We start from the raw sequence: 56,115 nt of genomic DNA, 5'->3' as shown, positions 1-56,115 counted from the left end.
CTGGTTTATTTCAGTGGCGATTGGCGTGGTTTCTGCCAGTGTCGCCGTGCTGGCGCGTATGCAGGTGCGCTTGATGCGTGCATTACAGAACCTGCTTACCCTGATCGCCACCGGCCTGTTGCCTCTGATGGCGGCCTTAGCGCTGCTGTTCATTGGCGCATTGCCCGTGATGGGCTTTGAGGCCATTTCCGCACGGATATCCGCGGCGGGCCTGCTGACCGCCTTAGCGCTACTGCTCCTTTTTCTGGTGACGATTGTCTGGCATCCGCAGCGTCAGACGCTACCTTACTATGCGCTTCTCAACGGGATGGTTCGTCTCGCCATCGCTATCGTTCCCGCCTATCCGGTGTTAGCAGGGTGGGCGTTATGGCTGCGCATTTCGCAATATGGCTGGTCGCCGGAGCGTCTGTATGGCGTGCTCATTACGCTGGTGGCGCTGGTCTGGGCGGTAGGATTTTGCATAAGCGTTGTCTTCTGTCGCCGCCAGGCACAAAAGCTGCAGGCGTCCGTTATCCCGCTAACGGGGTTACTTGCGCTCATTCTCCTGATCCTGATTCATACGCCGGTGCTTGATCCGTGGCGTATCAGCGTTGAAAGCCATATGGCGCGCTACCACGACGGACGCATCAACGCGGATCAGGTCAGCCTGTATATGCTCAGCAACAGCGGGCGTAAGGGACGCGAAGCCATGCAGACGCTGCAATACGATCGGCAGTTTATGGCTGAGCCAAAGCGCCAGCGTGAGCTGTACGGCCTTCTAAGCGGAAACCGGGACGGAGCAGGGAAGATGACAGCCGGGATGCTTGAGAAGCAGTTCACACTCGCACCGGGTACGTCTCGCCCCGACAAGGGGTTATGGCAGGCGATGCTGAATAACCAGTACCGATTTGATTCCTGCAGCCGCGAGCGGAAAACCTGTTTACTGATGTCACTGGATCTGAACGGCGACGGCAAGCCTGAAGCGGTGATTTATCAGTTTAGCGACCGCACGATTGTGGTGTACACGCAAACCGGTACCGGCTGGAAGCTGGCAGGCGATACCTGGAAAATGCCTGATGGTTTATCACGGGAAGAGCTGGAACGCGCAGTGCAGCAGGGGAAGGTGAAACCCGCTGTGAAGCCGTGGGCAGATATTGAGATCTTCGGTGAACGCGTAGAGATAAACTACGATAATGCACTGGTGCGTTAACAAAACGGCTCCTTGTGGAGCCGTTGCTTTATGATCAGTGAACCTGCGGATCCGCCGGAGAGGCGTTGTTGCGGATCTCAGCGATATCCATCGAGTTGAACACATAGTGCGTACCGCAGTAGTCACAGTGCATATCGATTTCACCGTCTTCAGCCATAATGCTGTCGATCTCTTCATCCGGCAGGGTTTTCAGTGCGCCAGCGCAGCGTTCACGTGAACAGGTGCACTTAAACTCCACGGCCTGCGGATCGTAAACCGTCACCTCTACTTCATGATACAGACGCCACAGCACATCGGTCGCCGACAGGCTGAACAGCTCTTCCGCCTTGATGGTTTCGGTCAGCGTCGCCAGGTGCTCAAAATCATTGGTCTGCGCATCCTGTGCGGGCAGAACCTGCAGCAGCATACCGCCTGCAGCGGGTTGCCCGTCTACTTCACCGGTACGGATAAACAGGCGAGTTGGCAGCTGTTCTGAACGCATGAAGTAATCTTCCAGACAGGCGGCCAGGGTATCACCTTCCAGACCGACCACGCCCTGATAGCGTTCACCTTCTTCCGGGGAGATGGTGATCACCAGGTAGCCATTCCCCACCAGCGTTTTCAGGTCGGCATTTTCAGGAACGTCGCCCTGAACGCGCGCGACGCCGCGCATCTGCTGCTGATTGTTACCGTTGATCACGGCCAGCGACATCGGGCCATCACCCTGTAGCTGCACGGTGATATCACCGGCAAACTTCAGCGTGGCGGTCAGCAGGCTGGTGGCAACCAGCAGTTCGCCCAACAGGGTTTTCACCGGCAGCGGGTAGTTGTGGTTTTCCAGAATCTGTTTCCAGGTTTCGGATACGGTGACCAGCTCGCCACGCACGGCGAATTGTTCAAACAGATAGCGGTGTAATTGGTCGTGTTGGGCCATAATAGTCTCTCGTGCAGGTGAGGGTTACTCGGTCTCACCGTGTTTAAATTTCATCAGGTCGCGGCGCTCTTTTTTATCCGGTCGCCGGTCCGGGTGGGGCATGGTCAGCGCATTCATTTTGCGCGCCAGCGCGGTCTTTTCGCGCTTTTCAATGCTCTCAGCCGTCTCTTCATAAAGCTGTACGGCTTCAGATGCGGGCCGTCGTTGTTCGGTAATGGCTTTAATCACCACCGTTCGTTCATCGTTGCCCTGACGCAGCGTTAAGGTGGCATTCAGTTCAACCAGCTTACTCGGCTTGCTACGCTGGCCGTTGTAATGCACCTTTCCGCCGTCAATCATCTCGCGGGCAAGGGCGCGCGTTTTATAAAAACGGGCTGCCCACAGCCATTTATCCAGTCTTACCCCATCTGAGGGTTTTTCTTTCATGGCGTCTCCTTCACGGTCAGTGAGGGGATCATCTGACGATAGTCGCCCAGCCCCGGATGCCGCAGATAGCTTTTGTCCGCCAGGCCGGAGTCAGGATTGGTCACGCCCAGGCAGTAGCGAATGCCAAACGCCGCAGCGGAATCCAGAATGGGCTCGCTGTCATCAATGAACAGCGTGCGTTCCGGCTGTAAACCGGTCTCTTCCTTCACCGCATGCCACAACCGCTGATCCTCTTTCGGATAACCAAATGTGTGGGTGGAAAGTAATAAATCAAGGTGTGACGCAAGACCCGTATGTTCCAGCTTCACGGCCAGATTATGCGGATGGGCGTTGGTCAGCAAAATACGGCGCTTGCCGCTTGCTTTCAGCGCATCCAGGAAGGGCACGGTGTCCTCACGCAGTACGGCGCGCGGGCCCTGGGCGGTGGTCATGGCACAAATATCCAAACCGAGTCGTTCGCTCCAGTAGTCCAGACAGTACCAGTTTAGCGTATGTTGCACCGCGCTATATTGCGAACGAATGAATTCCTGCGCTTCTGCCGGGGAGATACCCTGCTGTTCGCCATAGGTCTCCGGGACCAGCTTTTGCCAGAAGTAATTATCAAAGGCGAGATCGAGCAGCGTGCCGTCCATATCCAGCAGGACGGTATCAACCTCCTGCCAGGCGATATCAAGATGCATAGGGGAACTCCAGCCAGAAGAAACGTGCGCGACAGGGTAGCACAACTTGTCGCGCAGCGATGTTATCCGATCAGGCTCTCAGAGGAGGGGACCAGCTTAGGATTAAGGCAATTTTCGTAGTATTGCTGGATCTCAGCAAGCCGGGTGCGCGAACGCTGGTAACGGCGCAGGGCCATAATGCCGTTCCAGAAAATAGACACCAGCATGGCGATCATCAGTAGTGATGTACCGATATAACGCCATAAACCCGCGCTGTCAGGCATCCGGTGCAGGCCGATATGGCGCGTACCGTTGGCATCGGTAAAGATACTGGTCACAATCCCTTCGGCACTGAATGGCGTTTGCATCAGCATCTGCGCCAGACGTTGGAACTGCCCCCATTGTTCCTGAGCCGGGTAGTCGTACAGGGCAATTTGCGGATAAGGCTGATCGACCAGGTCGCTGCCTTCATCGCTGACAATCACAAAGCCGCCAGGCGCCGGGCTATTCAGCGCCTGGGCCGCACGGGTGGTTTCACGCATCACAAACGGCGCGGTAGAGGTCGCCACCAGGTTATCCAGCGATTCGGCACTCACTGGGCGCAGTAGCACGTTCACGCCGTCCAGACGACCCGCTTCGGCGCGCTTCACCAGCGAGTCCCAGTCTTTGCTGTTACCCAGGTTCACGAGCGCATTTTTAAGGCGAACGCACTCATCCTGTGCGGAACATAAATCCTGTGTTTTCAATACGATTTCGCCAAAGTCATCCAGCAGTACCATTCCGGATTTCTGAATGGCAGAACGCAGGGCAGGGCTGACGCGTGAATCATCATCGGTTTTCGGGTGCAGCTGGCGGTTGAGCGTCTGGGTGAGCGCAGTGGCTTTATTGACGACATCTGATTCCGGCAGCGGCAACGGCGGCGCATCGTTCCAGACGATTTGCGAGCAGTCGAACGGCATGAACGGCGAGTTCTGACGGGTATTCCAGGCCCCTGGGGTGTGGATGTTACACATCCCGGTCCCCTTCAGACGGAGCGTATCACCCACCCGCACGCCAGCGTCATCCAGCTGCTTAACGCTGGTGGCTTCTACGGTTTGTGCCCCTTTGATCCACGACAGGGTGAATTTGATGGGCATATCCAGCGGCACGAACAGCAGCAACAGAGCAAAGACCAGCGCTGCGCCCCCGGCGATAACCGTACTGCGTAGCCAGTGCTGAAGCGGGAAGTTTTTCACTTCATCGTGCAGGGAGAGGAAGCGCCCCTGACGCACAACATGGCGGTCAAGATAGATATCAATATCGGTTTTATGCCCCAAATCCTGTGCAATCCATGGCTGCCAGTGGCGCGGATAGATAAGGTCAATAATCCCGAGGGAGATATTGTTGATATGTTCCTGATCGTTCTCACCGAACAGGCCCCAGCGCTTAGGGGTGCCGCGCAGGCAGTGAATTTCACGCAAAGAGGTTTTGGCCGGAGGCGCAAACAGCCCCCACAGCCCGGCGGCCAACAGCAGCAGCGCACCGCCCGCGAGCCACGGGACAAACACATCCGGCGTCAGCAGACAGAAGAAAAAGAGCAGGAAGGCGGCCACAATCAGGACCGCCTCGCGAATGCCATCCGGACGACTCAGGGCGTGCTCTTCATGAGTCTCCTGACGAATGTTCAGCAGTTCAATTTGCTCGGTCTCTTCACCGCGAATGGAGGCCTGCTTTGAACTCGCGCGTTCCAGCGCAAAGCGCGGTGCTTCATGAATGTATTCATTCAGCGTATGGCCGTTCAGGGAGATGACCAGCGGCAGCGAATCGGTATGGATAAGCTCAACGCTGTTTTCGTCATTAATGTACTGCTCCCAGGAGGGAGGCAGATGCACTTCAACGGAGTCGAGGTAGTAACGCCATTTATTGGGATCGTCAGTCGTGATGCCATAACGGGTGATGGAGCGCGTCACGCAGAGCACGGTGTCGCTTTGTGCGTTCAGATTGAGGGTGACAGGCGCAGCCGTAGCCCCCGTTGGCCCGGGCGTTAACTGGGAACGGTTGAGGGTTTCGAGATAGTTCTCAACAGCATCGCGCTCTTCTTGCGTGAGTTTACGCGTTGTGGCACCGGCAAAGGCCGTTAAAAAGGGCAGCCTGAAACGACGCTGTACGCGACGCCTGTATACCCACCCTGCAACTAAAGCGCCGGCCAGCATAGCAGCGAGAACGATCAAAATGGTGCTCATGCTTTCCCCATCTTACTTTATCTTCTTACAGGTGTAGTCAGTGCACCTTTAACAATGAATGAGAGTCTGTGGTTGGCTATCGGCAAGCATGGAGTCGAACTTGAGCATTCTGCAGCGCATCCCAGTGACCGATGATGATAGCAAAGCCTGTCATGGCGCGATATCAGCAAATTCCTGGAAACATTTCAACCTCTTGACATTTGTTTTGATTTGAGGATTGATTCCTGTCAGGTTGCACAAATGTAAATAAAGAACAATTGACATTGCCGAAACCGTGCGGCGTATCGCACAATAAAGTCAGTTCACACTTCAAAGACCCGTCAAGATGAGCAAACCACTACAAAAACCCACCATTCTGAGTGTTGAAACTGTCGCGAAATCCCGGCTGTTTAATGTCGAAAGTGTGGACCTGGAGTTCAGCAACGGCGTGCGTCGCGTTTATGAACGTATGCGCCCCTCATCGCGTGAAGCGGTGATGATCATCCCCATTGTTGATGACCATCTGATTTTGATCCGCGAGTATGCAGTGGGCACGGAATCTTATGAACTGGGTTTCTCGAAAGGGCTTATTGATCCGGGTGAAACGGTCTTTGAAGCAGCAAACCGCGAGCTGAAAGAAGAGGTTGGGTTTGGCGCGAAAGAGCTATCGTTCCTGAAAAAGCTGAGCATGGCTCCCTCCTATTTTTCCAGCAAAATGAACATTGTGGTGGCTGAAGATCTTTACCCTGAATCGCTGGAAGGTGACGAGCCGGAGCCGCTGCCCCAGGTTCGCTGGCCACTGGCGCACCTGATGGATTTGCTGGAAGATCCTGACTTCAATGAGGCGCGTAACGTGAGCGCGCTGTTCCTGGTGCGGGAATGGCTGAAGGGGCAGGGGCGGCTGTAGTGGCCTGATGCCCCAACCCTCTCCCACGGGAGAGGGAACAAACACAAAAACGGCAACCCGAGGTTGCCGTTTTGCTTTGGTGTCAGAACAGCTCGTGCGTCTCGCCGTTATCAATAATCTCTGTACCCACCTCATGCACCGCCTGCGTGGTTGGCTGCGTACCTTCGATGAAATACTCCTCACGGCTATTGCCACCGTTGGCTAACTGCCCGGTGCTGCGGTCGATATTGACCGTGACCACGCCCGGCGGTGGCGTCAGCGGCTGCTCCGGCACGCCCTCAAGAACGGATTTCATATAGGCATCCCAGGCTGGTTGCGCACTTTTGGCCCCACCTTCGTAGCCGGAAATCTGATCTTTGATCGCGCCAGACGCCGTGGTGCGGCCTAAATCGCGGCGGTGATCGTCAAAACCGATCCAGACCGAAGTCACCACGCCCGGGCCGTAACCGGAGAACCAGGCATCTTTCGAGCTGTTGGTGGTCCCGGTTTTACCGCCGATATCGTGGCGCTGTAAATCACGCCCGGCACGCCAGCCGGTACCCTGCCAGCCCGGTTCACCGAAGATGTTGGTATTCAACGCGCTCTTGATCAGGAATGACAGCGGGGTGTTGATCACATGCGGGGCATACTCCTGCGCACCGCTCTGCGCCACCAGCGCCTGGTTTGCCTGTTCCAGCTGTGGCTGCGGCACCACGCCGTTCGGCTGCTCCTGCGACACGGCGACATCTTCCATGTCCTTGTTTTCAAGCACGTCAGACTTCGGCGTATTGCCGTAAATCACCGGAATATCGCACTCCGCACAGGCAATTTTCGGTTTCGCTTCGAACAGCACCCCGCCCTGGTCGTTTTCGATTTTACTGATGAAGTACGGGTCGATCAGGAAGCCGCCGTTGGCCATGACCGAATACCCCCGCGCCACTTGCAACGGCGTGAACGATGCCGAGCCTAACGCCAGCGATTCGGTGCGCACGATGTTCTGTGCCGGGAAGCCAAAACGTTGCAGATACTCTGCCGCGTAATCGACGCCCATCGCACGCATTGCACGCACCATCACCACGTTTTTCGACTGACCCAGCCCCTGACGAAGGCGAATAGGACCTGCGTATTCCGCCGGCGAGTTCTTCGGCTGCCAGTCGGAACCGGCACCGGCATCCCAGCGAGAGATCGGCACGTCATTGAGGATACTGGCAAGCGTTAAGCCTTTATCCATCGCCGCCGTGTAGAGGAACGGTTTGATATTCGAACCGACCTGACGAAGCGCCTGCGTCGCGCGGTTGAATTTGCTCTGGTTGAAATCAAACCCACCCACCAGCGCCAGCACGGCACCGTTTTGCGGGTTAATGGAGACCAGCGCGGAGTTGACGTCTGGCACCTGCGCCAGCCACCAGGCATCGCCCACCTGACGCACCCAGATTTGTTGTCCGGTTTGTACGACATCGGTCACTTTGCGTGGCGTTGGTCCCTGTAAGGTGTCAGAGCGGTACGGACGCGCCCAGCGGATCCCGTCCATACGCAAGGAGACTGAGGTGCCATCCGCAAGCGTTGCTACGGCTTCCTGAGGCGTGGCCTGCGTCACCACCGCAGGCAGCAGCGGGCCGTAGGTAGGCAGCGCTTTCAGCGTACTGGTGATTTTTTTACTGTCCCAGGCGCTTTCGCCCACCTTCCACAGCACGTTGGACGGGCCGCGATAGCCGTGACGCATATCGTAGTCCATCACGTTATTTCTCACCGCATCCTGTGCTGCCTGCTGCCCTTTACGGGTAACCGTGGTGTATACGCGATAACCATCTTCATAGGCCTTATCCCCATAACGGCTGACCATTTCCTGGCGAACCATTTCGGTCAGATACGGGGCAGAGAAGGCGATCTCCGGCGCATGGTAGTTGGCGTCGATGACATCGTTGCGTGCCTGCTCATATTCACTCTGGCTGATGTAGCCTTCGCTCAGCATACGTGACAGAACGACATTGCGACGTGCGGTGGCGCGATCGAGCGAGTAGAGCGGGTTAAACGTGGACGGGGCTTTAGGCAGGCCGGCAATGGTCGCCATTTCGCTTAAGGTCAGTTGCTCCACGGGCTTGCCGAAGTACACCTGTGCCGCAGCACCCACGCCATAGGCGCGATAACCGAGATAGATCTTGTTGAGGTAAAGCTCAAGGATTTCGTCTTTACTCAGCAACTGCTCAATGCGGATCGCGAGGAACACCTCTTTTATCTTACGTATCAGCGTCTTTTCAGGGCTGAGGAAGAAGTTACGCGCCAGCTGCTGCGTAATGGTACTTGCCCCCTGAGAGGCATGCCCGGAGAACAGCGCAACGCTTGCGGCACGGAAAATCCCCACCGGGTCAACGCCGTGGTGTTCGTAAAAACGGCTGTCCTCTGTGGCGATGAAGGCCTTCACCATCACAGGGGGAATTTGGTTTAAGGTCAGCGGGATACGGCGTTTTTCGCCGTACTGCGCCATCAGCTCGCCGTCGGCGCTGTAGACCTGCATTGGGATCTGGAGCCGCACATCACGAAGCGTAGCGACATCAGGTAGCTGCGGCTCAATATATTTGTACAAACCATAAATCGAGCCTGCTCCCAGCAGAATGCAACACACTGCAAGGATTAATAAATACTTTACGAACTTCACCGGAGATTTCCCATCTGGTTTCACTTGGGCAGTTTCTAAACAATCGCGCGGTAGTATAAAGGCAAGCCTGATTCATTGATATAGCCGTCACGGCGACGGGCGATAAGGAGATCGTGAAGCATGGCTTTCAAAACATGGCAAACGGGCGTTCATATTCAACAAGATAGGGTGCTGATTGTCGCGCTGGTTCGTGAGCGTCTCAGCTGGTGTCTGCGCCGCTGGTGGGCGATACCGCTGACGGAAGGCATCATCCTCGACGGGAAAATTTGTCAGCCAGAACAATTGCTTGACGCATTACGCGGCTGGCGGCGTACGTTGCCGCATCAGCACCGGGTGTTTCTCTCATTTCCGGCGGCGCGTACCCTGCAAAGATCGTTGCCCCGCCCGGCTATCGCTCTGCGCGACAGCGAACAGCTCTCCTGGCTAGGGGCTGCGCTCTCGCGTGAGCTGGAGATGTCCCCTGATGCGCTGTGCTTCGATTACGCGCAGGACACGTTCAGCAACACATTTCATGTCACCGCTGCGCAAAACAAAGAGGTTGAAACACTACTGACGCTCGCGAAAACGCTGCATTTACGGCTGGTGACGATTACCCCGGATGCCAGCGCGCTGGCAAATTTTCTTCCTGCGGTGGCACCGGCGCAGTGTGTCGCGTGGCGAGACGAACATCAGTGGTTGTGGGCAATGCGCCACCAGTGGGGACGCCGCTTCGCTACCGAGGCCAAAAGCGTGGCTGAACTGGCGGCACTGCTGGCTCTCGCGCCGGACGATATCGCGCTGTTTGATAGCCAGCGCGACCCGTGGGAGTTCGTCTCTCGCTGTCAGCCCCCGCTGCCGGAGTGCGGTGCCGATTATACCGTCGCGCTGGCGCTGGCCATGAGCGAGGTGCCTGAATGAGCATGACCAATCTTCTTCCGTGGCGACAGCAACGACGCGCGCGCCGCGTGCGGTTCTGGGGAGGGCTGTCTGCGGCCACCTGTATTCTGACGCTGGCAACGGTCTTCAGTCTGAGCATGCACGCCCACCTGAAACTGCACGCCCTGCAGGCTGAACTGGCGGGCATGCAGACCGTGCAGCGCGCGCTGTCTTCTCGTCTACCTCTTGCCACACCCGCTCCCACGCGCCAGCCACAGCGTATGGCGTGGCACCCGGTGCTGGCGTCACTCTCCGATGCCATTCCGGCTCAGGCCTGGTTCACTGAGCTTCGTTACCAACCGCCCTCTTTGATGATTAACGGCTATGCCTCAGCACTGCCCGCCCTGTCGGCAATGGGTGATGCTCTGCGACAAATAGCGGGTTTTACCCCAGGGTCAGCAGGGGAGATACGGCAGGATAATCACGGGCGCTGGATGTTCACTTTTCAGCTCACAGGCCAGGGGTAACGTGTGAACAGAATATTTGAACGCTGGTCTGAGAGCCGTCGCCGGTACCGGCTCCTGTGCGGTGGGCTGGGCGTTGCCTTGTTGTGGGGAACCGCATGGGGCCTGTTCCTGAGGCCGCTTAATTCACAGCTTGCTGCGCTTCAGAAGCAAATGGCCGACGCCGTCCAGCGCCATGCGACGCTCTGGCCTGTCGCCAGCAACGCGCCGCGCCGGACACCTGAGCCTGACGCACGCCCGGTGGTGCGCTTTTCCCCGCTGGATTTTCAGGCTGATGGCGCAACGCTGGTGCACTGGAAACCCCTTCCGGGCGGTGGAGAGCTGGCGCTGGATGCCGAGTGGCCAGCAATCCTGACGGCTTTCGCCCGGCTGGCGCAACAAGATGTCCGGATTGCCGCCTTTACGCTTGCGCCTCAGGGCGCGGCGTTACGTCTGCGAGTGCAACTGGAGCTAGACCATGCGAAATAGCCTGCGCTACCTGCTGGTTTGCTCAGTGCTGTTACTCACCGGGATGCGCGATCCGTTTCATCCGCCCGACGATCCCTGTGCCGTTGGCGAGCTGACGCAGTGGCACTATCGAGGCATGGTCGGCGGGGTTGGCCTGTTGCAGGACGGGAAACAGCGCTGGTATCGCCTGCACTTAGAGGAACGTTTACCGGCGGGCTGGCGGGTCAGCGCAATGAATGAGACGCAACTCGTCGTAGACGTGGGTGAAACCTGTGAGCCAGCGCAATGGACGTGGCAACGAGAAGGAACGAAAAAATATGAATTTAAGGATAACGCTGCTGTAACTGACGATCGTCACTCCGCTGGCCGCCGCACCGAAGCCGGTCACGCTGGTGGTGGATGATGTTCCTGTGGTTCAGGTCCTGCAGGCGCTGGTGGCGCAGGAGAATCGTAATCTGGTGGTGTCACCCGACGTAAGCGGCACATTATCGCTCAGTCTGACGCATGTTCCGTGGCGACAGGCATTACAGACGGTGATCGCCAGCGCAGGGCTGGTTCTGCGCGAGGAGGGCGGCATTTTCTATGTCCATACGGCGGCCTGGCAGCGCGAACAGCAGGAGCGTAACGCACAGGACCGGGCCCGCAGGCAGCTTGAGGCTCCGCTGCTCTCGCAAAGCATTTCGTTTTCATACGCAGATGCCGGGGAGCTGCAAAACGCAGCGGAAAAACTGCTCAGTCCTAAGGGCAGTCTGTCTCTTGATAAACGCACCAACCGGCTGCTGGTCAGGGATAATAAAGCCGTACTGGAAACGCTACAGCGCTGGGCAACACAGATGGATATTCCCGTCGAGCAGGTCGAACTGGCGGCGCATATCGTCACCATCAACGAAAAAAGTCTGCGGGAGCTGGGGGTGAAATGGAATCTTGCCGAGGCCACTGAAGCGGGCAAGGTTGGGCAAATGACAACCCTTGGCAGTGATTTGTCCGTGGCCAGCGCCACCAGCCATGTGGGGTTTAACATCGGGCGTATTAACGGCAGGCTGCTGGATCTGGAGCTGTCAGCACTGGAGCAAAAACAGCAGGTCGATATCATCGCCAGCCCGCGACTGCTGGCCTCACATATGCAGCCGGCCAGTATCAAACAGGGCAGTGAGATCCCGTATCAGGTCTCCAGCGGGGAGAGTGGGGCTACCTCTGTGGAGTTCAAAGAGGCGGTATTAGGTATGGAGGTCACCCCAGTGGTGCTGCCGGGCGGGCGCGTGCGTCTGAAATTACATATCAGTGAAAATATGCCGGGGCAGGTGTTGCAACAGGCCGATGGCGAAACGCTGGCTATCGACAAACAAGAAATAGAAACTCAGGTGGAGGTAAAAAGTGGAGAAACGCTGGCGCTGGGCGGTATTTTCTCGCAAAAGAATAAAACCGGAAGTGATAGCGTACCCGGGCTCGGTAAAATCCCTTGGCTTGGGCAGCTTTTTCGTCATGACGGTAAAGACAACGAACGGCGTGAATTAGTGGTGTTTATAACACCACGTCTGGTGGCTATTCACTGACGGGTAACGATCCCCGCAATGATTTTGCATTCAGTTTGTTGCAGATGTTTGACGTGGGGCATGAATTAGCATACAAGGAGTACCGATTTGAGTTGGACTGACGTCTTGTTGTCTTATGCGTCTGGTGCGGTGATTTAATCAGTTGCCAAACAAGCCGGAGTATTGAGATAATTTTTAGTCTGACTCTCGCTCTATTGCATATGAGGTTTCAGTTCATGTCCTGCTACGCCGGGTGTCTGCGAAGCGGGGATTACCATTAACGAATAGTCTTAGTAGTACCGAAAAAATGGCAGAGAAACGCAATATCTTTCTGGTTGGGCCTATGGGTGCCGGCAAAAGCACTATTGGGCGTCAGTTAGCTCAACAACTCAATATGGAATTTTACGATTCTGATCAAGAGATTGAGAAACGAACCGGAGCTGATGTGGGCTGGGTCTTCGATGTAGAAGGCGAAGAAGGTTTCCGTGACCGAGAAGAAAAAGTGATCAACGAACTCACGGAAAAACAGGGCATCGTGCTGGCGACCGGCGGCGGTTCTGTAAAATCTCGCGAAACCCGCAACCGTCTCTCCGCCCGTGGCGTAGTGGTCTATCTTGAGACGACCATTGAAAAACAGCTGGCACGTACGCAGCGCGATAAAAAGCGCCCGCTGCTGCAGGTTGAAACGCCACCACGCGAAGTTCTGGAAGCGTTGGCCGATGAACGCAATCCTCTGTACGAAGAGATTGCTGATGTGACCATTCGTACTGATGATCAGAGCGCTAAAGTGGTTGCAAACCAGATTATTCATATGCTGGAAAGCAACTGATTCTGGCTTTATATACACTCGCCTGCGGGTAAAAGCATTAAAGGTGGATGTCGCGTCATGGAGAGGATTACAGTTACTCTCGGGGAACGTAGTTACCCTATCACCATCGCGGCTGGTTTGTTTAACGACCCAGCTTCCTTTTTACCACTGAAAGCGGGTGATCAGGCGATGCTGGTCACCAATGAGACGCTGGCTCCGCTTTATCTTGACCGCGTTCGCCACCTGCTTGAGCAGGCGGGCGTGAAGGTCGACAGTGTAATTCTGCCCGATGGCGAGCAGTATAAAAGCCTGACGGTACTGGATACCGTCTTTACCGCATTGCTGCAAAAACCCCATGGTCGCGATACGACACTGCTTGCTCTCGGCGGCGGTGTTGTGGGCGATCTGACGGGCTTTGCGGCAGCAAGCTATCAACGTGGTGTCCGTTTTATTCAGATTCCGACCACCTTACTGTCTCAGGTCGACTCTTCCGTTGGCGGCAAAACCGCGGTCAACCATCCGCTCGGCAAAAACATGATTGGCGCGTTCTACCAGCCTGCTTCGGTGGTGGTGGATCTCGACTGTCTGAAAACCCTGCCAGCACGCGAACTGGCCTCTGGCCTGGCTGAAGTGATCAAATACGGCATTATTCTCGACGGCGAGTTCTTTAACTGGCTGGAAGAGAATATGGATGCGCTGCTGCGCCTGGATGAGGCTAAACTGGCATACTGCATTCGCCGTTGTTGTGAGCTGAAAGCAGAAGTTGTTGCAGCAGACGAGCGTGAAACGGGCTTACGTGCTTTACTGAATCTTGGGCATACGTTTGGCCACGCGATTGAAGCCGAAATGGGTTACGGAAACTGGCTCCACGGTGAAGCTGTCGCTGCTGGCATGGTGATGGCTGCCCGTACCTCCGAACGTCTGGGTCAGTTCAAACCGGAAGAGACGGCACGTATCATCGCACTGCTGGAACGTGCTGGCTTGCCGGTAACCGGGCCGCAGGAGATGTCGGCGCAAGCGTATTTACCCCACATGATGCGCGATAAAAAAGTATTGGCAGGTGAGATGCGTCTTGTACTCCCGCTTGCAATAGGGAAGAGTGAAGTGCGCGGCGGAGTGCCGCACGATGTCGTTCTTGGCGCTATCGCTGATTGTCAGCAGGCGTAACAACTAGAAAGGTCAGGCCACTGTTACCGGTGGTCGTTTAGCTTCAGGCGAAATGCAAAGTCGTAGGCATAAGCCTTTGAGTGGGGTGTTAAATGGATGAATTCAAACCAGAAGACGAGCTGAAACCCGATCCCAGCGATCGTCGTACTGGTCGTTCTCGTCAATCTTCAGAACGTGATAACGAGCCGCAGATCAACTTTGACGATGTTGATCTGGATGCAGACGATCGTCGCCCTTCACGTAGCCGCAATGCGCGTGATGAGCGAGAAGAAGAGGATTATGAGTCCGAAGAAGATTCAATGGACGAAGAGCCAGTAGAGCGTCGCCCGCGTAAACGTAAAAAAGCGGCCGCGCAGAAACCGGCCTCCCGCCAGTACATCATGATGGGACTGGGCGTTCTGGTGCTTGTGCTGCTGATTGTCGGCATTGGCTCCGCGCTGAAAGCGCCTTCCACGAATTCTGGCGAGCAAACGGCTTCCACTGAGAAGAGCATCAACCTCTCCGGTAACGATGCGGCAGATCAGGCAAATGGTGCACAGCCAGCGCCGGGGACCACCTCCGCAGAGCAGACCGCCAGTAACACAACGACGCCGCAGGATGTTTCCCTGCCGCCAGTCTCTTCTACCCCCGCTCAGAATCAGGCACCTGCCACGCCAGAAGGCCAGCAGCGTGTAGAAGTTCAGGGCGATCTGAACAACGCGCTGATGCAGCCGCAAAACCAGCAGCAGGTGGATAACGTCGTGGTGAACTCTACGCTGCCAACTGAACCTGCAACCGTTGCGCCTGTTCGCGGTGGCAACGCTCAGCCACAAACCGCAGCAACGGAAAGCAAGCCGCGTCAGACTCAGACTGCACCACGTCAGGAACGTAAGCAGGCGGTCATTGAACCTAAGCGTGAAACCAAACCTCAGGCTGTGGTAAAAGCACCAGAAGTCAAAGCAACCCCGGTGCAGCCGAAACGGACTGAAACCGCTGCGGCAAGCGAGCCTGCAAAAGCGCCAGTGACGCAGACTGCACCGAAAGCCACGGCCACCACCACTGCACCTGCGGCGACAACAGCTCCAGCTGCAACCGCCACAGCATCGGCTGGCACAACCGGTAAAACGACGGGTAACGTCGGTTCACTGAAATCTGCGCCATCCAGTAACTACACGCTGCAGCTGAGCAGTTCGTCCAACTATGACAACCTCAACGGTTGGGCGAAGAAATCGAATCTGAAAAACTACGTGGTTTATCAGACTACCCGTAACGGGCAGCCGTGGTATGTGCTGGTGAGCGGTGTGTATGCTTCTAAAGATGAAGCGAAACGTGCCGTGGCGACACTGCCAGCAGACGTTCAGGCGAAAAACCCGTGGGCGAAGCCCATTCATCAGGTTCAGGCCGATCTTAAGTAATGTTTAAAGCGCAGGATGCTGTCGGAGCTTTCTCCACAGCCGGAGAAGGTGTAATCAGTTAGTCAGCATGAAAAAAAATCGCGCTTTTCTGAAATGGGCAGGGGGGAAATACCCCCTGCTTGATGATATTAAAAAGCACCTGCCTAAAGGCGAGTGTCTTATCGAGCCCTTTGTGGGTGCAGGATCGGTGTTCCTGAACACCGATTTTTCTCGTTATATCCTGGCGGATATCAACAGCGATCTCATCAGCCTCTATAACATCGTCAAACTGCGTACCGATGAGTATGTGGAAGAGGCGCGCAAGCTGTTTACGCCCGAGAACAACCATCCGGATGTTTACTACCAGCTGCGCACTGAGTTTAACCAGAGCCAGGATCCGTTCCGTCGGGCGCTGTTGTTCCTTTATCTCAACCGCCATGGTTACAACGGCCTGTGCCGGTATAATCTGCGTGGGGAATTCAACGTGCCGTTTGGCCGCTATAAGCGCCCTTACTTCCCGCAGGACGAGCTGTATCACTTTGCTGAAAAAGCGCAAAATGCAGAATTCCACTGCCTCTCATATGAAGAGTGTATGGAACTGGCGGGCGTAGACTCGGTGGTTTACTGCGATCCGCCTTACGCCCCGCTGTCTGCGACGGCGAATTTTACCGCCTATCACACCAACAGCTTCAGTCCGGCCGAGCAGGCCCGTCTGGCGGAGATGGCGGAAAAGCTGGTCAGCAAAAGAATTCCGGTGTTAATTTCGAATCACGATACCCCTGATACGCGCGAATGGTACAAAGCCGCGAAGCATTTTCAGGTCAAAGTGCGGCGTAGCATTAGCAGCAACGGCGGCACACGTAAAAAGGTGGACGAACTCCTGGCTCTTTATCGCCCCTGAGCCGTTTTGCCCGCCGGTAAACACATTTCAAGGAGATGCGGATGAAACAGTTTTTGATTGCTCCCTCAATTCTGTCGGCCGATTTTGCCCGCCTGGGTGAGGACACTGCTAACGCGCTCGCCGCGGGTGCGGATGTCGTCCATTTCGACGTTATGGATAACCACTACGTTCCTAATCTGACCATTGGCCCCATGGTGCTCAAGGCGCTGCGTAACTACGGTATTACCGCGCCCATTGACGTCCATCTGATGGTGAAACCGGTTGACCGCATCGTGCCTGATTTTGCCGCGGCGGGCGCCAGTATCATTACTTTCCACCCGGAAGCGTCTGAACACGTTGACCGCACGCTGCAGCTGATTAAAGAAAACGGCTGTAAAGCGGGCCTGGTCTTTAACCCGGCAACGCCGCTGAGCTATCTCGACTATGTGATGGATAAGCTGGACGTTATCTTGCTGATGTCCGTTAACCCGGGCTTTGGCGGGCAGTCATTCATTCCTCACACGCTCGATAAACTGCGTGAAGTGCGCCGTCGTATTGATGAGTCAGGTTATGACATCCGTCTGGAAGTGGATGGTGGCGTGAAGGTGAATAACATTGGTGAAATTGCGGCTGCGGGCGCGGATATGTTCGTTGCAGGTTCGGCAATTTTCGACCAACCGGATTACAAAAAAGTTATAGATGAAATGCGCCGCGAGCTGGCGAAGGTAAGTCATGGATAAATTGCAGGCAACCCGGGGTATTGCATTTGACCTCGATGGCACGCTGGTTGACAGCGCGCCGGGCTTAACGAGCGCCGTCGACCAGGCGCTGTATGCCCTTGAACTGCCCGTCGCGGGCGAAGATCGCGTCGTGACGTGGATTGGTAATGGCGCAGATGTCCTGATGGAGCGCGCCCTGACGTGGGCTCGCCAGGAGCGTGCGTCACAACGTTCCGCACAGGGTAAACCGAGCGTTGATCACGCGGATATCCCGCAGGAAGAACAACTGCGTATTCTGCGCAAACTGTTTGACCGTTTCTACGCAGAAACCGTTGAAGAAGGCAGCTTCCTGTTCCCGGACGTGAAGGAAACGCTGAGCGCGCTGAATGCTAAAGGCATTCCGTTGGGGCTGGTTACCAACAAGCCGACGCCGTTTGTTGCGCCATTGCTGGACGCGCTGGATATCGCGAAATACTTCACCGTGATTGTGGGCGGTGATGACGTACAGAATAAAAAGCCGCACCCGGAACCGCTGTTGCTGGTGGCAGGAAAATTATCCTTAACACCTGCTGAGCTGCTCTTTGTCGGTGATTCACGCAATGATATTCTGGCTGCCAGAGCGGCGGGTTGTCCCTCCGTGGGGTTAACCTATGGCTACAACTACGGTGAGGCCATTACCCTGAGTGAGCCGGACGTCGTGTTCGATCGCTTCAAAGATTTGTTGCCCGCACTCGGGCTTTCATACAGTGAACATCAGGAATTGAAAAATGACTAAGCCCATCGTTTTTAGTGGCGCCCAGCCGTCAGGTGAATTGACCATTGGTAACTACATGGGTGCGTTACGTCAGTGGGTTAGCATGCAGGATGACTACCATTGCATTTACTGCATTGTGGATCTGCATGCTATTACCGCCCGTCAGGATCCTGAGAAGCTGCGTAAAGCCACGCTGGACACCCTGGCGCTCTATCTGGCCTGCGGGATCGATCCTGAAAAGAGCACCATCTTCGTTCAGTCTCACGTGCCGGAGCATGCACAGCTTGGCTGGGCGCTGAACTGCTACACCTACTTTGGTGAACTGAGCCGCATGACGCAGTTCAAGGATAAATCCGCGCGCTATTCCGAGAACATCAACGCCGGTCTGTTTGACTATCCGGTGCTGATGGCGGCTGACATTCTGCTGTATCAGACTAACCAGGTGCCGGTGGGTGAAGACCAGAAGCAACATCTTGAACTGAGCCGTGATATCGCCCAGCGCTTTAACGCCCTGTATGGCGAAGTGTTCAAGGTGCCAGAGCCATTTATTCCAAAATCCGGTGCACGCGTGATGTCGCTGCTGGAGCCGACCAAAAAGATGTCCAAGTCTGACGATAACCGCAACAACGTTATTGGCCTGCTGGAAGATCCGAAATCGGTGGTTAAAAAGCTCAAGCGTGCCGTGACCGACTCCGACGAGCCGCCTGTTGTGCGCTACGATGTGCAGAACAAAGCGGGGGTCTCCAACCTGCTGGATATCCTCTCCGGTGTGACCGGCCAGAGCATTCCTGAGCTGGAGCAGCACTTTGAAGGCAAGATGTACGGCCACCTGAAAGGCGAAGTGGCGGATGCCGTTTCCGGTATGCTGACCGAGCTGCAGGAGCGTTATCATCGCTACCGTAACGATGAAGCCTTCCTGCAGAAGGTGATGAAAGAGGGCGCTGAAAAAGCCAGCGCGCGCGCGTCAGAAACCCTGAAAGCGGTGTACGAAGCGATTGGGTTTGTTGCGAAGCCGTAGGTAAAAGCAAAACGGTAACGGCGTTACCGTTTTTAGGGTTTGTACCCTCTCCCTGTGGGAGAGGGCCAGGGTGAGGGCATCACGCCGCACTTTTCTAAACAAAAAAACCGGGGAATCCCCGGTTTTTTTACACCTGTAAAATAGCTTACTGCTGTGCCGCCGGGCCACAACCCCCGATGATCTTCGAAATAGAGATCGCCGGGTGCAGCAGGTAATCGTAGCTGCAGTTATTTTTGGTGTTTTGCACGTGGCCAGTGCAGGCCGTCAGAGTCGATAACAGGCCTACCAGAACGGCAGCTTTAGCCAGTTTGAACATACGCATTCCTTGTCTTAAAAAAACTAAATTGGATGTAACACGAGGGAATAAATGGAAAAGTTCCATTTCGCGGGAGGTATGTTATCGACAGCAGTAACAGGGGAGTAGTCCGGTTAAGGACTACTCGAAGAAGGGAGAATATGCGCTAGTGATTTGAGAACCAGTTGAGTTTATCGCGCAGCTCGACCACGCGGCCGACAATAATCAGCGCCGGGCTTTCAACCTGCTGCGCCAGCTCACCCAGCTGTGTCAGCACGCCATTTACCACGCGCTGCTTAATGGAGGTGCCGTTTTCCACCAGTGCGACGGGCATATCCGTTTCCATGCCGTGTTCCAGTAATTTCGCCTGGATCGTAGCGGCCTGATTCAGCCCCATATAGAAGACCAGCGTCTGCTTTTCGGCGGCCAGGTTGTGCCAGTCCAGTTCGCTGCCGGTTTTCAGGTGCCCCGTTACCAGACGCACGCTCTGCGCGTAATCACGATGGGTCAATGGAATACCGGAGTATGCCGAACAGCCGGATGCCGCCGTAATGCCAGGCACCACAGAGAACGGAATACCTGCGTTGCACAGGGTTTCCAGTTCCTCGCCGCCGCGACCAAAGATAAACGGATCCCCGCCCTTCAGGCGCACCACACGTTTTCCTTTTTGCGCTTCCCGCAGCAGGATCTGGTTAATCTCTTCCTGCGGCACGCAGTGATAACCCGCACGTTTACCCACAAACACCCGGTCCGCATCGCGACGTACCAGATTCATGATTTCATCGGAGACCAGACGGTCATACACAACGGTATCGGCCTGCTGGATCTGTTGGAGTCCTTTCAGCGTCAGTAATCCCGCATCGCCGGGGCCTGCGCCTACCAGCACCACCTCGCCACGATGATCCAGCGGTTCAGAGAGTAACTGCTCGGTCGTCTCTTCAACCGCCTTCACGTCCTGATTGGCCAGCGACTGGGCCAGCCGGTCATTGACGAAGAATTTTTCCCAGAAGCGACGGCGCTCGCCCACGGTCGCGAAGGTCTGCTTCACTCGTGAACGCAGTTGCCCTGCATAGTGGGCAATTTGCCCAAGATGTTGCGGCAGCAGTGCTTCCAGTTTTTCCCGCAGCAGGCGGGCGAGAACCGGCGAGCGGCCACCTGACGACACCGCAATCATCAGCGGTGAACGGTCGATTATCGACGGCATGATAAAGCTGGCTTCTTTCGGCGCATCCACCACGTTGCAGAATATACGGCGCGCTTCGCAGGCATCGCTAACGCGCTGATTCACTTCATCGTCATCCGTCGCGGCAATAGTCAGCCAGCAGGTATCCAGCAGGGACTCGTTAAACTCCCCCTGATTCAGCGTGAGCATCCCTTCCTTCGCCCAGGCTTCAAACTGTGGTGCGAAGGCGAGGGCGTTAACCGTAAGACGGGCACCTGCCTCTAACAGCAAGCGGGCTTTGCGTTCAGCCACATCGCCGCCACCCACAAGCAGGCAGTCGCGATGGCGTAATTGACAGAAAATCGGCAGGTGGTCCACGACATTACCTCACAGCATTCATGGAGGGGGTAAGAATTGACGTCAGAATAACAGCAGGAATCGCCGGAAACATACGGTTTTTCCTGCCGTTACCCATAAGGGGTCATAAGCCTTTCCTATAGGAAAGGCGGGGGGTTAGGCTTTTAACTGCACCTGGCCGTCCTTCACGCGAACGTCGTAGTGCTTCACCGAGTAGCTTTCATCTTCCATGCACAGTCCGTCGCTTAAACGGAAACGCTGTTTTTTCAGCGGACTGGCGACCCACAGTTCACCCTGATGCTCGGCAATCAGCCCGCGGGAGAGGACGCTGGCCTCAAAAAACGGGTCGATATTGCTGATGGCAAAAACCTGTTCGTCGTGGCGAGGGCGGAAAATCGCGACCTGCTCGTTTCCCAGCAGCGCACAGACGCCGGTTGCCGGCAGAATGTCGTTAATGTTGCAGATGTTTACCCACTGGCTCATGCGTTTTCCTCCACCAGCGTCACCGGAATACGTTCATAAGGTGTCGCCGGACGATGCTGTTCGCGCTCTGCTACTACCTGCACGTTCGGGTCGCGCTGGGTGCTGTTGATGAAGTGTTTGAAGCGTGTCTGTGCCGCTGGCGTGTTGACGGTTTCCGTCCACTCGCAAATCACCGCCGCGCGCAGGCGCGCCATCTCCGCTTCCAGATGTTCGTTCAGGCCCAGTTTATTGTCGATGATGACCGACTTCAGGTAGTCGATGCCACCCTCCAGATTATCCAGCCAGGAAGCGGTACGGGTCAGTTTGTCGGCGGTACGGATGTAGAACATCATGAAGCGGTCGAGATACTGAATCAGCGTGTCGTGGTCAAGATCGGCCGCCAGCAGGTCAGCGTGGCGTGGTTTCATCCCGCCGTTACCGCAGACGTACAGGTTCCAGCCTTTCTCGGTGGCGATGATCCCCACGTCTTTCCCCTGCGCTTCGGCACATTCACGGGTACAGCCGGAGACGCCGAACTTCATTTTGTGCGGGGTACGAATGCCTTTGTAGCGGTTTTCCAGCTCGACGCCGAAGCCCACGCTGTCGCCCACGCCGTAGCGGCACCAGGTGCTGCCCACGCAGGTTTTTGCCATGCGCAGCGCTTTGGCATACGCGTGACCGGTTTCGAAGCCCGCCTCAATCAGCTGACGCCAGATCTCCGGCAGGTCATCTTTCTGTGCACCAAACAGGCCGATACGCTGGGAACCGGTGATTTTGGTGTAGAGGTTAAATTCACGCGCGATACGGCCCACGGCCACCAGCCCTTCCGGGGTGATTTCACCGCCCGCAGAGCGTGGGATAACGGAGTAAGTCCCGTCTTTCTGGATATTTGCCAGGAAGTTGTCGTTGGTGTCCTGCAGCGGCGTATGTTCTGGTTTGAGGATGTACTCATTCCAGCAAGAGGCCAGCAGGGAGCCGACGGTCGGTTTACACACTTCGCAGCCATAGCCCTGGCCGTGCTTGGCCAGCAGTTCGTCGAAGGATTTAATGCCTTCCACGCGGATCAGGTGATACAGCTCCTGGCGAGAGTACGCGAAGTGCTCGCACAGGTTGTTGTTCACTTCGATGCCCTGTTTCGCCAGTTCGGCGTTAAGCACCTGAGTGACCAGAGGGATACAGCCGCCGCAGCCGGTTCCGGCTTTGGTTTCCGCTTTCAGCGCCGCAACGGTGTGACAGCCTTTGTTGATGGCGGAGATCAACATGCCTTTGGTGACGTCGAAGCAGGAGCAGATCTGCGCGCTGTCCGGCAGTTTATCGACGCCGATAGACGGCTTGCCGCTGGAAGCGTGCGCCGGGAGGATCAGCGCGTCCGGATTCTCCGGCAGTTCGATGGCGTTCAGCACCAGTTGCAGCAGGTTGCCGTAGTCGCTGGTGTCGCCCACCAGCACCGCACCGAGCAGGGTTTTGTTGTCCTGGCTGACGATCAGGCGTTTATAGATCTCTTTGCTCTCGTCGAGATAAACGTAGCTGCGCGCGCCCGGCGTGCGGCCATGCGCATCGCCGATGCCGCCCACGTCCACGCCCAGCAGCTTCAGCTTGGCGCTCAAGTCCGCGCCTTCGAAGGCGTTTTCGTTTCCGAGGATATGGTCAACGGCGACCTGCGCCATTTTGTAGCCCGGCGCCACCAGACCGTACACGCGGTTATTCCAGCTGGCACATTCGCCGATAGCATAGATATCCGGGTCGGAGGTCTGGCAGGTATCGTTCACCATGATCCCGCCGCGCTGGGCAACCGCCAGACCGCACTGGGTGGCCAGCTTGTCGCGTGGACGAATACCGGTGGAGAAGACGATAAAGTCAACTTCGAGCTCGCTGCCGTCGGCAAAGCGCATGGTTTTACGCGCTTCGGTGCCTTCCTGCACAATCTCTTTGGTGTTTTTGCTGGTATGGACTTTCACGCCCATGCTTTCAATCTTACGGCGCAGCTGATCGCCACCCATGTGGTCCAGCTGTTCGGCCATCAGCATCGGGGCAAATTCGATGACGTGCGTTTCAACGCCGAGGTTTTTCAACGCTCCGGCTGCTTCCAGACCCAGCAGGCCGCCCCCGACCACCGCGCCGCGTTTACTGCGACGTGCGCAGGATTCGATGGCGTTGAGATCTTCAATGGTACGGTAAACGAAGCAATCCTGTGTTTCCGAACCTTTGATAGGCGGGATCCACGGATATGAGCCAGTCGCCATGATCAGCTTGTCGTAAAAAACCGTACGGCCAGCGCTGGAGTGGATCACTTTCTCCTGACGGTTGATGGTGATAGCGCGTTCGCCCACCAGCACTTTTACGCCATGCTTCTCATAGAAACCTTCACGCACCAGAGAGAGCTCTTCGGCGGTATGATGGGAGAAGTAGGAAGACAAGTGCACACGGTCGTACGCCTTGCGGGGTTCTTCACAGAACACGGTAATATCGAACTGCTCAGCGCCGGCTTTATCGAGAAGATCCTCAATAAAGCGGTGGCCGACCATGCCGTTACCGATGATAGCGAGTCTGACTTTGCTCATTTTTGCCTCGATTTCTTTTCTATTACTGCCTACCTTAACGATTCAGCAGGGGCACTTATTGATGCAAATCAAATACGCCTTCGCCTACTCCCTAGGTGGTAGATGTATGATTTGTCAGGATTTTTATAAGTTATGGAAATCGCTGGCTTTTCGTTGTCGTCGATTTTATGTACAAAAAGAGTGGCTATTTTTGTAAAAACAGGTACTCCTTAATTTCAGCCGCGTTTTTCAGAGGAAAGGTATGTCTACATCACCGCTTTGGCTTGTGCAGAATGTTCGTTTACCGGATCGCGAAGGGCTGTGGCAGATTGCCATTGAGAACGGTCGGTTTGGTGCTATCACGCCCATGGACGAGACCCACAGCGAAAGCTATGAGGTCTTGAATGCCCGCGGCGGACTTGCTATTCCACCGTTTATTGAGCCGCATATTCACCTGGATACCACGCAGACGGCGGGAGAGCCACACTGGAACCAGTCCGGCACGCTGTTTGAAGGGATTGAACGCTGGGCGGAGCGTAAGGCGCTGCTCAGCCATGAAGATGTCAAAGCGCGCGCATGGAAAACGCTGAAGTGGCAAATTGCCAACGGGATCCAGTTTGTCCGCACCCACGTGGATGTCTCCGACCCGACGCTTACCGCCCTGAAGGCGATGCTGGAGGTTAAACAGGAGGTCGCCCCGTGGGTGACGCTGCAAATCGTGGCATTCCCGCAGGAAGGCATTCTCTCTTACCCGAACGGCGCGGCGCTGCTGGAAGAGGCATTAACGCTGGGCGCGGATGTGGTGGGTGCCATCCCGCACTTCGAATTCACCCGGGAATACGGCGTGCAGTCCTTGCATATCGCCTTTGACCTGGCGAAGAAATACGACCGTCCGCTGGATATTCATTGTGATGAAATCGACGATGAGCAGTCCCGCTTTGTGGAGACGGTCGCCACGCTGGCCTATGAAGCTGGCATTGGCGCGCGGGTCACGGCCAGCCACACCACCGCCATGCACTCTTACAACGGCGCGTACACCTCGCGGCTGTTCCGCCTGCTGAAGATGTCGGGTATTAACTTCGTGGCGAATCCGCTGGTGAATATCCACCTGCAGGGGCGCTTTGACGACTATCCGAAGCGTAGGGGCATTACCCGCGTGAAGGAGCTACAGGCGGCGGGCATTAACGTCTGCTTTGGTCATGATGATGTGTTTGATCCATGGTATCCGCTCGGTACCGGCAATATGCTGCAGGTGCTGCATATGGGGCTGCACGTCTGTCAGATGATGGGCTACCCGCAAATTGACAGCGGCCTGAACCTGATCACCCATAACAGCGCCCGCACCTTTGGCCTGAGCGATTACGGTATTGAGACGGGTAACCCGGCGAACCTGGTGATTTTGCCTGCAGAGAGTGGGTTTGAGGCGGTACGCTGTCAGGTGCCGGTGCGCTGGTCCATTCGGCAGGGGCGGATTATTGCCACCACGCAGCTGGCGCAGACCTGGATCCAGATGGATAGCGGGGGAGAAGAGATAAGTTTTGCCAGAAACAGCCCCTCTGCGTAGCGCAGAGGGGCGCAGGGATTAGTGCGACGCCGCTGCAGTGTTATGCTGGCGGTGGCGGGTTACAAAGCCCAGGATGAAGCACATGATGAACACCACGGCGTACAGGCCGTTAGCGGTGTGCAGCGCCGCCAGCGGACCGCTGTGGGCGACGATCGGGCCCGTCACCACAAAGGTCAGCATGGTGCCGATGGTGCCGCAGGTCAGTACGAAGTTCACCAGCTTCGGCGAGGCCACTTTGGTCTGCAGGGAGCCCAGGGTGATGATCGACGTATAAATGGCGCTGGAGAAGAAGCCCAGGGTCAGAATGAACCACGGCATGTGGTCCGGGGAACCGTTGATGAACAGATACATCAGCACGGTAGCCAGGCCTGCCAGCACGGTCAGGATGCGCTGCAGATCGAAGAAGCGCAGGATGAAGCTAAACGCCCACATGCCAAACATGTAAGACATCCAGAAATCGCTCACCAGTTTACCCGCGTCGTTCAGGCTCATGCCCAGACCTTTGGCGTATTCCGGCACCCAGGAGATAAAGCCCAGTTGACCCAGGATGTAGCACAGTGCGGCAATGGAGAGGAACAGTACGCCGATACCCCATTTCTCTTTCGCCACAGGCTCTGCCGTGGTCTGTGCTTTTTTACCCAGAACCGGGAATTCGCAGCCGAAGGTCAGAATGAAGATGGCCACGTAAACCAGGCCGATACAAGCGTAGACCCAGTACCACTCAATGCTGCGCGCCAGCAGAACGGCCGCGACCATCGGGAAAATCATCCCGGCCATGCTGAAGAAGGAGTCGGTAAACAGCAGGCGCGCGCCGCGCTGACGGCCTTCATACATATGGGTAATCAGGAAGGTACCAATCGACATGGTGATCCCGCTGACCAGACCGAGCACGAACATGGCGGCGGAGAACAGGGCGATGCTGTGGCTCAGCATCAGACCCGCCACGGCGGCGACCATCAGCACAAAACCAAAACGCAGCTGCGTTTTCAGCGGAACAATTTCCATCAGCCAGGCATTCAGGAAAATGGAGATCAGGATCCCCGCGTTGAGGAAGGTGAAGGTGTTACTCATGCTGGAAACGGGCAGCTGGAAGTAGTCTGCGATATTTCCCATCACCATCCCGGTGACGATCACCAACGCGCCGGTCAGGGCGTAGGAGAAGAAGCTGATCCATGTGAGCTTGATACGATTGCTGTTAGTCATGTCTGGCCTGTTCAGGAAAAGAAAAGCGCCGGATAGGCGCTGAGAGCGGGCAGATTTTAGTCGCGAAAGTGATCCATTCATATCTTTTAAAGAAAATATGAGCTTCATTGCAGGTTTTTATGTGATCACGATCACATAAAATTGCGTCATAACCAATCGTTTGCGCGGTAACAACTGTTTCAATTTCGTAAAATTAGGTAAAAGGCTGGTCTCCGTTCATACTGCTCTTTAGAATCAAGCCATTCGCTTTTTATACTGCGCTTTGTTAAGGAATTCTCATGCTCAAATCAACACTGGCGGCTGTCGCAGCTGTGTTTGCTCTTTCTGCCGTTTCCCCGGCTGCGCTGGCAGCAAAAGGGGACCCTCATGTTCTGCTGACCACCTCCGCAGGGAATATTGAGCTGGAACTGAATAGCCAGAAAGCCCCGGTTTCTGTGAAAAACTTCCTCGACTACGTAAACAGCGGCTTTTACAACAACACCACCTTCCACCGCGTGATCCCAGGCTTTATGGTGCAGGGCGGCGGTTTCAACGAGCAGATGCAGCAGAAACAGCCGAATCCACCGATCAAAAACGAAGCGGACAACGGCCTGCTGAACACCCGTGGCACCATCGCCATGGCGCGTACGGCGGATAAAGACAGCGCTACCAGCCAGTTCTTTATCAACGTGGCGGATAACGCCTTCCTCGACCACGGCCAGCGTGACTTCGGCTATGCGGTGTTTGGTAAAGTGGTAAAAGGGATGGACGTGGCGGACAAGATTTCTCAGGTACAGACCCACGACGTTGGGCCATACCAGAATGTACCATCCAAACCGGTCGTGATCCTCTCTGCAAAAGTACTGCCGTAATCCTCTTTGACACGGGCGCGTCTCGCCCGTGTTGTTAGCCCTCCCTGCGAAAGCGCGTTTTGCTGCTTATACTTTGGCAAACGGACATATTCAGGGAGACGTTAAGTGAAAAAACTCACCGATAAGCAAAAATCCCGTCTCTGGGAGCAGCAGCGTAACGTCAATTTTCAGGCCAGTTGTCTCCTTGAAAAGGGTCATGGTCCTTCAGACCCCCAGATTGAGACGCTGGAACTTGGGCCTTCAGCGCCTGGGTTGCCCCATCTGTGCCTTATTCACCGCCATCTGTATCGTAGAGAGATGAAACGGGCAGGTGAATACCGTACGGACGATATTTTCAAAGGGGACATTCCTTTTTGCCATTTCGAATACATTGAGAAGATGGGCAATGAGTTGATGTCGGCACTGGAAAGCGACCGGTACCTGGTGGGTCTTCAGAAAGAGGAGTTTATCGAGCGGATAAGCCATTACTATTGTGAAATCAATATGCTGCATCCTTTTGCCAGCGGTAATGGCATTGCTCAGCGCGTTTTCTTTGAACAGCTGGCGATCCATGCGGGTTACCTGCTGGACTGGCGCGATATCGATCCTGAGCAGTGGGTCGCGGCTAACCAGAGCGGCGCAACGGGAGATTTGTCCGCCCTGAACGCTATCTTTGCCAAAGTAGTGAGCGAAGTGCGGGAATCTGAGTAGAATAGGGCGGCATTTTTTTCGGGAGCCGCCATGATTCTGCTGATTGATAACTACGATTCCTTCACCTGGAACCTTTACCAGTATTTTTGTGAACTGGGTGCAGAGGTGGTTGTCCGCCGTAACGACGACATCAGCCTGACCGAGATTGACGCACTGGCCCCAAAGAAAATCGTTATCTCGCCGGGGCCGTGTACCCCATCGGAATCGGGAATCTCTCTGGATGTGATCCGCCACTACGCTGGCAGGCTGCCGATTCTTGGCGTCTGCCTTGGCCATCAGGCCATCGGGCAGGTGTTTGGCGCCACCATCGTCCGCGCTGCCAGGGTGATGCACGGTAAAACCTCACCGGTTACCCACACCGGCACAGGCGTGTTTAGTGGGTTAAATAACCCGTTAACCGTCACGCGCTACCATTCTCTGGTGATTGACCCGCCGACGCTGCCCGACTGCTTTGAGGTGACCGCCTGGAGCGAGACGCAGGAGATCATGGGCATTCGCCATCGTGAATGGGATCTCGAAGGGGTGCAGTTCCACCCGGAGAGTATTCTCAGCGAACAGGGGCACCAGCTACTGGCTAATTTCCTCAATCGCTGAATATCTGTTGCCTTGTTGTGATTTTTTATGCATATTTTGTGATTATATTTTCACAATCAATGTGACATAAAATGGATGGTCATGACATGGCAACTGAACAATCTGCAATTACCCGCGCGACATTCGATGAAGTCATTCTGCCGATTTATGCACCGGCCGAGTTTATCCCGGTAAAGGGAAAAGGCAGCCGCGTCTGGGATCAGCAGGGGAAAGAGTACGTGGATTTCGCCGGGGGGATTGCGGTGACGGCGCTGGGGCATTGCCATCCTGCACTGGTCGAGGCACTGAAAACCCAGGGCGAAACCCTGTGGCACACCAGCAACGTCTTTACCAACGAACCGGCATTGCGCCTGGGGAGCAAGATCATTGACGCGACTTTCGCCGAGCGCGTGCTGTTTATGAACTCCGGGACCGAAGCCAACGAAACCGCCTTCAAGCTGGCGCGCTACTACGCTTCCACACGCCACAGCCCATACAAAACCAAAATCATCGCTTTCCATAACGCTTTCCACGGTCGTTCACTGTTTACCGTTTCCGTTGGCGGCCAGCCGAAGTATTCCGACGGCTTTGGTCCGAAACCCGCCGATATCATTCATGTGCCGTTTAACGATCTGCATGCGGTGAAAGCGGTGATGGATGACCATACCTGCGCGGTCGTGGTTGAGCCGATTCAGGGTGAAGGTGGCGTGACGGCGGCAACGCCGGAATTCCTCAAAGGGCTGCGCGCGCTGTGCGATCAGCATCAGGCGCTGCTGGTGTTTGATGAAGTCCAGAGTGGGATGGGGCGTACCGGCTCCCTGTTCGCCTATATGCACTACGGCGTGACGCCGGATATTCTGACCAGCGCCAAAGCGCTCGGCGGCGGCTTCCCGGTCAGCGCGGTGCTCACCACCCAGGAGATCGCTTCCGCGTTCCACGTTGGCTCTCACGGCTCCACCTACGGCGGAAACCCGCTGGCCTGCGCCATCGCCGGTGCGGCGTTTGATATCATCAATACGCCGGAGGTATTAAGCGGCGTTCAGGCGAAGCGCGAGCTGTTCGTGAAACATCTGCAGCAGATCGACGAAACGTACGACGTCTTCAGCGAGATCCGGGGCATGGGACTGCTGGTTGGCGCTGAGCTGAAGCCGCAGTACAAAGGCCGCGCACGCGATTTCCTGCACGCCGCTGCTCACGAAGGGGTGATGGTACTCAACGCCGGCCCGGACGTGATGCGCTTTGCGCCGTCGCTGGTGGTCGAAGAGAACGATATTGAAGATGGATTGACCCGCTTTGCCGCGGCGGTCGCGAAGATCGTTAAAGGCTAATACTCGGTTCGTTTTAACCGCCGCGTTAACCAGATGCCGTGATGCGGACGCTGACGCCATGCCACCGACGAAATGGTGTGCATGGTGTTCAGATGCCCCAGAATGCGTTGCAGATGCTGCTCCAGGGTGCTCATTGGCCCATGGGTGAGCGTTTCCGGCGCTTCCAGAATGTTCGAATCCCCCGATTCACCCGGCGCGTCATACTCCAGACGCTGCTGACACCGCTGCAGGGCAATCTCACACGACTGCAAATAGCGCTGCGCCAGGTCTGGCGTCAGCATGGTATGTTCACGCGCCAGCGTGGTCATCGCGTTGATATGTTCGACGATGAACTGGCTGTGCGTCACCCAGAGCTTCATATCCGCCAGATAGTGCGAGTTAAAGCCGGGCTCCTGCATCGCCTGATTCAGCGAGTTGAACAGGGCGTTATGCGCCTGGTTGACCTTCATCCGCTGATACGCCAGCGGGGAGGGCTGCGGATCGTCGCTCAGGATCAGGCGGATAGCCTGCTGGTCGGCCTCCAGCGCGTCGTGGGCGTTCTGCCTGAGCAGGCCGCTTTGCCATTGTGGCCACAGCCAGACCATACCACCAAAGGCAATCAGACAGCCAATCAGGGTATCGATAAGCCTGGCGACAATAAACTGTTCGCCATTGAGCGTAAGCAATTGCAGGGTGTATACCGCCGTGACCGTAAAGCCCACCATCGCCCAGCCGTAGTTTTTGCGGATGATCAGGTAGCTCACCAGGGTAATCAATAGCATGCCTGCCAGCGTATAGCCTTCCGGCACGTGGAAGTGCAGCGTTACGCCTGCGATAATCAACCCCGCCATGGTTCCGCCCGCCCGGTGCAGAATACGCACCCGCGTGGCGCCGTAGCCATTCTGGGTGACAAACAGTACCGTCATTAATATCCAGTAGGGTTTGGGCAGATGCAGCGCCATGCCCATCAGGCTGGCGATGCTCAGCATCACGCTAATCCGGGCGGCGTTGCGCAGGGCGGAAGATTTAAACGAGAGATAGCTTTTAAGCGCAGGCAGTAGCGGCAGGCGCTTTTGCTTATCCGCCATCAGATCGCGGGGATAGAGCGGGCGCTGGGTACGCAGCACGCGGGCAATACGGCTGAAGTGCCAGGCGGCAAACTGGCCTACCGGGTTATCCTCGTGCTGGCGGGCGATTTTCTCCAGTGCGCCGAGCTGCTTGTCCATGTTAAAGCGGGTGGGGTAACGGTGATAAAGAATGTCGTCGGCCAGTACCCGCAGGCGTGCGGACACGGTCTGCGCGTTCCAGCGGATCACCGCTTCGGCATGGCTGCGCTCCACCAGCTTTTGCACCTCCTTCGGGTGGTGCAGGCTCACGGAGATATGCTCCTGCAGATCCAGCCCTACCTGGAAGGTGCGCAGCAGCCGTTTATATTCGTGGTTCTTGTTGGCGGCCAGCATATGCAGTTGCTGGTAGCACTGGCTTATCAGATCCACCACCTTCTGCTGGCGCGTCAGCAGCGGCGGTAGCGATTTTTCCGGGTCGGTATGCTGGGTCAGCAGTGTGTATTTGGCTTCGCAGTACTCCGCAAGCTGGACATAGAGCAGGCTCAGGGATTCACGCAGCGGTTGTTCCCGCCACAGCCAGAACCAGAACCAGTTAAACAGGCCATACCATAGCGTACCGAGGGCGTAGATCAGCAGCGGCTCCCACACTGGCATGTTACCTGCGAGACTCAGGGTAAAGATGGCCGCGATGAGTGAGGCGGGCAGTAACCGCGCGTGCAGCGAACTGATTTCGGCGGTCACCCCCAGCGTCATCGCCAGCACGCTCAGGATTAGCGGCAGCGGAATATCGCGGGCCAGCAAAAGCTGCACGGCCAGGCTACACCCGGCAAACAGCGAACCGCCGATAATCAGACGTTTGAAAAAACGCTTATGCGGGGTGTCGAGACCGGCAATGTTGCAGCAGGCGGGAACCAGTGAAAACAGCAGCCCCTGCTGAAGATGCCCAAGGATCAGGCCCACGGCCACAGGAAGGCACAACACCAGCGTTTGTCGCAGTGCGTAGTTAACTTCCGGGTGATAAATCAGCCTGCGCCACATGGGGAGTAGAGACAAAAACGGCGTGACACCTTGCGATGGCACGCCGTTTTATCGGGATTAACGGGTTCCGTAAACCACGATGGTTTTACCGTGGGCGGAGATCAGGTTCTGATCTTCCAGCATTTTCAGGATACGGCCCACTGTTTCACGGGAGCAACCGACGATCTGACCAATTTCCTGGCGGGTAATTTTAATTTGCATGCCGTCAGGGTGGGTCATAGCGTCTGGCTGTTTCGCCAGGTTCAGCAGGGTCTGCGCGATACGGCCGGTCACGTCCAGGAAGGCGAGGTTACCCACTTTCTCTGATGTCACCTGCAGACGGCGAGCCATCTGCGAAGAAAGACGCATCAGGATGTCAGGGTTAACCTGAATCAACTGACGGAATTTCTTGTAGGAAATTTCAGCCACTTCACATGCTGTCTTTGCACGAACCCAGGCGCTACGTTCCTGGCCTTCTTCAAACAGGCCCAGTTCACCGATAAAATCGCCCTGGTTCAGATAAGAAAGGATCATCTCTTTCCCTTCTTCATCTTTGATCAGCACTGCCACCGAGCCTTTGACGATGTAATACAACGTTTCCGCTTTTTCACCCTGGTGAATCAGCGTGCTCTTCGATGGGTACTTATGAATGTGGCAATGAGACAAGAACCATTCGAGAGTCGGGTCTGTTTGCGGTTTGCCAAGCACCATGCGCTGTTATCCTCTGTTATAAGCTGTCACCAGAGTCATAAGATGCATCCGGACTCTGGGGTTGCAATCGAATTCTTACCCATACCTGGGAAGTCGGCTGTCGTAACGTTTCGCAGCCAGTAAAGTTTGATGTCCTCTGCATACATGTGTAACGTCAATGTATTACTGTAGCATCCAGAGTGTTTTAGCATAGCTTTCGCCGCGTGTCTCCTGGTGTCTCGCTTCAGCATGACGCAGGTCGCCTTCCATTGCGAGAAATGTAACGCACGCGTAATCTGTCACCAAAAATGCAACGTTGGAGCTAATGAATATGCAAGCGCGCGTGAAATGGGTAGAAGGTTTAACGTTCCTGGGCGAGTCCTCGTCGGGACACCAGATTTTGATGGACGGTAACTCCGGCGATAAAGCACCCAGCCCAATGGAGATGGTGCTGATGGCGGCAGGGGGATGCAGCGCGATTGACGTGGTGTCGATTCTGCAAAAGGGGCGTCATGATGTGACCGACTGTGAAGTCAAGCTCACGTCAGAACGTCGCGAAGAGGCGCCACGCCTGTTCACGCACATTAACCTGCATTTTGTTGTCACCGGGAAAGCGCTGAAAGATGCTGCCGTCTCACGCGCGGTGGATCTGTCTGCGGAGAAATACTGCTCTGTGGCATTAATGCTGGAGAAAGCGGTAAAAATTACCCATTCGTATGAAGTGATCGAGGCGTGATTAATGGGGCATCGTGCGTGTTGATGCCCTCACTCTAACCCTCTCCCACCGGGAGAGGGGATATGATTATGCGATCTGCTTCCCTTCCATCAACCGCTGCACCAGCGGCGTCATGATCAGCTCCATCGCCAGCCCCATTTTTCCGCCGGGCACCACTAACGTATTCATGTGAGAAATAAACGAGCCCTGCAGCATCGCCAGCAGCCAGGGGTAATCGATGCCGTCGAGATTGCGGAAATGGATCACCACAAAGCTCTCATCCAGCGACGGGATACTTTTGGCCGCGAACGGGTTGGAGGTGTCCACCGTCGGCACACGCTGGAAGTTGATGTGGGTGCGGGAAAACTGTGGTGTCAGATAATTGATGTAATCTTCCATTGAGCGCACAACCGAATCCATCACCGCCTCGCGTGAATGGCCGCGCTCGCTGATGTCTCGCGTCAGCTTCTGGATCCACTCCAGGTTCACGATTGGCACCACGCCGACCAGCAGATCCACATGTCGCGCCACGTCGTGATGCGGCGTCACCACGCCGCCGTGCAATCCTTCGTAAAACAGCACGTCGGTAGGTTCCGGCAGCGGCTGCCAGGGGGTAAAGGTGCCCGGGACCTGATTCCAGGGAACGGCTTCGTCGTAGGTGTGCAGATATTTGCGGGACTGGCCTTTGCCGCTTCGGCCGTACTCCTGAAACGTTTGCTCCAGCAGGCCGAAGTCATTGGCCTCCGGGCCGAAGTAGCTGATGTGTTTGCCCAAATCACGCGCTTTGCGGATGGCCATATCCATCTCCGGGCGCGTATAGCGGTGAAAGCTGTCGCCTTCGACCTCCGCCGCGCGGAGATTCAACTGGGCGAAAATCTTGCGAAACGCGAGGCTGGTGGTGGTGGTTCCCGCACCACTCGACCCCGTAACGGCAATAACCGGATGTCTGGCAGACATAGCAACTCCCTGACTGGAAAGGTTGAAAGATCAGCCGTGAAACGTGTTGCGGGGCATGATATTGACCGTCTCATGCAGTTCAGACCACACCAGCACCACGTCGCCGCTCTTAAGCTGGCGTTTAACATCGTTGACCTTTTGCTCAAGCGAACGTTCATGTTCACCATAATCGGTGCCTTCACGCAAGACAAAGCTTTCGATCAGATTATCGAGCGTTTCGGGCGCCAGATCCTGCCAGGGGATAATCATGTTGCACCGTCCAGGTAAGGGGTTAACCAGTCAGGAATGCGCGTCTCCAGCCACATTTTCGGGCGACGCAGCGTTCCGCCGACAAACCCCACGTGGCCGCCGTGCTCGGTCAGCTGATAGTGAACGTTGTCGGGCAGAAATTCCTGTGCAGGGATGGAGTGATGATCCATAAACGGGTCATCTTTCGCGTGAATGATCAGCGTCGGCTGAGTGATCTTGCTGAGCAGCGGCATGGCGCTGCACTGACGATAGTAGTCAATGGCATCGGCGAACCCATGAATTTTGGCGGTGATCAGGTCGTCGAACTCACGAATGCGGCGGACCTTTTTCAACTGACGCAGGCTTACTGGCAGGGTATCCGGATAGGCCTTCAGCTTGCGCGCCGCATTGGCTTTTAGCAGGTTGAGCAGATAGCGCTGATAGACCCGGGAAAAGCCTTTCTCCATGTGGTAGCTGCACTGTTCCAGCATGAAGGGGGCAGAGACAATCACCGCGGCATTCAGCGGTACCGCGTCTCCCTCTTTGGCCAGCAGACAGGCCAGCATATTTCCGCCGAGCGAATAGCCCACCGCCGCCGTCGGCACGGTGCCGAAATTATCCCGCAGCCAATGCAAAAACCAGGTGCCATCTTCGGTTTCGCCGGAGTGATAGATGCGTTTCTGGCGATTCGGCTCGCCGCTGCATCCCCGAAAATGCATTACCACGCCCAGCCAGCCGCGCGCTTTTGCCGCCTGGATTAACCCATGGGCATACGGGCTATGCAGGCTGCCTTCCAGACCATGAAACACCACCAGGCGGGGTTTATGGCGCGCCTGTTCGGGATCTTCGCTCCAGGCGAGATCCAGAAAATCACCGTCCGGCAAATCCAGCCGCTGCCAGTGCGGAGTGAACTGCACCTTGCGGCGGATCAGGCGCGGCAGCATGGTCTGCAGGTGGCAGTTGGCCACGCCGCGCATGGGCACGAAATCAGTGCTGTCTTCGGCGGTGAGGTCGAAGTCTGAGGGAATGATTTGGGTCATAAGGGCGATGCTGATTCTTGTCAGAAATTTACTATACCTTCCGAATTGTACCCCGTTTAGCCTGGTTTTCCGAAGCATGAACTGATCCCGGTCACAAATATTTACCTTGATTATTACTCTCAGGCTAATGATTCCACTCTACGCTTAATTGATGCCTTTTCCGCCAGGGTGCAGACTTTACTCAGCGTTAAGCAAATCAAAATGATGTGCTGAATCAGGAGGTTAATAATGTCATCTGGGCAAATACCCACCCGGCAATGGAACACCCGACGCAGCGAAAAAGCGCGTCGTCTGGCCTCCGTACCGGTGCAGGGCAAGGTTCTGCCAACCGGCGACCTTGTCGCCATGCTGGAAAAGCTGATCGCGCCAGGCGATAAGGTCGTTCTGGAAGGCAACAACCAGAAGCAGGCGGATTTTCTTTCCCGCTCGCTGGCCGAAGTAAACCCGCAAATTGTGCATGACCTGCACATGATCATGCCAAGCGTTGGCCGCAGTGAACATCTGGATATCTTTGAGAAGGGCATTGCCCGTAAGCTGGACTTCTCCTTCTCCGGCACACAGAGTCTGCGCATCTCCCAGCTGCTGGAGGATGGTCAACTCGAAATCGGTGCTATTCATACCTATATCGAACTGTATTCACGTCTCTACGTCGACCTTTCACCAAACGTGGCGCTGATCGCCGGGTTTAAAGCAGACCGCAAAGGCAATCTCTACACCGGGGCAAGTACCGAAGATACCCCAGCGCTGGTGGAGGCCGCCGCGTTCCACGATGGCATCGTCATCGCACAGGTTAACGAGCTGGTGGACGACGAATGCGACCTGCCGCGCGTTGATATCCCAGGCTCCTGGATTGACTACGTAGTGGTGGCCGACAAGCCATTCTTTATCGAACCGCTGTTTACCCGCGACCCGCGCCTGATCAAACAGGAACATATCCTGATGGCGATGATGGCCATCAAAGGCATCTACGCTGAACACCAGGTGCAGTCTCTGAACCACGGGATCGGTTTTAACACCGCGGCAATTGAGCTGCTGCTGCCCACCTACGGTGAACAGCTCGGCCTGAAGGGCAAAATCTGTAAACACTGGACGCTGAACCCGCATCCGACGCTGATCCCGGCAATTGAAAGCGGCTGGGTGGAGAGCGTGCACTGCTTCGGCGGCGAACTGGGGATGGAAGAGTACATCCGCGCCCGTCCGGACGTGTTCTTCACCGGTGCTGACGGCTCCATGCGCTCCAACCGCGCCTTCTGCCAGCTGGCGGGCCAGTACGCGGTGGATATGTTTATCGGCTCAACCCTGCAGGTGGATGGTTACGCCAACTCCTCAACGGTGACCCGCGGTCGTCTCTCCGGCTTCGGCGGCGCGCCGAACATGGGCCATGATCCACACGGCCGTCGCCACGCCACTCCGGCCTGGCTGAACATGATCACCGAACCCGACCCGATGCAACGCGGTAAAAAACTGGTCGTGCAGATGGTGGAAACCTTCCAGGCGGGCGTGAAGCCCACCTTCGTGGAAAAACTGGACGCCGTTGACGTGGCGAAAGCCTCCGGCATGCCGCTGGCACCGGTGATGATTTACGGCGATGACGTCACCCACGTGCTGACGGAAGAGGGGATTGCCTACCTCTACCGGGCAAAAGATCTGGAAGAGCGTCGCGCCATGGTCGCCGCCGTGGCCGGTATCACCGATATCGGTCTGGGCGTGGATGCCAGACGCGTGGCGGAACTGCGCCAGAGCGGCAAGGTCGTGTACCCGGAAGACATGGGGATTCGCCGTACTGATGCCACCCGCTCTCTGCTGGCGGCGGGCAGCGTGGCTGACCTCGTTGAGTGGTCCGGCGGTCTCTACAACCCACCTGCGAAATTCCGGAGCTGGTAATGACACTACTGCCCCAGATTCAGGTTGAAGGCGGTGCCGAATGGCTGGCGCGAACCGCCACTCAGTGTCTGATTGACGAAGCACGCTTAAGCCCGAAACCCGGTCTGGTGGACAGTCGGGGGAACGGCGCGCACCACGATTTATCGCTTGCGCTGATGGAGCGCTCCGCGCACAGCCTGACCTCCACGTTTCAGGCGCTGGCGCAGCAGAGCTGGCAGCGTCCGGCGGATATTGCCCTACGGCAAACCGTTGGCCGCCTTGGCCGTGAAGGCGAACGGCAGATGATGATCGCCACCGACGGCGTGAATACGCACCGTGGCGCAATCTGGGCGCTGGGGCTGCTGGTGAGCGCGGTGGCGATGCTGGGCGGCGATGCCCGCGCGCAAACCGTCGCTAACACCGCCGCACAGCTGGCGAAACTCCCGGACGACGCGGCACCGAAGGTGTTCAGTAAGGGGTTACGCGCCACGCACCGCTACCGCGTACCGGGCGCGCGGGAAGAGGCTCAGCAGGCGTTTCCGCACATCATGCAGCGCGCGCTGCCGCAGCTTCGCCTGAGCCGCCTCAACGGCAGCAGCGAAACAAACGCCAGACTCGACGCGCTGATGGCAATCATGACCTCGCTCACCGATACCTGCGTGCTGTCGCGCGCCGGAATGGAGGGGCTGGACGCCATGCAGAACGGCGCCCGGGCGGTACTGAACGCCGGAGGATGCGCAACGCTCGCGGGGCAGCAGGCGCTGGCGCGGTTAGATCGCCAGATGCTGACGCTCAATGCCTCACCGGGCGGTGCCGCCGACCTGCTTGCCGCCACGCTGTTTCTTGACCGTGTCGAAACGCCCTATTCAAAGCATTAAGAGGATGTTATGGAAAAAATCACATTGACCATGCCAGCCAGCCGCACGTTACGCGGCCGGGCGCTGGCAGGGGTAGTTGGATCCGGGGATATGGAGGTGCTGTTTACCGCCGAACCGGGCCAGACCTTAACCATTGATATCACCACCTCCGTCGACAACAGCCGCGGACGCTGGGAGGCATTATTCAGCCGCCTGGAGACCGTCAGCAGTCTGCCCGCAGGCAAACTGACCATCCACGACTTTGGCGCGACGCCGGGCGTGGCGCGCATTCGTATCGAACAGGTTTTTGAAGGGGTGAGCCATGCGTGATGACAGCAGCTTTATCGAATTAAAAGCGCGCCAGCGTGCGCAGGCGCTGCTCGACGAGGGCACCTACCGCGAACTGCTGGATCCGTTTGCAGGCATTATCTCTCCGTGGTTGGGGCCACAGGGCATTGTGCCTCAGGCCGATGATGGCATGGTGGTCGCGAAAGGGACTATCAACGGCCAGCCTGCGGTCGTCGTGGCGATTGAAGGCGCGTTCCAGGGCGGCAGCATGGGCGAGGTCTCCGGCGCGAAAATGGCAGCAGCGCTGGAGCTGGCGGCGGAAGATAACCGCAACGGCATTCCGACTCAGGCGGTGCTGTGCCTCGAAACCGGCGGCGTACGCCTGCAGGAAGCCAACCTCGGCCTGGCGGCGATTGCCGATATCCACGCGGCGATTGTTGACCTGCGTCGCTACACGCCCGTTATCGGGATTGTGGCCGGAACCGTGGGCTGCTTCGGCGGCATGTCCATCGCGGCGGCGCTTTGCAGCTACCTGATTGTGACCCGCGAAGCGCGTCTGGGGTTAAACGGTCCGCAGGTTATTGAGCAGGAAGCGGGCATTGAAGAGTACGACTCCCGCGACCGTCCGTTTATCTGGAGCATGACCGGCGGTGAGGTGCGCTATCAGAGCGGGCTGGTGGACGCGCTGGTCGGCGACGGCGTGAATGCGGTGAAAGCCGCGATGAACGAGGCCATCGCCAAAGGCATCCCGGCGAAACATCGTACCGATAACTACGACGATTACCTGAACCGCCTGATGAATTTCGACACCCGCAAGCAGGCCGATGCCGAACAGATTAACGCGCTTTTTGCCCGGGAGGTGAAATGATGAGTAACGCAATGAGCCGTGGCGAACTCTGGCTGGACATTCTCGCCCCGAATGCAAAACGTGTGGAAGGGTTATGCCCGTCCGTGCAGGCGGCAGACGGCGAGCTGAACGGTGAAACGGTGCGTTTTATCGCCGTAGTGCCGGATGCCAACAACCACTTCCCGCGCGCGGCGAAAGGGGAAGTCGGTCTGCTGGAAGGCTGGACGCTGGCGAAAGTGGTCAGCGAAACCGTCGCGGCAGATGCTGATAAAGCCGTTAAACGCCCGATTGTGGCGGTGATCGACGTCCCAAGCCAGGCTTATGGCCGTCGCGAAGAGGCGTTTGGTATCCACCAGGCGCTGGCAGGCGCTGCGGCCGCCTACGCCAACGCGCGCCTGGCGGGTCATCCGGTAATTGGCCTGATTGTGGGTAAAGCCATGTCCGGCGCGTTTCTGGCGCATGGCTACCAGGCCAACCGCCTGATTGCTTTTAACGATAAAGGCGTGCTCATCCATGCCATGGGGAAAGCGTCTGCCGCGCGGATCACCCTGCGCAGCGTGGAGGCGCTGGAAAAACTGGCCGCCACTATTCCACCTATGGCGTATGACATCAGCAACTACGCCACGCTGGGGCTGCTCTCAAGCCTGCTGGATATCAGCAACCCGGATGCCCCATCCGATAGCGACCTGACGCTGGTGAAAACCACCCTGCAACAGGCCATCAGTGACGCTCGTCAGGATCCGACGCTGAAAAGCCGTCTGGGTGCTGACAATCGCCGCAGTTCGGCGCTCGTACGCGAACGTATGCGCGCCAGCTGGTAAGTAAAAAGAGACCTGCCAGATGCACAACCTCACGGGCGTATCCGTTACGCCCGTGCGGGAAGCTGCATCCTGAAAATAATAATCATCGCGCCAGTGCTACTTCTTTTTAATCACAGGTGATTTATGACTTACGTAATTGTTCATGCTCTCGCACCGATTTTCGTCATCATGCTGCTGGGATTCTGGGCCGGTAAGGCAAAGATGGTCGATAACAAAAATGTTTCCCTGCTCAATATCTTCGTCATGGATTTTGCGCTGCCTGCCGCGTTGTTCAGCGCGACCGTGCAAACCCCGTGGACCGGTATCGTGGCGCAGTCGCCGCTGATCCTGGTACTGACTCTGGCGATGTGGATCACCTACGCAGCCATCTATTTCCTTGCCACGAAGGTCTTTAAAAAATCCCCTCAGGATGCGGCCGTGCTGACGCTCACCGTCGCGCTGCCAAACTATGCGGCGCTTGGTCTGCCGATTCTGGGCAGCGTGCTGGGTGAAGGATCTACCACGTCTCTGTCTGTGGCGGTCTCTATTGCCTGCGGGTCCGTGCTGATGACGCCGTTCTGTCTGCTGATCCTGGAGCGGGAAAAAGCGCGCGCTGAGGGCAATACCTCCGGCTCAACCCTCTCTATGCTGCCGGTGCTGATGTGGCGATCCATTAAAAAACCGATCGTGATGGGGCCTCTGCTGGGTGTGATTTTATCCGCCATCGGCATCAAAATGCCGGAACTGGTCCTCGCTGCAATTAAACCGTTGGGGCTGTCCGCCACCGCTGCGGCGCTGTTCCTGACCGGGGTGATCCTCTCTGCCCGTAAGCTGCAGATCAACACCATGGTGATCACTTCCACCATCGCTAAGCTGCTGATCCAGCCAGCCATTGCCTGGGGTATCGTTTTAATCTTCGGTCTGCACGGCTCCGTGGCGATCACCGCCATTCTGATGATTGCGCTGTCCGCGGGTTTCTTCGGGGTCGTGTTTGGTAACCGCTTTGGCGTGCAGTCACCGGATGCAGAAGCGGTACTGCTGTTAAGCTCAGTCCTGTGTATCCTGTCGCTGCCGCTGTTTATCTCGCTGACTTCAGGAATGTAATCATGACCACAACATTACGCCCCCACGACCTCATCTGGCTTACCTCGCGCGACGCGCTGGAAGGTATTACTGAAACCTGGGTGGATGCCGCCTGGCATACCGGCCTGCCGGTGGTGGTGCGGCGTGATGTTGATAACGATGACCGAATCCCCGTTGGCGTGCGCGGACTGCGCCGCGACCAGCGGGCGGCTGGATGGGTGAAGCCCGGGAATGTGTTACGCGTGGTGTCACCTGAAGAGCTGTGCGTCACCGCCGATCTGCTGCGTTCGCCGTTTGTCACCGAGCCACCGGTTCAGGTGGCGTTACAGCTTGCGCAGCAGCCGTGGCCGTGGAGGTGGGGCATAACCGGCAGCACCGGCTATGCCCTGGCGACCGGCATTCCGGTGATCCATGCCGACAGCGATCTTGATCTGCTGATCCGCGCCCCGCAGCCGATATCACCCGACGCGTTTACCGCCTGGCAGTCGCAGTTGAGTGGTGCGCTGTGCCGGGCTGATACCCAGGTGGATACGCCTGAGGGCGGATTCGCGCTGGCGGAGTGGCTGCGCGATGGCAAAACGCTGCTGAAAACCCGCCGTGGGCCACGCCTGGTGGTTGACCCATGGCGCAGGGAGGAGTGATGAAAATACTGTTTACCTTTCCGGGGCAGGGTACGCAGCATGAAGGTATGCTGCAAAACCTGCCGGGAACGGAACTGGCTCAGGCGCGTGAGGTGCTGGGTGCCGAAGTTGATACGCTGGACAGTGCCGCCTCGTTAACCCATACCCGTGCGGTTCAGATTTCTCTGCTGATTGCTGGCGTGTCCTGGGCGCGCGAGCTGGAGCGACGTGACGTGTCGCCTGACATCGTCAGCGGTTTATCGATTGGCGCTTATCCCGCGGCGGTAGTAGCAGGGGCGCTGGAATTTACGGACGCCCTTAAGCTGGTGGCGCTGCGTGGCGATCTGATGGAACAGGCCTGGCCCCACGGCTACGGCCTGACGGCCATCATGGGCTTAACCCTGCCGCAGGTGGAACAGCTTATCGAGGGTAGCGGAACGTATATTGCTAACCTGAATGCCGAAACGCAGATCGTCATTGCCGGATCCGATGAAGGGATGGCGCAGGTGGCAAAACGCGCTCTGGAAAAGGGGGCGAGCAAAGTGCAAAGGCTGGCAGTCAGCGTGCCATCCCATTGTGAACTGCTGGCGAAGCCGGCACAAAAGCTGGCCTCGGCGTTTGAAGCGGTCACCCTTTCCCGACCGCGCTGTGCGTATCTGAGCGGCAGCACCGGACGCGTGCTCTGGCAGCCGGAGAAAATCGCGGACGATCTTGCCATGAACATGGCGCGCACCGTGCGCTGGCAGGAGGCGGTGATTGCCGCGAATGAACGTGAAGCCCGGCTGGCGATCGAGATGCCGCCCGGTGGCGTCCTGACCTGCCTGACACGTCAGGCGGCGTGGGAAGGGGAGACCATATCACTCGAGCGCAGCGGTGTGGATGTGGCGGTGCATCTGGCAGGAAGGCTTCGTTCGTGAATTTTTAGCCCGGTGGCGGCTACGCCTTACCGGGCCTACGGGTTCGGTTGCCTTGTTTTGTATCACACACTTTCCTGCAGGCTGCGCGCATACATCCGCCCTTCGGCGGCTAATGCCCGCAGGCTCGGGTCCTGCTCGCGGTTGCGGGCGAACACAATCGCGATAAGCTGCTGCATCTGGTACGGTTCTGCCAGCTTCAGTAGCTGCACCGAATTTTCGTAGACCTTCTTCATCCTGCCCGGCATCAGCGTAAAGCCGACGCCCGCCTGAACCAGGCTGAGCATTGAGAAAATGTCATTCACGCGGGTGACGATTTCCGGTTCAAATCCGGCGATATGAAATGCTTCCTGGAACCCCGCATAGGTGGCAAACCCTTCTGCCAGCGAGACAAATTTCTGATCTTTGTAATCGCGTAAATCCGCCAGCCCGCTGGTATTCAGCGTGGCAGAGGCAGGCGCGGCCAGGAAAATGTCATCATGAAACAGGGGCAGGACTTCAAGGCTGTTGCGGTCGATATTGCTTTCGGAAATCGAGATGAGGATCGCGTCCAGCGTACCGTCGTCAAGCATATGCAGCAACGTATCGTTAGAGCCCATCGTCAGATCCATCTCCAGATCCGGGCGACGCAGCTTCATGCCCATGATCAGGCGCGGCACGGTTTCCAGCGTCAGCGAGTAGAGCGTGCCGACGCGCAACCGTCCCTGACCAATACCGGCGACTTTACGGGACTCTTCCAGCCCGCGCTCCATCACCTGCATAACCTCCTGACAATACTCCAGCAGCGTCCAGGCGGACGGAAGGGCAATCAGGTTACGTCCCTTATGGGTAAAGAGCGGACAGCGGACGTTCTCTTCCAGAGTATGCAGTGCACGATGCACGCTGACGCCGCTCAGACCCAGCGTTTCGGCAGTACGCGCGATATTGCCCTTCTCCATAAACGTCATGAAGATGCTGAGCTTACGGAATGTAATGTCGCTCGTGATATCGAAACCCATAACCCTCCCGGCGTGTCAGTCAGCCTGCAGCATCGCTTCCAGCTGTTCCTGGGCATCCAGCCATGCCATTTCGCACTCTTCGAGGCTGGATTTGGTCTTCGCCTGGGTTTGCAGACAGTTGGTCAGCTCCGCTTTACGGCTCTGGTCATACAGTTCGCTGTCGCCCAGCTTCTCTTCAACGGCGGCAAGCGTGGCGTTGAGCTTTTCCATCTCTTTTTCGAGACGGGCAATCTCTTTACGCAGTGGTTGAGTCTGAGTACGCAGTTCAGCTTCACGACGCTTCTGATCTTTACGCGCCTGCGCGCTGTTGGCGTTCTCTTTCGCCGACTCTTCCGGCTGGTTCTCTTGCTTCTGCACGTCCGTCAGCCACTGCTGATAGTCTTCCAGGTCGCCGTCAAACGGCTCGACTTTACCGTCGTGCACCAGATAGAGATCGTCCGTGGTGGAGCGGATCAGGTGCCGATCGTGCGAGACCACAACCAGCGCGCCCTCAAACTCAATCAGCGCTTCGGTCAACGCCTGACGCATGTCGAGGTCGAGGTGGTTGGTCGGTTCATCGAGCAGCAGCAGGTTCGGGCGCTGCCAGACGATCAGCGCCAGCACCAGACGCGCTTTTTCGCCGCCGGAGAAACGCTCTGTGTTTTCAGTGACCTTATCACCCTGGAAGCCAAAGCCGCCGAGGTAGTCGCGCAGCTTCTGCTCCATCTCCTGCGGCGCCAGACGCGCCAGATGCTGGATAGGGGACTCGTCCGCGCGTAAAAATTCCAGCTGATGCTGGGCGAAGTAGCCAAGCTTGATGCCTTTCGCCAGACCGATTTCGCCGCTTACCGGGTTAAGCTCGCCCGCCAGCAGTTTGATGAGCGTTGACTTACCGGCACCGTTACGCCCCAGAAGACCAATGCGCGAACCCGGTACCAGGTTGAGTTTGATGGAGTCGAGGATGATGCGATCGCCGTATCCGGCGCTCACTTTTTCCATCTTCAGCAGCGGGTTTGGCAGGCTCTCCGGCTCGCGGAAGCTAAAGTGGAACGGGTTATCCACATGCGCCGGGGCAATCATCTCCATGCGTTCCAGCATCTTGATGCGGCTCTGGGCCTGCTTGGCCTTCGAGGCTTTGGCCTTGAAGCGGTCAACAAAACTCTGCAGATGTGCCACGCGCTGCTGCTGGCTTTCGTACATCGCCTGCTGTTGAGCGAGGCGCGTTGCGCGCTGGCGTTCGAAAGAGCTGTAGTTACCGGTGTACTCGAACATATTTTGCTGTTCGATATGAATGATTTTATCCACCACCGGATCGAGGAAGTCGCGGTCGTGGGAGATCAGAATCAGAGTGCCCTGATAGCTCTTGAGCCACTTCTCCAGCCAAATGACCGCATCGAGATCGAGGTGGTTGGTCGGTTCATCGAGCAACAGCAAATCGGAGCGGCAGATCAGCGCCTGCGCCAGGTTAAGACGCATACGCCAGCCACCGGAGAAGTCGCTGACGGGACGTTCAAGCTGTTCGTTGCTGAACCCCAGGCCGTGGAGCAGGCTGGAAGCGCGGGAGCGAATGGTCCACGCGTCGATGGCGTCCAGCTTGCCGTGGACGGTGGCGATGGTGTGGCCATCGTTGCGCTCGTTGGCGGCGTTCAGTTCCGCTTCCAGCTTACGGTATTCACGATCGCCATCAATAACATAGTCGAGCGCCGGCTCACTCAGGGCGGGCGTCTCCTGGTTTACCCAGGCGAGCTGCCAGTTTCCCGGATAAGTAAAGTTACCGCCATCCGCGCTAATCTCGTTTTTCAGCAGCGCCAGCAGGGTGGATTTACCGCAGCCATTTTTGCCGACCAGCCCCACTTTTTGACCTGGATTAATGGTGGCGGTGGCGTTATCCAGCAGGACGCGCACGCCGCGGCGAATTTGTAACGAGGAGAAAACAATCATAGAAGCGCCGTATGTTCCGACTATGTTAATTTGTCATTATGATAATGTAAGGTGTGGGCCATTTTCCGCACCGGGCCGCCATGGTAGCCCAAAACAACGACGATACACAAAAACAGAAACAGAACCGGGAGGGGAGTGATGTCTCAGACAGCAAAAGTGCTGCTGCTGTATGCCCATCCGGAATCTCAGGACTCGGTGGCAAACCGCGTCCTGCTTAAGCCGGCTACTCAGCTCAGTAACGTGACGGTGCACGATCTCTACGCGCACTACCCTGATTTCTTTATCGATATTCCGTACGAGCAGGAATTGCTGCGTCAGCATGATGTGATTGTGTTCCAGCATCCGCTCTATACCTATAGCTGTCCGGCCCTGCTGAAAGAGTGGCTGGATCGGGTGCTGAGCCGGGGGTTTTCCAGCGGGGTGGGGGGCAACCAACTGGCGGGAAAGTACTGGCGTAGTGTGATTACCACCGGTGAGCCGGAGAGCGCCTACCGCTACGATGGCCTTAACCGTTATCCGATGAGCGATATCCTGCGACCGTTTGAACTGACGGCGGCGATGTGCCGTATGCACTGGATGAGCCCGATTATTGTCTACTGGGCACGACGTCAGGATCCGAAGGAGCTGGCGAGCCACGCCAGAGCGTACGGTGAATGGCTGGCATCACCGATTCCGGCAGGAGGGCGTTAATGGAAGGATCGAATTTACTCCTCGCCGGGGTGCTGTTTTTGTTTGCCGCAGTGGTGGCTGTACCGTTGGCCGCACGGCTCGGTATTGGCGCGGTACTCGGGTATCTGTTGGCGGGGATCGCGATTGGCCCCTGGGGGCTGGGATTCATCAGCGATGTCGATGAAATTCTCCATTTCTCCGAGCTGGGCGTGGTCTTCCTGATGTTCATCATTGGCCTGGAGCTTAATCCGTCAAAGCTGTGGCAGCTCCGGCGCTCTATCTTTGGCGTTGGCGCGGCGCAGGTGCTGTTCAGTGCGGCCATTCTGGCCGGATTGCTGATGCTCACTGACTTTTCGTGGCAGGCGGCGACCATCGGCGGTATTGGCCTTGCCATGTCCTCAACGGCGATGGCATTGCAGCTGATGCGGGATAAGGGCATGAACCGCAGTGAGTCGGGGCAACTGGGGTTTTCGGTGCTGCTGTTTCAGGATTTAGCGGTGATCCCGGCGTTAGCGCTGGTGCCGCTGTTGGCCGGGCCGGGTGACGATCACTTTGACTGGGCAAAAGTCTCCATGAAGGTGCTGGCTTTTGCGGGCATGCTAATTGGGGGACGTTTTCTGCTGCGGCCGGTGTTCCGCTTCATCGCCGCGTCAGGCGTGCGTGAGGTGTTTACCGCCGCAACGCTGCTGCTGGTATTAGGCTCTGCGCTGTTTATGGACGCGCTGGGGCTGTCGATGGCGCTGGGTACGTTTATCGCCGGGGTGCTGCTCGCCGAGAGCGAATACCGCCACGAACTGGAAATTGCGATCGAACCCTTTAAAGGGCTGCTGTTAGGGCTGTTCTTTATTTCGGTGGGCATGGCGCTCAATCTCGGTGTGCTCTATACCCATCTGCTGTGGGTTATTGTGAGCGTGGCTGTGCTGGTGGCGGTGAAAACGCTGGTGCTGTATGTCCTGGCGCGTATATCCGGGCTGCGCAGTTCGGAACGTATGCAGTTTGCCAGCGTGCTAAGCCAGGGGGGAGAGTTCGCGTTTGTGCTGTTCTCTACGGCATCGTCCCAGAAACTGTTCAAAGACGATCAGATGGCGCTTTTGCTGGTGACGGTCACGCTGTCGATGATGACCACACCGCTGCTGATGAAGCTTGTGGATAAACTGCTGTCGCGCCGCTTAAACCCGGCTGATGATGAAGACGAAGCCCCGTGGGTGGAAGACGATAAGCCGCAAGTGATTGTGGTGGGGTTTGGCCGCTTCGGGCAGGTGATTGGTCGTCTGCTGATGGCGAACAAAATGCGCATCACGGTGCTCGAGCGGGATATCAGCGCGGTCAACCTGATGCGCAAATATGGTTATAAGGTTTACTACGGCGATGCGACGCAGCTCGAACTGCTGCGATCCGCAGGTGCGGAGGCGGCGGAGTCGATCGTCATAACCTGTAACGATCCGGAAGATACGATGAAGCTGGTCGAACTCTGCCAGCAGCATTTCCCGCATCTGCATATTCTGGCGCGTGCGCGGGGACGTGTTGAAGCGCACGAACTGTTGCAGGCGGGTGTGAAACACTTCTCGCGTGAGACGTTTTCCAGTGCGCTGGAGCTGGGGCGCAAGGCGTTGATTTCGCTGGGTATGCACCCGCATCAGGCGCAGCGGGCCCAGATGCACTTCCGACGGCTGGATATGCGAATGCTGCGCGAGCTGATGCCCGTACACACGGATACGGCGCAGATTTCCCGCGTGCGGGAAGCGCGTCGCGAGCTGGAGGAGATTTTCCAGCGTGAGATGCAGCAGGAACGACGCCAGCTGGACGGCTGGGACGAATTTGAATAAAGGGTAACCAAATATGGCTGTACGTAAACGCTTTATTGCGGGCGCAAAGTGCCCTTCCTGCCAGGCGCAAGATACTCTGGCAATGTGGCGTGAAAATAATATTGATGTTGTTGAGTGTGTTAAGTGCGGCCACCAGATGCGTGAGGCCGACAAAGAAGCACGCGATCATGTACGCAAAGAAGAGCAAGTGATCGGCATTTTTCATCCGGACTAGCGATATGCCCTGAGTTTTTTTAAGCTAAAGGGTACACGGGTGCAGATTTCCGCTACAATCTGCGCCAGCAATTTTCCCACGCTCAGGAGATATCATGAAAGTAGCAAAAGACCTGGTGGTCAGCCTGGCCTATCAGGTACGTACAGAAGACGGTGTGTTGGTTGATGAGTCTCCGGTGAGTGCGCCGCTGGACTACCTGCATGGTCACGGTTCCCTGATTTCCGGCCTGGAAAACGCGCTGGAAGGTCATGAAGTTGGCGATAAATTTGACGTTGCTGTAGGCGCGAACGACGCATACGGCCAGTATGACGACAACCTGGTTCAGCGCGTTCCTAAAGACGTGTTCATGGGCGTTGACGAACTGCAGGTTGGCATGCGCTTCCTGGCGGAAACTGACCAGGGCCCGGTTCCGGTTGAAATTACTGAAGTTGAAGACGACCACGTTGTGGTTGATGGCAACCACATGCTGGCTGGCCAGAACCTGAAGTTCAACGTAGAAGTTGTCGCTATCCGTGAAGCAACCGAAGAAGAGCTGGCTCATGGCCACGTTCACGGTGCGCACGGTCATGACCATGACCACGATCACGGCCATGACGGCTGCTGCGGTGGCCACGGCCACGACCATGGTCACGACCACGGTAAAGGTGGTTGCGGTAACGGCGGCTGTGGCTGCCACTAATTCCGTATAACGGAAAATAAAAAAGCGGGATTATCCCGCTTTTTTTTCGCCTCAATAGTGAGGTGGTGGCGTCTCTTCAGACTGTGAGGCGATGTTTGACGGCTGCGTAGCCTTCAGCTTTTCCGTCAGCAGGCGCATATGATCCCGCAGTTTCGCCATTTCGAGTTCATGCGCGGTCACGGTCTGGTTAAGCTCTTCGATGGTGATGTCCTGAAAAGCCAGGCGGCTTTCCAGTTCAGCCAGTCTCGCTTCAATCGTTGTGTCCTTCATCATTCACCTCGTCTGTTTCTGATTCGCCATAATGGGCCAGCGGCGGCGAAGTTTAACTGAGTTTGTTCCTTAGTGCAGTATCCATCCCTTTGGCAAGAAACTTATTTAAACAAAAATAGTCTTAAAAGTGGCGAGAATCGGGAGAGTCTGTCTGTAGATTTCTTCCACAACGTTTTATAGTACGTAGCTCATTTACGTTTAATGCTGGGGTGAGAGTCCCCAGGCCCTGGAGATATGGATGAAATCACTGTTTAAAGTAACGCTGCTGGCGACGACGATGGCTGTTGCGCTGAACGCGCCGCTGTCCTTCGCTGCTGATACTGCTGCGAAGCCTGCTGCAACTGCAGACAGCAAAGCGGCGTTCAAAAATGACGACCAGAAATCTGCCTACGCACTGGGCGCATCTCTGGGTCGTTACATGGAAAATTCTCTGAAAGAACAAGAGAAACTGGGCATCAAACTGGACAAAGCTCAGCTGATCGCGGGTGTTCAGGATGCGTTTGCTGATAAGAGCAAACTGTCTGACCAGGAAATTGAACAGACTCTGCAGGCGTTCGAAGCGCGTGTGAAAGGTGCCGCTCAGACGAAGATGGAAGCGGACGCGAAAGACAACGAAGCGAAAGGCAAAGCCTACCGCGATACCTTTGCTAAAGAGAAGGGCGTAAAAACCTCTTCTACCGGTCTGGTATACAAAGTTGAGAAAGAAGGTACCGGTGATGCACCGAAAGACAGCGATACTGTCGTGGTGAACTACAAAGGTACGCTGATCGACGGTAAAGAGTTCGATAACTCCTACACCCGCGGTGAGCCGCTCTCCTTCCGTCTGGATGGTGTGATCCCAGGCTGGACTGAAGGTCTGAAAAACATCAAGAAAGGCGGTAAGATCAAGCTGGTTATCCCACCGGATCTGGCCTATGGCAAAACCGGCGTTCCGGGTATCCCTGCCAACTCTACGCTGGTGTTTGACGTAGAGCTGCTGGATATCAAACCGGCACCGAAAGCCGATGCGAAACCAGAAGCGCAGGCAGATCAAAAAGCTGCCGCAGACGCGAAGAAGTAATGTAATGAAAACCGCCGCCTTTAAGGCGGCGGTTTTTTTTATTGTGGGGCAGATATAATTAACACTGGAAAGTGCCAGGTACGCTGTATTAATTTAGTTGTCCGTGTAGATAATGAGCCTGCCCTGAAAACCTAACGACAGGCTCCTGAAAAGGAGTGTTTTTTTCATGTCCAGGTCGCTTTTAACCAACGAAACCAGTGAACTTGATTTGCTGGATCAACGTCCTTTCGACCAGACCGACTTCGATATTCTGAAATCCTACGAAGCGGTGGTGGACGGGTTAGCGATGCTCATTGGGTCCCACTGCGAAATCGTATTGCACTCCCTGCAAGATCTGAAGTGTTCCGCCATCCGCATTGCTAATGGTGAGCATACTGGCCGTAAAATTGGTTCGCCAATTACCGACCTTGCATTGCGTATGCTGCATGACATGACCGGCGCGGACAGCAGCGTCTCCAAATGCTATTTCACTCGCGCCAAAAGCGGCGTGCTGATGAAATCAGAAACCATTGCTATTCGAAATCGCGAGCATCGTGTGATCGGACTGCTGTGCATCAACATGAACCTTGATGTGCCATTCTCGCAAATCATGAGCACCTTTATTCCGCCTGAAACGCCAGACGTGGGCTCTTCTGTTAACTTTGCCTCTTCAGTTGAGGATCTCGTCACGCAGACGCTGGAGTTCACGATTGAAGAGGTGAATGCCGATCGCAACGTATCGAACAACGCCAAGAACCGTCAGATCGTGCTGAATCTCTATGAAAAAGGCATTTTTGATATCAAAGACGCCATCAATCAGGTGGCTGACCGCCTGAACATTTCCAAACATACGGTCTACCTCTATATTCGCCAGTTCAAAAGCGGTGATTTCCTGGGGCAAGATAAGTAATGCGTTTTGCGTTAATGGTGACAGGCCCGGCGTATGGCACTCAGCAGGCCAGCAGCGCGCTGCAATTTGCCCAAGCGCTGCTAAAAGCCGGACACGAACTGGTGAGCGTCTTCTTCTATCGGGAAGGGGTTTATAACGCGAACCAGTTTACGTCGCCGGCCAGCGATGAGTTTGATCTGGTGCGCGCCTGGCAGGCGTTAAATGAGACGCAGGGTGTTGAATTGCATATCTGCGTGGCAGCGGCCCTGCGTCGCGGTGTCGCTGATACAACCGAAGCCGCGCGTCTTGGTTTAGCCGGTTCCAACCTGCAGCCCGGATTTACGCTAAGTGGTCTGGGCGCGCTGGCGCAGGCTGCGCTCACCTGTGACCGAGTGGTGCAATTCTGATGAAACGCGTAGCGTTTGTTTTTACCACTGCCCCGCACGGTAGCGCATCGGGCCGAGAAGGGCTGGATGCGCTGCTCGCGACATCTGCATTGACCGAGGAGATCGGCGTCTTCTTTTTAGGGGACGGGGTGTTTCAGCTTCTGGCGGGCCAGCAACCGCAGGCGATTTTGATGCGGGATTACATCGCCACCTTTAAAGTGTTGCCGCTGTACGACATTGAAACCTTCTATGTGTGTGCCGACTCGCTGGCCGCTCGCGGATTAGATGAGAAGACGCCTTTTGTTCTGGATGTCACGTGCCTGTCTTCTGCTGCGCTGCGCGAACAACTCTCTCACTACGACACTGTTCTGACTTTCTGAGGCTGCCATGCTCCATACCCTGAGCCGCTCACCGTGGCAATGTGATATCGACACGCTACTGAGCATGCTGCGCGAAGGTGATGACCTGCTGCTGATTCAGGATGGCGTACTTGCTGCGCTGGAAGGCAGCCGTTTCGTTGAAATCCTTACAAATGCCCCCATAACTGTCTCTGCGCTAAAGGACGATCTGGATGCGCGGGGTCTTTCTGGTCAAATTTCAGCCAAAATTGACGTGGTTGGCTATACTGATTTCGTCAATCTTACTGTGACGCACGCCAGTCAAATGAACTGGTGATTTGAGATCGCTGTATATTTCTTGACACCTTTTCGACGTAGCCCTAAAATTTCGCGTCCTCATATTGTATGAGGTCGTTTTATTACGTGTTTACGAAGCAAAAGCTAAAACCAGGAGCTATTTAATGGCAACAGTTAACCAGCTGGTACGCAAACCACGTGCACGCAAAGTTGCAAAGAGCAACGTGCCTGCGCTGGAAGCATGCCCGCAGAAACGTGGTGTATGTACTCGTGTGTATACCACCACTCCTAAAAAACCAAACTCCGCACTGCGTAAAGTATGCCGTGTGCGTTTGACTAACGGTTTCGAAGTGACTTCCTACATCGGTGGTGAAGGTCACAACCTGCAGGAGCACTCCGTGATCCTGATCCGTGGCGGTCGTGTTAAAGACCTTCCGGGTGTTCGTTACCACACCGTTCGTGGTGCGCTGGACTGCTCAGGTGTTAAAGACCGTAAGCAGGCTCGCTCCAAGTACGGCGTGAAGCGTCCTAAGGCTTAATGGTTCTCCGTTAAGTAAGGCCAAACTGATTTATCTTAATGTCAAACTAAACTCGTAGAGTTTTGGACAATCCTGAATTAACAACGGAGTATTCCCATGCCACGTCGTCGCGTCATTGGTCAGCGTAAAATTCTTCCAGATCCGAAATTCGGATCAGAACTGCTGGCAAAATTTGTAAATATCCTGATGGTAGATGGTAAAAAATCTACTGCAGAAGCAATCGTATACAGCGCGCTGGAGACCCTGGCTCAGCGTTCTGGTAAAAATGAACTGGAAGCTTTCGAAGTCGCTCTCGACAACGTTCGCCCAACTGTAGAAGTTAAGTCCCGCCGCGTTGGTGGTTCTACTTATCAGGTTCCAGTTGAAGTTCGTCCGGTTCGTCGTAATGCCCTGGCAATGCGTTGGATCGTTGAAGCTGCTCGTAAACGCGGTGATAAATCCATGGCTCTGCGTCTGGCGAACGAACTTTCTGATGCTGCAGAAAACAAAGGTACTGCAGTTAAGAAACGTGAAGACGTTCACCGTATGGCAGAAGCCAACAAGGCGTTCGCACACTACCGTTGGTAATCCCTTCGGAGTATTAGTCACCAGGCGGGCGCTTCAGAGAAGCTGCCCGCTCTGGGTTACTTAACTGAACGCCTAAAGAAACAAACGAGGAATCAAATGGCTCGTACAACACCCATCGCACGCTACCGTAACATCGGTATCAGTGCGCACATCGACGCCGGTAAGACCACTACTACCGAACGTATTCTGTTCTACACCGGTGTAAACCATAAAATCGGTGAAGTTCATGACGGCGCAGCCACCATGGACTGGATGGAACAGGAGCAGGAGCGTGGTATTACTATCACCTCCGCAGCGACTACTGCATTCTGGTCAGGTATGGCTAAGCAGTACGAACCGCATCGCGTAAACATCATCGACACCCCAGGGCACGTTGACTTCACCATCGAAGTAGAACGTTCCATGCGTGTTCTTGACGGCGCGGTAATGGTTTATTGCGCAGTTGGTGGTGTTCAGCCACAGTCTGAAACCGTATGGCGTCAGGCGAACAAATATAAAGTTCCACGCATCGCGTTCGTTAACAAAATGGACCGTATGGGTGCTAACTTCCTGAAAGTTGTTGGTCAGATCAAAACCCGTCTGGGCGCGAACCCTGTTCCGCTGCAGCTGGCAATTGGTGCTGAAGAAGGCTTCACCGGCGTTATCGACCTGGTGAAAATGAAAGCCATCAACTGGAACGATGCAGACCAGGGCGTTACCTTCGAATACGAAGATATCCCGGCTGAGATGCAGGACCTGGCTGACGAATGGCACCAGAACCTGATCGAATCCGCTGCTGAAGCTTCTGAAGAGCTGATGGAGAAATACCTGGGTGGTGAAGAACTGTCTGAAGAAGAGATCAAAAAAGCTCTGCGTCAGCGTGTTCTGAACAACGAAATCATCCTGGTAACCTGTGGTTCTGCGTTCAAGAACAAAGGTGTTCAGGCGATGCTGGATGCGGTAGTTGACTACCTGCCATCCCCGGTTGACGTTCCTGCGATCAACGGCATCCTGGACGACGGTAAAGATACTCCGGCTGAGCGTCACGCAAGCGACGACGAGCCGTTCTCTGCACTGGCGTTCAAAATTGCTACCGACCCATTCGTGGGTAACCTGACCTTCTTCCGCGTTTACTCTGGTGTGGTTAACTCCGGTGACACCATCCTGAACTCCGTGAAAGCGGCGCGTGAACGTTTTGGCCGTATCGTACAGATGCACGCTAACAAACGTGAAGAGATCAAAGAAGTTCGTGCGGGCGACATCGCTGCAGCTATCGGTCTGAAAGACGTGACCACCGGTGACACCCTGTGTGACCCGGATCACCCGATCATTCTGGAGCGTATGGAATTCCCTGAGCCGGTAATCTCCATCGCGGTTGAACCAAAAACCAAAGCTGACCAGGAAAAAATGGGTCTGGCTCTGGGCCGTCTGGCGAAAGAAGACCCATCATTCCGCGTATGGACTGATGAAGAATCTAACCAGACCATCATCGCAGGTATGGGTGAACTGCACCTGGACATCATCGTTGACCGTATGAAGCGCGAGTTCAACGTTGAAGCGAACGTGGGTAAACCTCAGGTTGCTTACCGCGAAGCGATTCGCGCGAAAGTTACCGATATCGAAGGTAAACACGCTAAGCAGTCTGGTGGTCGCGGTCAGTACGGTCACGTTGTGATCGACATGTACCCACTGGAGCCGGGCTCTAACCCGAAAGGTTACGAGTTCATCAACGACATCAAAGGTGGTGTAATTCCTGGCGAATACATCCCTGCCGTTGATAAAGGCATCCAGGAACAGCTGAAAGCGGGCCCTCTGGCTGGCTATCCGGTTGTTGACATGGGTATCCGTCTGCACTTCGGTTCTTACCACGACGTTGACTCCTCTGAACTGGCGTTTAAACTGGCTGCGTCTATTGCCTTTAAAGAAGGCTTTAAGAAAGCAAAACCAGTTCTGCTTGAGCCAATCATGAAGGTTGAAGTAGAAACTCCTGAAGAGAACACCGGTGACGTTATCGGTGACTTGAGCCGTCGTCGCGGTATGCTGCGCGGTCAGGAATCCGAAGTAACTGGCGTTAAGATCCACGCTGAAGTTCCGCTGTCTGAAATGTTCGGATATGCAACGCAGCTGCGTTCTCTGACCAAAGGTCGTGCATCATACACCATGGAATTCCTGAAGTATGATGATGCGCCTAACAACGTTGCTCAGGCCGTTATTGAAGCCCGTGGTAAGTAATCCACAGGATTAAAACCTAAGTCCCGTGCTCTCTCCTGAGGGGAGAGCACTATAGTAAGGAATATAGCCGTGTCTAAAGAAAAATTTGAACGTACAAAACCGCACGTCAACGTTGGTACTATCGGCCACGTTGACCATGGTAAAACTACCCTGACTGCTGCAATCACTACCGTTCTGGCTAAAACCTACGGTGGTTCTGCTCGTGCATTCGACCAGATCGATAACGCACCAGAAGAAAAAGCTCGTGGTATCACCATCAACACCTCTCACGTTGAA

The 56,115-nt window shown here is 56.1% G+C and carries 59 protein-coding genes (1 of these 59 only partly in view); 41 read left to right on the top strand and 18 right to left on the bottom strand.

Annotated elements, in window-relative coordinates; genetic code table 11:
- Positions 1 to 1,189, top strand: the 3' portion of a protein-coding gene (locus M8370_RS02655; RefSeq protein ID WP_248048827.1) for a DUF4153 domain-containing protein. 560 nt of this gene lie to the left of the window's left edge; only the last 1,189 of its 1,749 coding nucleotides appear in the window; its start codon lies off the left edge, out of view; its stop codon occupies positions 1,187 to 1,189.
- Between the two features lie 34 nt (positions 1,190 to 1,223).
- Here the strand turns inward: M8370_RS02655 and hslO are convergent, their stop codons facing one another.
- From hslO to M8370_RS02635, 4 genes are all read right to left on the bottom strand, one after another.
- A complete protein-coding gene (gene hslO, locus M8370_RS02650) occupies positions 1,224 to 2,102 on the bottom strand; it encodes an Hsp33 family molecular chaperone HslO (protein WP_250020453.1) in 879 nt (292 codons plus the stop codon).
- A gap of 24 nt (positions 2,103 to 2,126) precedes the next feature.
- The gene (gene hslR, locus M8370_RS02645; RefSeq protein WP_013099083.1) at positions 2,127 to 2,528 is read right to left on the bottom strand and encodes a ribosome-associated heat shock protein Hsp15; all 402 of its coding nucleotides are present in this window, start codon (positions 2,526 to 2,528) and stop codon (positions 2,127 to 2,129) included.
- A complete protein-coding gene (gene yrfG / locus M8370_RS02640; protein WP_013099082.1) occupies positions 2,525 to 3,208 on the bottom strand; it encodes a GMP/IMP nucleotidase in 684 nt (227 codons plus the stop codon). Before yrfG ends, hslR begins: the two co-directional genes overlap by 4 nt.
- Before the next feature lie 62 nt (positions 3,209 to 3,270).
- A complete protein-coding gene (locus tag M8370_RS02635) occupies positions 3,271 to 5,409 on the bottom strand; it encodes an intracellular growth attenuator family protein (protein WP_013099081.1) in 2,139 nt (712 codons plus the stop codon).
- Positions 5,410 to 5,734: 325 nt separating this feature from the next.
- On the opposite strand from M8370_RS02635, the gene nudE reads away from it, so the two are divergent.
- Positions 5,735 to 6,295, top strand: coding sequence for an ADP compounds hydrolase NudE (gene nudE, locus M8370_RS02630; protein WP_029882167.1), 561 nt, complete (start codon positions 5,735 to 5,737; stop codon positions 6,293 to 6,295).
- Positions 6,296 to 6,377: 82 nt separating this feature from the next.
- Here the strand turns inward: nudE and mrcA are convergent, their stop codons facing one another.
- Positions 6,378 to 8,930, bottom strand: coding sequence for a peptidoglycan glycosyltransferase/peptidoglycan DD-transpeptidase MrcA (gene mrcA, locus M8370_RS02625; protein ID WP_013099079.1), 2,553 nt, complete (start codon positions 8,928 to 8,930; stop codon positions 6,378 to 6,380).
- Between the two features lie 120 nt (positions 8,931 to 9,050).
- Here mrcA and M8370_RS02620 point away from each other — a divergent pair, with 120 nt between their 5' ends.
- The 12 genes from M8370_RS02620 to trpS all read left to right on the top strand — a co-directional run bounded on the left by M8370_RS02620 (position 9,051) and on the right by trpS (position 19,007).
- Complete coding sequence (locus tag M8370_RS02620; RefSeq protein ID WP_029882166.1) at positions 9,051 to 9,827, top strand: type IV pilus biogenesis protein PilM; 777 nt, start codon at positions 9,051 to 9,053, stop codon at positions 9,825 to 9,827.
- On the top strand, positions 9,824 to 10,312 hold the full coding sequence (locus M8370_RS02615) for a PilN domain-containing protein (protein WP_013099077.1): 489 nt from the start codon (positions 9,824 to 9,826) through the stop codon (positions 10,310 to 10,312). The genes M8370_RS02620 and M8370_RS02615 overlap by 4 nt, the downstream gene beginning before the upstream one ends.
- 3 nt (positions 10,313 to 10,315) lie before the next feature.
- A complete protein-coding gene (locus tag M8370_RS02610) occupies positions 10,316 to 10,777 on the top strand; it encodes a HofO family protein (RefSeq protein ID WP_038981441.1) in 462 nt (153 codons plus the stop codon).
- Positions 10,767 to 11,159 carry a HofP DNA utilization family protein gene (locus M8370_RS02605; protein WP_029882164.1) on the top strand — a complete coding sequence of 131 codons (393 nt, stop codon included), beginning with the start codon at positions 10,767 to 10,769 and terminating at the stop codon, positions 11,157 to 11,159. The genes M8370_RS02610 and M8370_RS02605 overlap by 11 nt, the downstream gene beginning before the upstream one ends.
- Positions 11,101 to 12,309, top strand: coding sequence for a DNA uptake porin HofQ (gene hofQ, locus M8370_RS02600; RefSeq protein ID WP_250020470.1), 1,209 nt, complete (start codon positions 11,101 to 11,103; stop codon positions 12,307 to 12,309). Before M8370_RS02605 ends, hofQ begins: the two co-directional genes overlap by 59 nt.
- A 286-nt stretch (positions 12,310 to 12,595) precedes the next feature.
- Positions 12,596 to 13,117, top strand: a complete 522-nt coding sequence (gene aroK / locus M8370_RS02595) for a shikimate kinase AroK (RefSeq protein WP_003861630.1) — start codon at positions 12,596 to 12,598, stop codon at positions 13,115 to 13,117.
- Positions 13,118 to 13,174: 57 nt separating this feature from the next.
- Complete coding sequence (gene aroB, locus M8370_RS02590) at positions 13,175 to 14,263, top strand: 3-dehydroquinate synthase (protein ID WP_029882162.1); 1,089 nt, start codon at positions 13,175 to 13,177, stop codon at positions 14,261 to 14,263.
- Between the two features lie 92 nt (positions 14,264 to 14,355).
- A complete protein-coding gene (damX, locus tag M8370_RS02585; RefSeq protein WP_029882161.1) occupies positions 14,356 to 15,657 on the top strand; it encodes a cell division protein DamX in 1,302 nt (433 codons plus the stop codon).
- Positions 15,658 to 15,724: 67 nt separating this feature from the next.
- A complete protein-coding gene (gene dam / locus M8370_RS02580) occupies positions 15,725 to 16,537 on the top strand; it encodes an adenine-specific DNA-methyltransferase (protein ID WP_013099069.1) in 813 nt (270 codons plus the stop codon).
- A gap of 41 nt (positions 16,538 to 16,578) precedes the next feature.
- Positions 16,579 to 17,256 carry a ribulose-phosphate 3-epimerase gene (gene rpe, locus M8370_RS02575; protein ID WP_008503032.1) on the top strand — a complete coding sequence of 226 codons (678 nt, stop codon included), beginning with the start codon at positions 16,579 to 16,581 and terminating at the stop codon, positions 17,254 to 17,256.
- Positions 17,249 to 18,010, top strand: a complete 762-nt coding sequence (gene gph / locus M8370_RS02570) for a phosphoglycolate phosphatase (protein WP_038981450.1) — start codon at positions 17,249 to 17,251, stop codon at positions 18,008 to 18,010. The genes rpe and gph overlap by 8 nt, the downstream gene beginning before the upstream one ends.
- The gene (gene trpS, locus M8370_RS02565; protein ID WP_020687783.1) at positions 18,003 to 19,007 is read left to right on the top strand and encodes a tryptophan--tRNA ligase; all 1,005 of its coding nucleotides are present in this window, start codon (positions 18,003 to 18,005) and stop codon (positions 19,005 to 19,007) included. Before gph ends, trpS begins: the two co-directional genes overlap by 8 nt.
- Before the next feature lie 145 nt (positions 19,008 to 19,152).
- Here the strand turns inward: trpS and M8370_RS02560 are convergent, their stop codons facing one another.
- The 4 genes from M8370_RS02560 to nirB all read right to left on the bottom strand — a co-directional run bounded on the left by M8370_RS02560 (position 19,153) and on the right by nirB (position 23,844).
- The gene (locus M8370_RS02560) at positions 19,153 to 19,323 is read right to left on the bottom strand and encodes a YhfL family protein (protein ID WP_008503029.1); all 171 of its coding nucleotides are present in this window, start codon (positions 19,321 to 19,323) and stop codon (positions 19,153 to 19,155) included.
- Between the two features lie 145 nt (positions 19,324 to 19,468).
- Entirely contained in the window at positions 19,469 to 20,842 is a 1,374-nt protein-coding gene (gene cysG / locus M8370_RS02555) for a siroheme synthase CysG (protein WP_128312082.1), read from the bottom strand.
- A gap of 135 nt (positions 20,843 to 20,977) precedes the next feature.
- Positions 20,978 to 21,304, bottom strand: a complete 327-nt coding sequence (gene nirD / locus M8370_RS02550; protein ID WP_013099065.1) for a nitrite reductase small subunit NirD — start codon at positions 21,302 to 21,304, stop codon at positions 20,978 to 20,980.
- On the bottom strand, positions 21,301 to 23,844 hold the full coding sequence (gene nirB, locus M8370_RS02545; protein WP_250020452.1) for a nitrite reductase large subunit NirB: 2,544 nt from the start codon (positions 23,842 to 23,844) through the stop codon (positions 21,301 to 21,303). Before nirB ends, nirD begins: the two co-directional genes overlap by 4 nt.
- Before the next feature lie 241 nt (positions 23,845 to 24,085).
- Here nirB and M8370_RS02540 point away from each other — a divergent pair, with 241 nt between their 5' ends.
- Positions 24,086 to 25,387, top strand: a complete 1,302-nt coding sequence (locus M8370_RS02540) for a cytosine deaminase (RefSeq protein ID WP_023619836.1) — start codon at positions 24,086 to 24,088, stop codon at positions 25,385 to 25,387.
- 18 nt (positions 25,388 to 25,405) lie between these two features.
- On the opposite strand, the gene tsgA is transcribed toward M8370_RS02540, so the two are convergent.
- Positions 25,406 to 26,590, bottom strand: a complete 1,185-nt coding sequence (gene tsgA / locus M8370_RS02535; RefSeq protein ID WP_250020451.1) for an MFS transporter TsgA — start codon at positions 26,588 to 26,590, stop codon at positions 25,406 to 25,408.
- Positions 26,591 to 26,868: 278 nt separating this feature from the next.
- Between tsgA and ppiA the strand changes: the two genes are divergently transcribed.
- The 4 genes from ppiA (at position 26,869) to argD (ending at position 30,032) form a co-directional block, all read left to right on the top strand.
- Positions 26,869 to 27,441 (top strand): peptidylprolyl isomerase A, encoded by a 573-nt coding sequence (ppiA, locus tag M8370_RS02530; RefSeq protein ID WP_013099061.1) that lies wholly within the window; start codon positions 26,869 to 26,871, stop codon positions 27,439 to 27,441.
- A 105-nt stretch (positions 27,442 to 27,546) separates the two neighbouring features.
- Positions 27,547 to 28,131 carry a putative adenosine monophosphate-protein transferase Fic gene (locus tag M8370_RS02525; RefSeq protein ID WP_248725683.1) on the top strand — a complete coding sequence of 195 codons (585 nt, stop codon included), beginning with the start codon at positions 27,547 to 27,549 and terminating at the stop codon, positions 28,129 to 28,131.
- A gap of 30 nt (positions 28,132 to 28,161) precedes the next feature.
- Positions 28,162 to 28,725: an aminodeoxychorismate synthase component 2 gene (gene pabA, locus M8370_RS02520; protein ID WP_013099059.1), complete on the top strand. Its 564-nt coding sequence runs from the start codon at positions 28,162 to 28,164 to the stop codon at positions 28,723 to 28,725.
- An 86-nt stretch (positions 28,726 to 28,811) separates the two neighbouring features.
- Entirely contained in the window at positions 28,812 to 30,032 is a 1,221-nt protein-coding gene (gene argD, locus M8370_RS02515) for a bifunctional acetylornithine/succinyldiaminopimelate transaminase (protein WP_250020450.1), read from the top strand.
- Here the strand turns inward: argD and M8370_RS02510 are convergent.
- Both M8370_RS02510 and crp read right to left on the bottom strand, forming a co-directional pair.
- Positions 30,029 to 32,116, bottom strand: a complete 2,088-nt coding sequence (locus M8370_RS02510; protein ID WP_013099057.1) for a YccS/YhfK family putative transporter — start codon at positions 32,114 to 32,116, stop codon at positions 30,029 to 30,031. The genes argD and M8370_RS02510 overlap by 4 nt on opposite strands.
- A gap of 57 nt (positions 32,117 to 32,173) precedes the next feature.
- Complete coding sequence (gene crp, locus M8370_RS02505) at positions 32,174 to 32,806, bottom strand: cAMP-activated global transcriptional regulator CRP (RefSeq protein WP_000242758.1); 633 nt, start codon at positions 32,804 to 32,806, stop codon at positions 32,174 to 32,176.
- Positions 32,807 to 33,116: 310 nt separating this feature from the next.
- Between crp and M8370_RS02500 the strand changes: the two genes are divergently transcribed.
- Positions 33,117 to 33,521, top strand: a complete 405-nt coding sequence (locus M8370_RS02500) for an OsmC family protein (RefSeq protein ID WP_028027906.1) — start codon at positions 33,117 to 33,119, stop codon at positions 33,519 to 33,521.
- A 66-nt stretch (positions 33,522 to 33,587) separates the two neighbouring features.
- Here M8370_RS02500 and M8370_RS02495 read toward each other — a convergent pair whose 3' ends face one another.
- Genes M8370_RS02495 through M8370_RS02485 form a run of 3 tightly spaced genes read right to left on the bottom strand, consistent with a single transcriptional unit; the run spans position 33,588 to position 35,725 of the window.
- On the bottom strand, positions 33,588 to 34,457 hold the full coding sequence (locus M8370_RS02495; RefSeq protein WP_114519295.1) for a phosphoribulokinase: 870 nt from the start codon (positions 34,455 to 34,457) through the stop codon (positions 33,588 to 33,590).
- A gap of 30 nt (positions 34,458 to 34,487) precedes the next feature.
- On the bottom strand, positions 34,488 to 34,706 hold the full coding sequence (locus tag M8370_RS02490) for a YheU family protein (protein WP_250020449.1): 219 nt from the start codon (positions 34,704 to 34,706) through the stop codon (positions 34,488 to 34,490).
- Positions 34,703 to 35,725, bottom strand: coding sequence for a hydrolase (locus M8370_RS02485; protein WP_013099052.1), 1,023 nt, complete (start codon positions 35,723 to 35,725; stop codon positions 34,703 to 34,705). The genes M8370_RS02490 and M8370_RS02485 overlap by 4 nt, the downstream gene beginning before the upstream one ends.
- A gap of 228 nt (positions 35,726 to 35,953) precedes the next feature.
- Between M8370_RS02485 and mdcA the strand changes: the two genes are divergently transcribed.
- From mdcA to mdcH, 8 genes are all read left to right on the top strand, one after another.
- The gene (gene mdcA, locus M8370_RS02480; RefSeq protein WP_250020448.1) at positions 35,954 to 37,609 is read left to right on the top strand and encodes a malonate decarboxylase subunit alpha; all 1,656 of its coding nucleotides are present in this window, start codon (positions 35,954 to 35,956) and stop codon (positions 37,607 to 37,609) included.
- A complete protein-coding gene (locus tag M8370_RS02475; RefSeq protein WP_013099049.1) occupies positions 37,609 to 38,466 on the top strand; it encodes a triphosphoribosyl-dephospho-CoA synthase in 858 nt (285 codons plus the stop codon). The genes mdcA and M8370_RS02475 overlap by 1 nt, the downstream gene beginning before the upstream one ends.
- Positions 38,467 to 38,475: 9 nt before the next feature.
- Positions 38,476 to 38,775, top strand: coding sequence for a malonate decarboxylase acyl carrier protein (mdcC, locus tag M8370_RS02470; protein WP_058684281.1), 300 nt, complete (start codon positions 38,476 to 38,478; stop codon positions 38,773 to 38,775).
- On the top strand, positions 38,768 to 39,601 hold the full coding sequence (locus M8370_RS02465; RefSeq protein ID WP_250020447.1) for a biotin-independent malonate decarboxylase subunit beta: 834 nt from the start codon (positions 38,768 to 38,770) through the stop codon (positions 39,599 to 39,601). The genes mdcC and M8370_RS02465 overlap by 8 nt, the downstream gene beginning before the upstream one ends.
- The gene (gene mdcE, locus M8370_RS02460; protein WP_250020469.1) at positions 39,601 to 40,401 is read left to right on the top strand and encodes a biotin-independent malonate decarboxylase subunit gamma; all 801 of its coding nucleotides are present in this window, start codon (positions 39,601 to 39,603) and stop codon (positions 40,399 to 40,401) included. Before M8370_RS02465 ends, mdcE begins: the two co-directional genes overlap by 1 nt.
- 123 nt (positions 40,402 to 40,524) lie before the next feature.
- On the top strand, positions 40,525 to 41,484 hold the full coding sequence (locus M8370_RS02455) for an AEC family transporter (protein ID WP_248058548.1): 960 nt from the start codon (positions 40,525 to 40,527) through the stop codon (positions 41,482 to 41,484).
- 2 nt (positions 41,485 to 41,486) lie between these two features.
- Positions 41,487 to 42,104: a malonate decarboxylase holo-ACP synthase gene (locus M8370_RS02450; RefSeq protein WP_250020446.1), complete on the top strand. Its 618-nt coding sequence runs from the start codon at positions 41,487 to 41,489 to the stop codon at positions 42,102 to 42,104.
- On the top strand, positions 42,104 to 43,000 hold the full coding sequence (gene mdcH, locus M8370_RS02445; RefSeq protein WP_250020445.1) for a malonate decarboxylase subunit epsilon: 897 nt from the start codon (positions 42,104 to 42,106) through the stop codon (positions 42,998 to 43,000). The genes M8370_RS02450 and mdcH overlap by 1 nt, the downstream gene beginning before the upstream one ends.
- 62 nt (positions 43,001 to 43,062) lie before the next feature.
- Here mdcH and M8370_RS02440 read toward each other — a convergent pair whose 3' ends face one another.
- Together M8370_RS02440 and M8370_RS02435 are read right to left on the bottom strand one after the other, a co-directional pair.
- Positions 43,063 to 43,995, bottom strand: coding sequence for a LysR family transcriptional regulator (locus tag M8370_RS02440; protein ID WP_013099042.1), 933 nt, complete (start codon positions 43,993 to 43,995; stop codon positions 43,063 to 43,065).
- 15 nt (positions 43,996 to 44,010) lie between these two features.
- A complete protein-coding gene (locus tag M8370_RS02435) occupies positions 44,011 to 45,915 on the bottom strand; it encodes an ABC transporter ATP-binding protein (RefSeq protein ID WP_250020444.1) in 1,905 nt (634 codons plus the stop codon).
- A gap of 138 nt (positions 45,916 to 46,053) precedes the next feature.
- Between M8370_RS02435 and kefG the strand changes: the two genes are divergently transcribed.
- The 4 genes from kefG (at position 46,054) to slyD (ending at position 49,303) form a co-directional block, all read left to right on the top strand.
- Positions 46,054 to 46,605, top strand: a complete 552-nt coding sequence (gene kefG, locus M8370_RS02430) for a glutathione-regulated potassium-efflux system ancillary protein KefG (RefSeq protein ID WP_013099040.1) — start codon at positions 46,054 to 46,056, stop codon at positions 46,603 to 46,605.
- Positions 46,605 to 48,410 carry a glutathione-regulated potassium-efflux system protein KefB gene (gene kefB, locus M8370_RS02425; RefSeq protein ID WP_020690480.1) on the top strand — a complete coding sequence of 602 codons (1,806 nt, stop codon included), beginning with the start codon at positions 46,605 to 46,607 and terminating at the stop codon, positions 48,408 to 48,410. Before kefG ends, kefB begins: the two co-directional genes overlap by 1 nt.
- A 13-nt stretch (positions 48,411 to 48,423) precedes the next feature.
- On the top strand, positions 48,424 to 48,624 hold the full coding sequence (locus M8370_RS02420; RefSeq protein ID WP_013099038.1) for a YheV family putative zinc ribbon protein: 201 nt from the start codon (positions 48,424 to 48,426) through the stop codon (positions 48,622 to 48,624).
- Positions 48,625 to 48,718: 94 nt separating this feature from the next.
- The gene (gene slyD / locus M8370_RS02415) at positions 48,719 to 49,303 is read left to right on the top strand and encodes a peptidylprolyl isomerase (RefSeq protein WP_013099037.1); all 585 of its coding nucleotides are present in this window, start codon (positions 48,719 to 48,721) and stop codon (positions 49,301 to 49,303) included.
- Positions 49,304 to 49,354: 51 nt separating this feature from the next.
- Here slyD and M8370_RS02410 read toward each other — a convergent pair whose 3' ends face one another.
- Complete coding sequence (locus M8370_RS02410; RefSeq protein WP_003861693.1) at positions 49,355 to 49,573, bottom strand: protein SlyX; 219 nt, start codon at positions 49,571 to 49,573, stop codon at positions 49,355 to 49,357.
- Positions 49,574 to 49,811: 238 nt separating this feature from the next.
- Here M8370_RS02410 and fkpA point away from each other — a divergent pair, with 238 nt between their 5' ends.
- From fkpA to M8370_RS02365, 9 genes are all read left to right on the top strand, one after another.
- Positions 49,812 to 50,633, top strand: coding sequence for an FKBP-type peptidyl-prolyl cis-trans isomerase (gene fkpA, locus M8370_RS02405; protein ID WP_013099036.1), 822 nt, complete (start codon positions 49,812 to 49,814; stop codon positions 50,631 to 50,633).
- A gap of 166 nt (positions 50,634 to 50,799) precedes the next feature.
- Complete coding sequence (locus M8370_RS02400; RefSeq protein WP_003861697.1) at positions 50,800 to 51,522, top strand: helix-turn-helix transcriptional regulator; 723 nt, start codon at positions 50,800 to 50,802, stop codon at positions 51,520 to 51,522.
- Complete coding sequence (tusD, locus tag M8370_RS02395) at positions 51,522 to 51,908, top strand: sulfurtransferase complex subunit TusD (RefSeq protein WP_048972832.1); 387 nt, start codon at positions 51,522 to 51,524, stop codon at positions 51,906 to 51,908. Before M8370_RS02400 ends, tusD begins: the two co-directional genes overlap by 1 nt.
- Positions 51,908 to 52,267, top strand: a complete 360-nt coding sequence (gene tusC / locus M8370_RS02390; protein ID WP_048972831.1) for a sulfurtransferase complex subunit TusC — start codon at positions 51,908 to 51,910, stop codon at positions 52,265 to 52,267. The genes tusD and tusC overlap by 1 nt, the downstream gene beginning before the upstream one ends.
- A 7-nt stretch (positions 52,268 to 52,274) precedes the next feature.
- A complete protein-coding gene (gene tusB / locus M8370_RS02385) occupies positions 52,275 to 52,562 on the top strand; it encodes a sulfurtransferase complex subunit TusB (protein ID WP_013099033.1) in 288 nt (95 codons plus the stop codon).
- Between the two features lie 124 nt (positions 52,563 to 52,686).
- Positions 52,687 to 53,061 carry a 30S ribosomal protein S12 gene (rpsL, locus tag M8370_RS02380; RefSeq protein WP_000246815.1) on the top strand — a complete coding sequence of 125 codons (375 nt, stop codon included), beginning with the start codon at positions 52,687 to 52,689 and terminating at the stop codon, positions 53,059 to 53,061.
- A gap of 96 nt (positions 53,062 to 53,157) precedes the next feature.
- Entirely contained in the window at positions 53,158 to 53,628 is a 471-nt protein-coding gene (gene rpsG, locus M8370_RS02375) for a 30S ribosomal protein S7 (protein ID WP_003861706.1), read from the top strand.
- A 96-nt stretch (positions 53,629 to 53,724) separates the two neighbouring features.
- Complete coding sequence (fusA, locus tag M8370_RS02370; protein WP_029882142.1) at positions 53,725 to 55,839, top strand: elongation factor G; 2,115 nt, start codon at positions 53,725 to 53,727, stop codon at positions 55,837 to 55,839.
- A gap of 69 nt (positions 55,840 to 55,908) precedes the next feature.
- The coding region (locus M8370_RS02365) for a GTP-binding protein (RefSeq protein WP_021242225.1) at positions 55,909 to 56,115 on the top strand (207 nt) is incomplete at its 3' end.

This window comes from Enterobacter cloacae complex sp. OE43NF (assembly GCF_023544405.1).
In the GTDB taxonomy this organism is placed as follows: Bacteria; Pseudomonadota; Gammaproteobacteria; order Enterobacterales; family Enterobacteriaceae; genus Enterobacter; species Enterobacter cloacae.
This window is presented reverse-complemented; position numbering and strand designations above follow the sequence as displayed.

Bases quoted from the DNA above. Each gene is read 5' to 3' on its own strand.
- hslO (WP_250020453.1), bottom strand. From the start codon at position 2,102: ATGGCCCAACACGACCAATTACACCGCTATCTGTTTGAACAATTCGCC.
- hslR (WP_013099083.1), bottom strand. From the start codon at position 2,528: ATGAAAGAAAAACCCTCAGATGGGGTAAGACTGGATAAATGGCTGTGG.
- yrfG (WP_013099082.1), bottom strand. From the start codon at position 3,208: ATGCATCTTGATATCGCCTGGCAGGAGGTTGATACCGTCCTGCTGGAT.
- M8370_RS02635 (WP_013099081.1), bottom strand. From the start codon at position 5,409: ATGAGCACCATTTTGATCGTTCTCGCTGCTATGCTGGCCGGCGCTTTA.
- nudE (WP_029882167.1), top strand. From the start codon at position 5,735: ATGAGCAAACCACTACAAAAACCCACCATTCTGAGTGTTGAAACTGTC.
- M8370_RS02620 (WP_029882166.1), top strand. From the start codon at position 9,051: ATGGCTTTCAAAACATGGCAAACGGGCGTTCATATTCAACAAGATAGG.
- M8370_RS02615 (WP_013099077.1), top strand. From the start codon at position 9,824: ATGAGCATGACCAATCTTCTTCCGTGGCGACAGCAACGACGCGCGCGC.
- M8370_RS02605 (WP_029882164.1), top strand. From the start codon at position 10,767: ATGCGAAATAGCCTGCGCTACCTGCTGGTTTGCTCAGTGCTGTTACTC.
- aroK (WP_003861630.1), top strand. From the start codon at position 12,596: ATGGCAGAGAAACGCAATATCTTTCTGGTTGGGCCTATGGGTGCCGGC.
- aroB (WP_029882162.1), top strand. From the start codon at position 13,175: ATGGAGAGGATTACAGTTACTCTCGGGGAACGTAGTTACCCTATCACC.
- damX (WP_029882161.1), top strand. From the start codon at position 14,356: ATGGATGAATTCAAACCAGAAGACGAGCTGAAACCCGATCCCAGCGAT.
- dam (WP_013099069.1), top strand. From the start codon at position 15,725: ATGAAAAAAAATCGCGCTTTTCTGAAATGGGCAGGGGGGAAATACCCC.
- rpe (WP_008503032.1), top strand. From the start codon at position 16,579: ATGAAACAGTTTTTGATTGCTCCCTCAATTCTGTCGGCCGATTTTGCC.
- gph (WP_038981450.1), top strand. From the start codon at position 17,249: ATGGATAAATTGCAGGCAACCCGGGGTATTGCATTTGACCTCGATGGC.
- trpS (WP_020687783.1), top strand. From the start codon at position 18,003: ATGACTAAGCCCATCGTTTTTAGTGGCGCCCAGCCGTCAGGTGAATTG.
- M8370_RS02560 (WP_008503029.1), bottom strand. From the start codon at position 19,323: ATGTTCAAACTGGCTAAAGCTGCCGTTCTGGTAGGCCTGTTATCGACT.
- nirD (WP_013099065.1), bottom strand. From the start codon at position 21,304: ATGAGCCAGTGGGTAAACATCTGCAACATTAACGACATTCTGCCGGCA.
- nirB (WP_250020452.1), bottom strand. From the start codon at position 23,844: ATGAGCAAAGTCAGACTCGCTATCATCGGTAACGGCATGGTCGGCCAC.
- M8370_RS02540 (WP_023619836.1), top strand. From the start codon at position 24,086: ATGTCTACATCACCGCTTTGGCTTGTGCAGAATGTTCGTTTACCGGAT.
- tsgA (WP_250020451.1), bottom strand. From the start codon at position 26,590: ATGACTAACAGCAATCGTATCAAGCTCACATGGATCAGCTTCTTCTCC.
- ppiA (WP_013099061.1), top strand. From the start codon at position 26,869: ATGCTCAAATCAACACTGGCGGCTGTCGCAGCTGTGTTTGCTCTTTCT.
- pabA (WP_013099059.1), top strand. From the start codon at position 28,162: ATGATTCTGCTGATTGATAACTACGATTCCTTCACCTGGAACCTTTAC.
- argD (WP_250020450.1), top strand. From the start codon at position 28,812: ATGGCAACTGAACAATCTGCAATTACCCGCGCGACATTCGATGAAGTC.
- M8370_RS02510 (WP_013099057.1), bottom strand. From the start codon at position 32,116: ATGTGGCGCAGGCTGATTTATCACCCGGAAGTTAACTACGCACTGCGA.
- crp (WP_000242758.1), bottom strand. From the start codon at position 32,806: ATGGTGCTTGGCAAACCGCAAACAGACCCGACTCTCGAATGGTTCTTG.
- M8370_RS02500 (WP_028027906.1), top strand. From the start codon at position 33,117: ATGCAAGCGCGCGTGAAATGGGTAGAAGGTTTAACGTTCCTGGGCGAG.
- M8370_RS02495 (WP_114519295.1), bottom strand. From the start codon at position 34,457: ATGTCTGCCAGACATCCGGTTATTGCCGTTACGGGGTCGAGTGGTGCG.
- M8370_RS02490 (WP_250020449.1), bottom strand. From the start codon at position 34,706: ATGATTATCCCCTGGCAGGATCTGGCGCCCGAAACGCTCGATAATCTG.
- M8370_RS02485 (WP_013099052.1), bottom strand. From the start codon at position 35,725: ATGACCCAAATCATTCCCTCAGACTTCGACCTCACCGCCGAAGACAGC.
- mdcA (WP_250020448.1), top strand. From the start codon at position 35,954: ATGTCATCTGGGCAAATACCCACCCGGCAATGGAACACCCGACGCAGC.
- M8370_RS02475 (WP_013099049.1), top strand. From the start codon at position 37,609: ATGACACTACTGCCCCAGATTCAGGTTGAAGGCGGTGCCGAATGGCTG.
- mdcC (WP_058684281.1), top strand. From the start codon at position 38,476: ATGGAAAAAATCACATTGACCATGCCAGCCAGCCGCACGTTACGCGGC.
- M8370_RS02465 (WP_250020447.1), top strand. From the start codon at position 38,768: ATGCGTGATGACAGCAGCTTTATCGAATTAAAAGCGCGCCAGCGTGCG.
- mdcE (WP_250020469.1), top strand. From the start codon at position 39,601: ATGAGTAACGCAATGAGCCGTGGCGAACTCTGGCTGGACATTCTCGCC.
- M8370_RS02455 (WP_248058548.1), top strand. From the start codon at position 40,525: ATGACTTACGTAATTGTTCATGCTCTCGCACCGATTTTCGTCATCATG.
- M8370_RS02450 (WP_250020446.1), top strand. From the start codon at position 41,487: ATGACCACAACATTACGCCCCCACGACCTCATCTGGCTTACCTCGCGC.
- mdcH (WP_250020445.1), top strand. From the start codon at position 42,104: ATGAAAATACTGTTTACCTTTCCGGGGCAGGGTACGCAGCATGAAGGT.
- M8370_RS02440 (WP_013099042.1), bottom strand. From the start codon at position 43,995: ATGGGTTTCGATATCACGAGCGACATTACATTCCGTAAGCTCAGCATC.
- M8370_RS02435 (WP_250020444.1), bottom strand. From the start codon at position 45,915: ATGATTGTTTTCTCCTCGTTACAAATTCGCCGCGGCGTGCGCGTCCTG.
- kefG (WP_013099040.1), top strand. From the start codon at position 46,054: ATGTCTCAGACAGCAAAAGTGCTGCTGCTGTATGCCCATCCGGAATCT.
- kefB (WP_020690480.1), top strand. From the start codon at position 46,605: ATGGAAGGATCGAATTTACTCCTCGCCGGGGTGCTGTTTTTGTTTGCC.
- M8370_RS02420 (WP_013099038.1), top strand. From the start codon at position 48,424: ATGGCTGTACGTAAACGCTTTATTGCGGGCGCAAAGTGCCCTTCCTGC.
- slyD (WP_013099037.1), top strand. From the start codon at position 48,719: ATGAAAGTAGCAAAAGACCTGGTGGTCAGCCTGGCCTATCAGGTACGT.
- M8370_RS02410 (WP_003861693.1), bottom strand. From the start codon at position 49,573: ATGAAGGACACAACGATTGAAGCGAGACTGGCTGAACTGGAAAGCCGC.
- fkpA (WP_013099036.1), top strand. From the start codon at position 49,812: ATGAAATCACTGTTTAAAGTAACGCTGCTGGCGACGACGATGGCTGTT.
- M8370_RS02400 (WP_003861697.1), top strand. From the start codon at position 50,800: ATGTCCAGGTCGCTTTTAACCAACGAAACCAGTGAACTTGATTTGCTG.
- tusD (WP_048972832.1), top strand. From the start codon at position 51,522: ATGCGTTTTGCGTTAATGGTGACAGGCCCGGCGTATGGCACTCAGCAG.
- tusC (WP_048972831.1), top strand. From the start codon at position 51,908: ATGAAACGCGTAGCGTTTGTTTTTACCACTGCCCCGCACGGTAGCGCA.
- tusB (WP_013099033.1), top strand. From the start codon at position 52,275: ATGCTCCATACCCTGAGCCGCTCACCGTGGCAATGTGATATCGACACG.
- rpsL (WP_000246815.1), top strand. From the start codon at position 52,687: ATGGCAACAGTTAACCAGCTGGTACGCAAACCACGTGCACGCAAAGTT.
- rpsG (WP_003861706.1), top strand. From the start codon at position 53,158: ATGCCACGTCGTCGCGTCATTGGTCAGCGTAAAATTCTTCCAGATCCG.
- fusA (WP_029882142.1), top strand. From the start codon at position 53,725: ATGGCTCGTACAACACCCATCGCACGCTACCGTAACATCGGTATCAGT.